General features: G+C 65.6%; 57 protein-coding genes (2 of these 57 running past the window's edge). 43 read left to right on the forward strand and 14 right to left on the reverse strand.

Annotated features, from left to right (window positions below; all coding sequences use genetic code 11):
• The 3 genes in view from ACQCSV_RS07695 to ACQCSV_RS07705 are tightly spaced (each overlapping or abutting the next) and all read left to right on the forward strand, a layout consistent with a single transcriptional unit that may run on beyond the window.
• Positions 1–499, forward strand: partial view of a CoA transferase subunit B gene (locus ACQCSV_RS07695; RefSeq protein ID WP_354159232.1) — the 3' portion only. It extends 269 nt beyond the left edge of the window; the window shows 499 of its 768 coding nt (coding positions 270–768); its start codon lies off the left edge, out of view; the stop codon is at positions 497–499.
• Positions 496–1,101, forward strand: a complete 606-nt coding sequence (locus ACQCSV_RS07700) for a MaoC family dehydratase (protein WP_354159230.1) — start codon at positions 496–498, stop codon at positions 1,099–1,101. The genes ACQCSV_RS07695 and ACQCSV_RS07700 overlap by 4 nt, the downstream gene beginning before the upstream one ends.
• On the forward strand, positions 1,098–1,937 hold the full coding sequence (locus ACQCSV_RS07705; RefSeq protein ID WP_426939438.1) for an HpcH/HpaI aldolase/citrate lyase family protein: 840 nt from the start codon (positions 1,098–1,100) through the stop codon (positions 1,935–1,937). The genes ACQCSV_RS07700 and ACQCSV_RS07705 overlap by 4 nt, the downstream gene beginning before the upstream one ends.
• 31 nt (positions 1,938–1,968) lie before the next feature.
• On the opposite strand, the gene ACQCSV_RS07710 is transcribed toward ACQCSV_RS07705, so the two are convergent.
• A complete protein-coding gene (locus ACQCSV_RS07710) occupies positions 1,969–3,435 on the reverse strand; it encodes a lipase maturation factor family protein (protein ID WP_354159226.1) in 1,467 nt (488 codons plus the stop codon).
• A 46-nt stretch (positions 3,436–3,481) separates the two neighbouring features.
• On the opposite strand from ACQCSV_RS07710, the gene ACQCSV_RS07715 reads away from it, so the two are divergent.
• The 8 genes from ACQCSV_RS07715 (at position 3,482) to ACQCSV_RS07750 (ending at position 10,559) form a co-directional block, all read left to right on the forward strand.
• A complete protein-coding gene (locus ACQCSV_RS07715) occupies positions 3,482–4,231 on the forward strand; it encodes a sulfite exporter TauE/SafE family protein (protein WP_354159224.1) in 750 nt (249 codons plus the stop codon).
• A gap of 34 nt (positions 4,232–4,265) precedes the next feature.
• Entirely contained in the window at positions 4,266–5,450 is a 1,185-nt protein-coding gene (gene dxr, locus ACQCSV_RS07720; protein ID WP_354159222.1) for a 1-deoxy-D-xylulose-5-phosphate reductoisomerase, read from the forward strand.
• Positions 5,451–5,468: 18 nt separating this feature from the next.
• Positions 5,469–6,800, forward strand: a complete 1,332-nt coding sequence (locus ACQCSV_RS07725; RefSeq protein ID WP_354159220.1) for a site-2 protease family protein — start codon at positions 5,469–5,471, stop codon at positions 6,798–6,800.
• A 158-nt stretch (positions 6,801–6,958) separates the two neighbouring features.
• On the forward strand, positions 6,959–7,624 hold the full coding sequence (locus tag ACQCSV_RS07730; RefSeq protein ID WP_426939439.1) for a MarR family transcriptional regulator: 666 nt from the start codon (positions 6,959–6,961) through the stop codon (positions 7,622–7,624).
• The gene (locus ACQCSV_RS07735) at positions 7,621–8,145 is read left to right on the forward strand and encodes a hypothetical protein (protein WP_426939440.1); all 525 of its coding nucleotides are present in this window, start codon (positions 7,621–7,623) and stop codon (positions 8,143–8,145) included. Before ACQCSV_RS07730 ends, ACQCSV_RS07735 begins: the two co-directional genes overlap by 4 nt.
• 54 nt (positions 8,146–8,199) lie before the next feature.
• Positions 8,200–8,493, forward strand: coding sequence for a YciI family protein (locus ACQCSV_RS07740; protein WP_354156058.1), 294 nt, complete (start codon positions 8,200–8,202; stop codon positions 8,491–8,493).
• Positions 8,494–8,539: 46 nt separating this feature from the next.
• Positions 8,540–9,706: a flavodoxin-dependent (E)-4-hydroxy-3-methylbut-2-enyl-diphosphate synthase gene (ispG, locus tag ACQCSV_RS07745; protein WP_104063099.1), complete on the forward strand. Its 1,167-nt coding sequence runs from the start codon at positions 8,540–8,542 to the stop codon at positions 9,704–9,706.
• Positions 9,669–10,559 carry a GNAT family N-acetyltransferase gene (locus ACQCSV_RS07750; RefSeq protein ID WP_354156094.1) on the forward strand — a complete coding sequence of 297 codons (891 nt, stop codon included), beginning with the start codon at positions 9,669–9,671 and terminating at the stop codon, positions 10,557–10,559. The genes ispG and ACQCSV_RS07750 overlap by 38 nt, the downstream gene beginning before the upstream one ends.
• Before the next feature lie 21 nt (positions 10,560–10,580).
• Here ACQCSV_RS07750 and ACQCSV_RS07755 read toward each other — a convergent pair whose 3' ends face one another.
• From ACQCSV_RS07755 to ACQCSV_RS07765, 3 genes are all read right to left on the reverse strand, one after another.
• Positions 10,581–11,132 carry a TetR family transcriptional regulator gene (locus ACQCSV_RS07755; protein ID WP_354159277.1) on the reverse strand — a complete coding sequence of 184 codons (552 nt, stop codon included), beginning with the start codon at positions 11,130–11,132 and terminating at the stop codon, positions 10,581–10,583.
• Positions 11,133–11,251: 119 nt separating this feature from the next.
• Positions 11,252–11,995 (reverse strand): ABC transporter permease, encoded by a 744-nt coding sequence (locus tag ACQCSV_RS07760; RefSeq protein ID WP_354156096.1) that lies wholly within the window; start codon positions 11,993–11,995, stop codon positions 11,252–11,254.
• Positions 11,996–12,003: 8 nt separating this feature from the next.
• Complete coding sequence (locus tag ACQCSV_RS07765; protein WP_354159214.1) at positions 12,004–12,786, reverse strand: ABC transporter ATP-binding protein; 783 nt, start codon at positions 12,784–12,786, stop codon at positions 12,004–12,006.
• 446 nt (positions 12,787–13,232) lie between these two features.
• Between ACQCSV_RS07765 and ACQCSV_RS07770 the strand changes: the two genes are divergently transcribed.
• From ACQCSV_RS07770 to ACQCSV_RS07780, 3 genes are read left to right on the forward strand one after another with little or no spacing between them, the layout of a single operon-like run.
• Positions 13,233–15,041 carry a proline--tRNA ligase gene (locus tag ACQCSV_RS07770; RefSeq protein ID WP_426939441.1) on the forward strand — a complete coding sequence of 603 codons (1,809 nt, stop codon included), beginning with the start codon at positions 13,233–13,235 and terminating at the stop codon, positions 15,039–15,041.
• 9 nt (positions 15,042–15,050) lie between these two features.
• The gene (locus ACQCSV_RS07775) at positions 15,051–15,845 is read left to right on the forward strand and encodes a sulfite exporter TauE/SafE family protein (RefSeq protein WP_426939442.1); all 795 of its coding nucleotides are present in this window, start codon (positions 15,051–15,053) and stop codon (positions 15,843–15,845) included.
• A gap of 49 nt (positions 15,846–15,894) precedes the next feature.
• Positions 15,895–17,292 (forward strand): pyridoxal phosphate-dependent decarboxylase family protein, encoded by a 1,398-nt coding sequence (locus tag ACQCSV_RS07780; RefSeq protein ID WP_426939443.1) that lies wholly within the window; start codon positions 15,895–15,897, stop codon positions 17,290–17,292.
• Positions 17,293–17,332: 40 nt separating this feature from the next.
• On the opposite strand, the gene ACQCSV_RS07785 is transcribed toward ACQCSV_RS07780, so the two are convergent.
• The 3 genes from ACQCSV_RS07785 to ACQCSV_RS07795 are packed head-to-tail and all read right to left on the reverse strand — an operon-like array spanning position 17,333 to position 20,296.
• Positions 17,333–18,364, reverse strand: coding sequence for an aminoglycoside phosphotransferase family protein (locus tag ACQCSV_RS07785; protein WP_354159208.1), 1,032 nt, complete (start codon positions 18,362–18,364; stop codon positions 17,333–17,335).
• Positions 18,361–19,089: a VIT family protein gene (locus ACQCSV_RS07790; protein ID WP_354159206.1), complete on the reverse strand. Its 729-nt coding sequence runs from the start codon at positions 19,087–19,089 to the stop codon at positions 18,361–18,363. Before ACQCSV_RS07790 ends, ACQCSV_RS07785 begins: the two co-directional genes overlap by 4 nt.
• Positions 19,090–19,138: 49 nt before the next feature.
• Positions 19,139–20,296: a DUF4439 domain-containing protein gene (locus ACQCSV_RS07795; protein WP_426939444.1), complete on the reverse strand. Its 1,158-nt coding sequence runs from the start codon at positions 20,294–20,296 to the stop codon at positions 19,139–19,141.
• A gap of 88 nt (positions 20,297–20,384) precedes the next feature.
• Here ACQCSV_RS07795 and rimP point away from each other — a divergent pair, with 88 nt between their 5' ends.
• From rimP to rbfA, 5 genes are all read left to right on the forward strand, one after another.
• Positions 20,385–20,999 carry a ribosome maturation factor RimP gene (gene rimP / locus ACQCSV_RS07800; RefSeq protein WP_354165856.1) on the forward strand — a complete coding sequence of 205 codons (615 nt, stop codon included), beginning with the start codon at positions 20,385–20,387 and terminating at the stop codon, positions 20,997–20,999.
• Positions 20,999–21,979 carry a transcription termination factor NusA gene (gene nusA / locus ACQCSV_RS07805; RefSeq protein ID WP_354159200.1) on the forward strand — a complete coding sequence of 327 codons (981 nt, stop codon included), beginning with the start codon at positions 20,999–21,001 and terminating at the stop codon, positions 21,977–21,979. Before rimP ends, nusA begins: the two co-directional genes overlap by 1 nt.
• A 171-nt stretch (positions 21,980–22,150) precedes the next feature.
• Positions 22,151–22,528, forward strand: coding sequence for a YlxR family protein (locus ACQCSV_RS07810; RefSeq protein WP_354159198.1), 378 nt, complete (start codon positions 22,151–22,153; stop codon positions 22,526–22,528).
• A gap of 152 nt (positions 22,529–22,680) precedes the next feature.
• On the forward strand, positions 22,681–25,575 hold the full coding sequence (gene infB / locus ACQCSV_RS07815) for a translation initiation factor IF-2 (RefSeq protein WP_426939445.1): 2,895 nt from the start codon (positions 22,681–22,683) through the stop codon (positions 25,573–25,575).
• Positions 25,576–25,824: 249 nt separating this feature from the next.
• Positions 25,825–26,334: a 30S ribosome-binding factor RbfA gene (rbfA, locus tag ACQCSV_RS07820; protein ID WP_354159194.1), complete on the forward strand. Its 510-nt coding sequence runs from the start codon at positions 25,825–25,827 to the stop codon at positions 26,332–26,334.
• 82 nt (positions 26,335–26,416) lie between these two features.
• Here the strand turns inward: rbfA and ACQCSV_RS07825 are convergent, their stop codons facing one another.
• On the reverse strand, positions 26,417–26,650 hold the full coding sequence (locus tag ACQCSV_RS07825; RefSeq protein ID WP_354183739.1) for a hypothetical protein: 234 nt from the start codon (positions 26,648–26,650) through the stop codon (positions 26,417–26,419).
• A 208-nt stretch (positions 26,651–26,858) separates the two neighbouring features.
• Between ACQCSV_RS07825 and ACQCSV_RS07830 the strand changes: the two genes are divergently transcribed.
• Positions 26,859–27,344, forward strand: a complete 486-nt coding sequence (locus ACQCSV_RS07830) for a nucleoside deaminase (protein WP_354159190.1) — start codon at positions 26,859–26,861, stop codon at positions 27,342–27,344.
• 11 nt (positions 27,345–27,355) lie between these two features.
• Here ACQCSV_RS07830 and ACQCSV_RS07835 read toward each other — a convergent pair whose 3' ends face one another.
• Positions 27,356–28,522 carry a pyridoxal phosphate-dependent aminotransferase gene (locus tag ACQCSV_RS07835; protein WP_354159188.1) on the reverse strand — a complete coding sequence of 389 codons (1,167 nt, stop codon included), beginning with the start codon at positions 28,520–28,522 and terminating at the stop codon, positions 27,356–27,358.
• A 104-nt stretch (positions 28,523–28,626) separates the two neighbouring features.
• Between ACQCSV_RS07835 and truB the strand changes: the two genes are divergently transcribed.
• From truB to ACQCSV_RS07885, 10 genes are all read left to right on the forward strand, one after another.
• Positions 28,627–29,580 carry a tRNA pseudouridine(55) synthase TruB gene (gene truB / locus ACQCSV_RS07840; RefSeq protein ID WP_426939446.1) on the forward strand — a complete coding sequence of 318 codons (954 nt, stop codon included), beginning with the start codon at positions 28,627–28,629 and terminating at the stop codon, positions 29,578–29,580.
• A 2-nt stretch (positions 29,581–29,582) separates the two neighbouring features.
• The gene (locus tag ACQCSV_RS07845; protein WP_185263109.1) at positions 29,583–29,936 is read left to right on the forward strand and encodes a hypothetical protein; all 354 of its coding nucleotides are present in this window, start codon (positions 29,583–29,585) and stop codon (positions 29,934–29,936) included.
• Position 29,937: 1 nt separating this feature from the next.
• Positions 29,938–30,405 (forward strand): hypothetical protein, encoded by a 468-nt coding sequence (locus tag ACQCSV_RS07850; RefSeq protein ID WP_426939447.1) that lies wholly within the window; start codon positions 29,938–29,940, stop codon positions 30,403–30,405.
• A gap of 187 nt (positions 30,406–30,592) precedes the next feature.
• Positions 30,593–31,576, forward strand: coding sequence for a bifunctional riboflavin kinase/FAD synthetase (locus ACQCSV_RS07855; RefSeq protein ID WP_354156075.1), 984 nt, complete (start codon positions 30,593–30,595; stop codon positions 31,574–31,576).
• Positions 31,577–31,616: 40 nt separating this feature from the next.
• Positions 31,617–32,471, forward strand: coding sequence for a tryptophan 2,3-dioxygenase (gene kynA / locus ACQCSV_RS07860; RefSeq protein WP_354156076.1), 855 nt, complete (start codon positions 31,617–31,619; stop codon positions 32,469–32,471).
• Positions 32,472–32,479: 8 nt separating this feature from the next.
• On the forward strand, positions 32,480–33,727 hold the full coding sequence (kynU, locus tag ACQCSV_RS07865) for a kynureninase (protein WP_426939542.1): 1,248 nt from the start codon (positions 32,480–32,482) through the stop codon (positions 33,725–33,727).
• Positions 33,728–33,969: 242 nt separating this feature from the next.
• Positions 33,970–34,239 (forward strand): 30S ribosomal protein S15, encoded by a 270-nt coding sequence (rpsO, locus tag ACQCSV_RS07870; RefSeq protein ID WP_104063120.1) that lies wholly within the window; start codon positions 33,970–33,972, stop codon positions 34,237–34,239.
• A 248-nt stretch (positions 34,240–34,487) separates the two neighbouring features.
• Entirely contained in the window at positions 34,488–36,740 is a 2,253-nt protein-coding gene (locus tag ACQCSV_RS07875) for a polyribonucleotide nucleotidyltransferase (RefSeq protein WP_354156097.1), read from the forward strand.
• A 124-nt stretch (positions 36,741–36,864) separates the two neighbouring features.
• Positions 36,865–38,208: a pitrilysin family protein gene (locus ACQCSV_RS07880; protein WP_354156078.1), complete on the forward strand. Its 1,344-nt coding sequence runs from the start codon at positions 36,865–36,867 to the stop codon at positions 38,206–38,208.
• 31 nt (positions 38,209–38,239) lie between these two features.
• Positions 38,240–38,701: a DUF1579 family protein gene (locus ACQCSV_RS07885; RefSeq protein WP_426939448.1), complete on the forward strand. Its 462-nt coding sequence runs from the start codon at positions 38,240–38,242 to the stop codon at positions 38,699–38,701.
• 70 nt (positions 38,702–38,771) lie between these two features.
• Here ACQCSV_RS07885 and ACQCSV_RS07890 read toward each other — a convergent pair whose 3' ends face one another.
• On the reverse strand, positions 38,772–39,053 hold the full coding sequence (locus ACQCSV_RS07890; RefSeq protein WP_354156080.1) for a hypothetical protein: 282 nt from the start codon (positions 39,051–39,053) through the stop codon (positions 38,772–38,774).
• A 207-nt stretch (positions 39,054–39,260) separates the two neighbouring features.
• On the opposite strand from ACQCSV_RS07890, the gene ACQCSV_RS07895 reads away from it, so the two are divergent.
• Positions 39,261–40,400, forward strand: coding sequence for a helix-turn-helix transcriptional regulator (locus ACQCSV_RS07895; RefSeq protein ID WP_354156081.1), 1,140 nt, complete (start codon positions 39,261–39,263; stop codon positions 40,398–40,400).
• Positions 40,401–40,413: 13 nt separating this feature from the next.
• Here ACQCSV_RS07895 and ACQCSV_RS07900 read toward each other — a convergent pair whose 3' ends face one another.
• The 3 genes from ACQCSV_RS07900 to moaA all read right to left on the reverse strand — a co-directional run bounded on the left by ACQCSV_RS07900 (position 40,414) and on the right by moaA (position 43,621).
• Positions 40,414–41,952, reverse strand: coding sequence for a DUF222 domain-containing protein (locus tag ACQCSV_RS07900; RefSeq protein WP_426939449.1), 1,539 nt, complete (start codon positions 41,950–41,952; stop codon positions 40,414–40,416).
• Between the two features lie 216 nt (positions 41,953–42,168).
• Positions 42,169–42,435, reverse strand: a complete 267-nt coding sequence (locus tag ACQCSV_RS07905; protein WP_160669617.1) for a MoaD/ThiS family protein — start codon at positions 42,433–42,435, stop codon at positions 42,169–42,171.
• 4 nt (positions 42,436–42,439) lie between these two features.
• Positions 42,440–43,621 (reverse strand): GTP 3',8-cyclase MoaA, encoded by a 1,182-nt coding sequence (moaA, locus tag ACQCSV_RS07910; RefSeq protein ID WP_426939450.1) that lies wholly within the window; start codon positions 43,619–43,621, stop codon positions 42,440–42,442.
• A 132-nt stretch (positions 43,622–43,753) separates the two neighbouring features.
• Between moaA and ACQCSV_RS07915 the strand changes: the two genes are divergently transcribed.
• The 7 genes from ACQCSV_RS07915 to ACQCSV_RS07945 all read left to right on the forward strand — a co-directional run bounded on the left by ACQCSV_RS07915 (position 43,754) and on the right by ACQCSV_RS07945 (position 49,527).
• The gene (locus ACQCSV_RS07915; RefSeq protein ID WP_426939451.1) at positions 43,754–45,412 is read left to right on the forward strand and encodes a molybdopterin-dependent oxidoreductase; all 1,659 of its coding nucleotides are present in this window, start codon (positions 43,754–43,756) and stop codon (positions 45,410–45,412) included.
• 23 nt (positions 45,413–45,435) lie between these two features.
• Positions 45,436–46,680, forward strand: a complete 1,245-nt coding sequence (locus tag ACQCSV_RS07920; protein ID WP_426939452.1) for a molybdopterin molybdotransferase MoeA — start codon at positions 45,436–45,438, stop codon at positions 46,678–46,680.
• Positions 46,668–47,162, forward strand: coding sequence for a cyclic pyranopterin monophosphate synthase MoaC (gene moaC / locus ACQCSV_RS07925; protein WP_354223592.1), 495 nt, complete (start codon positions 46,668–46,670; stop codon positions 47,160–47,162). The genes ACQCSV_RS07920 and moaC overlap by 13 nt, the downstream gene beginning before the upstream one ends.
• Entirely contained in the window at positions 47,159–47,728 is a 570-nt protein-coding gene (locus tag ACQCSV_RS07930; protein WP_354156087.1) for a MogA/MoaB family molybdenum cofactor biosynthesis protein, read from the forward strand. Before moaC ends, ACQCSV_RS07930 begins: the two co-directional genes overlap by 4 nt.
• A complete protein-coding gene (locus tag ACQCSV_RS07935) occupies positions 47,718–48,179 on the forward strand; it encodes a molybdenum cofactor biosynthesis protein MoaE (RefSeq protein WP_426939453.1) in 462 nt (153 codons plus the stop codon). Before ACQCSV_RS07930 ends, ACQCSV_RS07935 begins: the two co-directional genes overlap by 11 nt.
• 94 nt (positions 48,180–48,273) lie before the next feature.
• The gene (dapB, locus tag ACQCSV_RS07940) at positions 48,274–49,044 is read left to right on the forward strand and encodes a 4-hydroxy-tetrahydrodipicolinate reductase (RefSeq protein WP_426939454.1); all 771 of its coding nucleotides are present in this window, start codon (positions 48,274–48,276) and stop codon (positions 49,042–49,044) included.
• A gap of 3 nt (positions 49,045–49,047) precedes the next feature.
• On the forward strand, positions 49,048–49,527 hold the full coding sequence (locus ACQCSV_RS07945) for a hypothetical protein (RefSeq protein WP_354156090.1): 480 nt from the start codon (positions 49,048–49,050) through the stop codon (positions 49,525–49,527).
• Between the two features lie 7 nt (positions 49,528–49,534).
• Here the strand turns inward: ACQCSV_RS07945 and ACQCSV_RS07950 are convergent, their stop codons facing one another.
• Positions 49,535–50,770, reverse strand: coding sequence for a heparan-alpha-glucosaminide N-acetyltransferase domain-containing protein (locus tag ACQCSV_RS07950; protein ID WP_354223589.1), 1,236 nt, complete (start codon positions 50,768–50,770; stop codon positions 49,535–49,537).
• 106 nt (positions 50,771–50,876) lie between these two features.
• On the opposite strand from ACQCSV_RS07950, the gene ACQCSV_RS07955 reads away from it, so the two are divergent.
• From ACQCSV_RS07955 to ACQCSV_RS07975, 5 genes are all read left to right on the forward strand, one after another.
• Positions 50,877–51,296, forward strand: a complete 420-nt coding sequence (locus tag ACQCSV_RS07955) for a hypothetical protein (RefSeq protein ID WP_354156145.1) — start codon at positions 50,877–50,879, stop codon at positions 51,294–51,296.
• 9 nt (positions 51,297–51,305) lie between these two features.
• Positions 51,306–52,052: a carbon-nitrogen hydrolase family protein gene (locus tag ACQCSV_RS07960; RefSeq protein ID WP_354223587.1), complete on the forward strand. Its 747-nt coding sequence runs from the start codon at positions 51,306–51,308 to the stop codon at positions 52,050–52,052.
• Between the two features lie 126 nt (positions 52,053–52,178).
• A complete protein-coding gene (dapA, locus tag ACQCSV_RS07965; RefSeq protein WP_354156143.1) occupies positions 52,179–53,087 on the forward strand; it encodes a 4-hydroxy-tetrahydrodipicolinate synthase in 909 nt (302 codons plus the stop codon).
• A 41-nt stretch (positions 53,088–53,128) separates the two neighbouring features.
• Complete coding sequence (locus ACQCSV_RS07970; protein ID WP_354156142.1) at positions 53,129–54,820, forward strand: ribonuclease J; 1,692 nt, start codon at positions 53,129–53,131, stop codon at positions 54,818–54,820.
• 130 nt (positions 54,821–54,950) lie between these two features.
• Positions 54,951–55,945 carry the 5' end (the start) of a DNA translocase FtsK gene (locus ACQCSV_RS07975; RefSeq protein ID WP_354156141.1) on the forward strand. 1,933 nt of this gene lie beyond the right edge of the window, so the window shows 995 of its 2,928 coding nt (coding positions 1–995); its start codon is at positions 54,951–54,953; its stop codon lies beyond the right edge, outside the window.

A 55,945-nucleotide genomic window follows, 5' to 3' on the forward strand; every position in this document is an offset into this window, starting at 1 on the left:
GTACCCCGGCGAGGACGCGGTGGATCCGGACCTTATCAACGCCGGCAAGGAAACCGTCACGGTCAACAAGGGAGCCGCGTTCTTCGATTCCGCCTCCTCGTTCGGCATGATCCGCGGCGGCCATGTGGACGTCGCCGTGCTCGGTGCCATGGAAGTGGCCCAGAACGGGGACCTGGCCAACTGGATGATCCCGGGCAAGATGGTCAAAGGCATGGGCGGGGCCATGGACCTGGTGTTCGGTGCCAAGAAGGTGATCGTGATGATGGAACACGTGGACCGCAACGGCAACCCCAAAATCGTGGAGAACTGCTCGCTGCCGCTGACTGGCAAGGCCTGCGTGGACCGGATCATCACCGACCTCGCCGTGATAGACGTGGTCACCGAAGGCGGGCGGTCCCGGCTGGTGCTCCGCGAACTGGCCCCCAACGTCTCCGTGGAGGACGTGGCGGCGGCAACCGGCGCCGAACTGTTCGAAGAAGACCAGGAGCTCACCGTATGAACGGGGTTCCGCGCCCCGATGCCCCGGGCCCGACAACCGACGCCCCCCGGGTCATCGAACAACGCGGCCTGTACTTTGACGAGCTCGAAGAAGGCGTTGTCTACGCGCACCGGCCCGGCCGCACCGTGACCGAGGCGGACAACGTCCTGTTCACCACGCTCACCATGAACACCCAGGCCCTGCACTTGGACGCCGCGTGGAGCGCCGGCCAGCCGTTCGGCCAGCGGCTGGTCAACTCCATGTTCACGCTGTCCACCCTGGTGGGACAGTCCGTCTCGCAGCTCACCCAGGGCACCATCATCGCGCAGCTGGGCCTGACGGACGTCTCCTTCCCGCACCCGCTCTATCACGGGGACACGCTCTACACCGAGACGGTGATCACCGGGAAGCGCCTCTCGGGATCGCGTCCCGGGCAGGGGATCGTAAGCATGCAGCACACCGGCAGGAACCAGGACGGCACCGTGGTGGCCCAGGCCACGCGGAGCTGCCTCATGTGGACCCGGGACGCCCATACGGCGCAGTCCTCCGGGCAACAGGTGCAGCCTGCAGATGCTGAAAAGGGGAGCGTACCGGGCCCCGAAAAGAGGACAATGTCCGTATGACATTTGTGATGGGTCCCGCCCTCCTCTTCTGCCCTGCCGACCGTCCCGAGCGTTTCCCCAAGGCCGCCCAACGAGCGGACGCTGTCATCGTGGACCTCGAGGACGCCGTGGCACCCGCGGACAAGCAGCGGGCGCGCGGCGCCATCCTGGCCCAGTTGGGCGCTTCCGGGGAGGGACCGGAGCTCGATCCCAGCCGCACCATCGTCAGGATCAACCCGGCCGGCACCGACGAGTTCGAGAAGGACCTGCATTGCCTGGCCCACACGCCGTACCGCACGGTGATGCTGGCCAAGGCCGAGAACGCGGCCCAGCTCGAAGCCCTGGCATACTACCACGTCATCGCCCTGTGTGAGACCGCCGTCGGGGTCCTCAACGCGCCCGCCATCGCGGCGGCCCCCAACGTGGTGGCACTGATGTGGGGCGCCGAGGACCTCCTGGCTTCCCTCAGCGGCACGTCCAGCAGAACGGACGGCGGCGGGTACCGCGCCGTGGCCCTGCACGCCCGGTCCGCGGTGCTGCTCGCCGCACGGGCCTGCGGGAAAGAAGCCGTGGACGCCGTGTACGTCAACATCCCGGACCTTGACGGGCTGGCTCTGGAGGCAGCCGATGCCGCAGCGTCAGGATTCGGCTCCAAAGCCTGCATCCATCCCACGCAGGCGGCCGTTGTCCGGGGCGCCTACGCCCCGTCCGAGGCCGACGTCGCCGAGGCCACAGAACTGCTGCGGGTCGCCGCTGCCGCTGGATCCGGCGTGTTCCAGCACGGCGGCAAAATGATCGATGGCCCCATCCTCAAGCACGCGGAAGCCACCATCCGCCGGGCAGGCATCCGCTCGTAGGGCCGCCGGGCAGGAACCGCCAGGGCCGGAATCACCGCCGCCGCCCGCGGGAACCGCGGAGCGAAAGCGGCGGGATGTCCTCATGGAGCGGCATCCTGACCCAGCGCTCGCCTGTCTCCCGGAACTCAGCCCTGGTGGCGAAACGGTACAGGTAACTGTTGACCCGCACCCAACGCGGCGGATCGCCGTCGAACGGGTCGGCACGGAGTAGCCGCAGCGTCTGCTGGTCCGCCTCCAGCAGCTTCGTGAGGAATGCGTAAAACCACTCCTCGTGGACCGTGCGCAACGGCAAGAACCACATCAGCCAGTCCAGCCGCAGGTGGTATGGCGCCCACTGCCGGGGCAGTCGGCGCACGTCACCGGGTTTGCCCCTGAACGCATATTCGCGCCAGTCCGCCGAGTCCCCAGGTTCCTTGTCCAGGGTGCCCTCCACCACGATCTCGACGCGGTGCTTCGTTACCGTGCCGAACGCGCCGTACGTGTTGGCCAGTTGCCAGCGGTTGAAGCTGGCATTCATCAGCTGCCCTTTGGAGAGCAGGTTGCGCAGCGGCCAGTAGCTGAGCGCCACCAGCAGGAAGGTGGCCAGCAAAGTGATGGCAAGCCAGTACGGGGGACTGCCGCGGACGTCTACCCGGGGATCCCCAGTCAGCGGCAGGAACGGCAACACGGCGTGGGCCGCGGGGTCGCTGACCGCTGCGAAGGCCAGCACAACGGCCATCCAGTTAAGCCACGCAAAATTGCCGCTGGCCACCAGCCACAGCTGGGTGAAGATGATGATGCCGGCGGCTGCGCTTGCCAGGGGCTGCGGTGCGAAGAGGAAGAACGGGACCACCAGCTGGGCGAAATGGTTCCCGAGGACCTCCAACCGGTGGAAAGGTTTGGGCAGGAGATGTGCCTGTCGGCTCAACGGCCCCGGCATGGGCTGGGTTTCGTGGTGGAAGTATAGGGCCGTCATGTCGCGCCATTCCCGGCCGCCGCGGATCTTGATCATCCCGGCGCCGAACTCCAGCCGGAAGACGAGCCAGGCCAGCAGGATCAGGATGGTGCGCGGCGGCTCGGTCTGGTCCGAGCCAAGGAACGCCACCGTGAACCCAGCCTCCAGCAGCAGCATCTCCCAGCCGAAGCCATAAAATGTCTGCCCCACGTTGACGATCGACATGTACAGCAGCCACAGGGCCAGAAACGCGATCAGCGGAACCCACGGCGGGCCGAGCTGGGGGATGCCGGCCACCAGGAAGGCTGAAATTGCCAGTCCGGTAGCGCAGACACCACGCAGCAGCCTGTCCGAATAACGCCAACGGAACAGCGTGGGCCGCCGGCGCGCGCTGAACCCTCCCAGATAGTCCGGTACCGGCAACAGACCGCGTTCGCCCAGCAGCGCTGGGAACTGGTTCAGGGAAGACAGGAACGCAACAAAGAACAGTGCCGCCACACCTCGCTGCAGCACCTGCCGGGCGAATCCGTACTCCGGCGCACCGAACCAGGAAACCCAGTCCACGCAATCCACGTTACGCCCGGCGTCGCTGTCCGCCCACTAGGATCGGATGGTGTTTGCATTGGTGCTCATTGCGGTCGTTGCGGGGGCTCTGGCCCAGCGGCTGGCCGGCCTCGGATTCGGCCTCCTCGTCTCTCCCGTCCTGGTGGTGCTGCTCGGTCCCTTCGACGGCGTCATGATCATTAACCTCTGCGGCGCAGCCTCATCCCTGCTGATCCTCTCCAGGGTCTGGCGGCATGTGGAGTGGAAGCGCTACTTCGGACTCGCGCTCGCCGCCCTCGCCGGGGTACTGCCGGGTGCCTGGCTGGCCAGCAACGTGGCCGAAGCGCCGCTGGAGATCTGCATCGGCGTCCTCCTCATCATCGCCCTGCTGGCCTCGCAGCGGCTGACGCGCAGCTCTTGGCGTGCCAGCGGCCCTGTTCCCATGGTCTCTCTCGGCTTCACCAGCGGACTGATGAACGCGGCAGCGGGCGTCGGCGGACCGGCCATCACCGCGTACGCCATTGCCACCCGGTGGGAGCAGAAGAGTTTCGGCGCCACCCTCCAGCCCTATTTCGTGACCACCGGGCTGTCTTCCCTGGCCATCAAGTACGTACTGTCGGGTGGACATGTTCCCGGCCTGGATGCTTGGCAGTGGCTCAGCATCCTGACCGCCATGGTGGCGGGAATCAGCGCAGGCGATCTGCTGTCCGGCAAGGTCAAACCGGCCGCTGTGCGCAGGATCGTTGTGGCCATCGCCTACATCGGAGCCGTGTCCACGCTGGCGAAGGGCTTCATCGAACTGGCGGCGGGAGCCTGACCGGACAGCGGGCCGGGTGCGGGATACTTAACCCATGCAGCCTCGCAGAATCGTCCTCCTCGGATCCACCGGTTCCATCGGCACCCAGGCGATTGACGTCGTCGACGGCGCTCCCCACCTTTTTGAGGTCGTGGCGCTCAGCGCCGGCGGCGGCAACATGGAGCTCCTGGCCCGCCAGGCCGTCCACACCGGTGCCGGCGCGGTAGGCATCGCAGCGGGGGATCCCCGGCAGCTGCAGGACCTGATTTCCGAGGCCGCGCGCCTCGCTGGGCGGCAGGATTATCGCCCCGAAATCATCGCCGGCCCGGACGCCTCGGCCCGAATCGCAGCCGTAGCGGCGGACGTGGTACTCAACGCCATTACCGGGTCCATCGGGCTCGCCCCGACTCTTGCCGCACTGAAGTCTGGTGCAACACTGGCGCTGGCCAACAAGGAATCGCTGATCGTGGGCGGAGCGCTCGTGAAGGCCGCCGCGGCTGAGGGGCAGATCGTTCCGGTCGACTCCGAGCACTCAGCGATAGCCCAATGCCTGCGCTCCGGCTCCGCGGCTGAACTTGAAAAGCTTATCCTGACGGCGTCCGGTGGGCCGTTCCGGGGCCGGACGCGGGAGCAGCTCCAGGACGTAACGCCGAAAGAGGCCCTGGCGCACCCCACGTGGGACATGGGCCTGATGGTCACCACCAACTCAGCCACGCTGGTCAACAAGGGCCTGGAGCTCATCGAAGCCCATCTGCTTTTCGACGTGCCGCTGGACCGGATCGATGTTGTGGTCCACCCGCAATCGGTGGTCCATTCCATGGTCCAGTTCATCGACGGGTCCGTCATCGCCCAGGCCTCCCCGCCGGACATGCGCCTCCCCATTGCCCTGGGGATGGGCTGGCCGGACAGGGTCCCCAAGGCAGCCTTCCCGTGCGACTGGACCAAGGCCACCAGCTGGACGTTCGAACCGTTGGACACCGTAGCCTTCCCGGCGGTGGACCTGGCCAAGGACGCCGCCAAGCAGGGGAGCACCTTTCCCGCCGTCTTCAATGCGGCAAACGAGGAAGCGGTCATGGCGTTCCACGCGGGGCGCATCCGCTTCACCGAAATCGTGGACACCATCGATGCTGTCCTCAGCGAACATTCAGGATCCTCCGGGCTGACGCTGGAGTCGGTACTGGATGCTGAAAACTGGGCACGTACGCGCGCCCACGAACGTTTAGCAGTCAGCAGTCTCTAGGAAGCAGCAGATCAACGCATGAGCCCCGTCCTCCTTTTCATCCTCGGCGTCGTCTTTGTGGCGATCGGTATTGCCGTGTCCATCGCGCTGCACGAAGTAGGGCACCTGGTGCCCGCCAAACTGTTCAAAGTGCGCGTCACCAAGTACATGATCGGCTTCGGCCCCACCCTGTGGTCCAAACGGAAGGGCGAAACTGAATACGGAGTGAAAGCTATTCCGCTGGGCGGCTACGTGTCCATGATCGGCATGTATCCACCCAACAAGGACGACGGAACCGTCCGCCCCTCCAGCACCGGGATGTTCCAGACCCTGGCCACGGAGGCCAGGTCCGTGGCACACGAGGACGTGGGTCCGGAGGACGCAAACCGCGTGTTCTACCGGCTGCCGGTGTGGAAGAAAATCATCGTGATGCTGGGCGGTCCGGCCATGAACCTGCTGATCGGCGTGGTCCTGACAGCCGTGCTGCTGATGGGCTTCGGCATGGCCACGGCCACCACAACCATCGCCGACGTCTCCAAATGCCAGGTGGCGGCCGGCCAAACGGTTGATCCCGATTCCCCGGACTGCCAACTGACCCCCGCGGCCGCCGCCGGGCTCCTGCCCAACGACGTGGTTACCTCCTTTGACGGGAAGGCTGTCACTGGGTGGGACCAGATGACCGAATGGATCCGTGCCTCCGCCGGCAGGGAAGTGAGCATTACCGTGGAGCGCGACGGTGCGCCTGTCACCACCACAGTAACTCCGGTACTCTCTGCCCGCCCTGTCGTCGGTGTGGACGGACGCCAGGCCAAGGACGACGCCGGCACCCTCCTGTACCAGGACGTCGGATTCCTGGGCATCGGCTCGCAGACCGAACTGGTTCCCCAGCCGGCGTCTTCCGTCCTGCCCATGGCGGGCGAAAACATCAAGCAAGTGGCCGGCGTCATCTTCAACTTGCCCGCAAGGGTGGTGGGCGTCGCCAAGGCGGCCTTCAGTGAGGAAGAGCGGGACCCCAACGGCCCCATCAGCGTGGTGGGCGTCGGGCGCGTGGCCGGTGAAGTGGCCGCCATGGAAGAAGTGCCGCTCCAGTCCAGGATTGGCGCCTTGGTAGGGCTGCTCGCCGGACTGAACTTTGCGCTCGCGGTCTTCAACCTGATCCCACTGCTTCCGCTCGATGGCGGCCATGTGGCCGGAGCGCTGTACGAAGGGGCACGGCGGCGGGTGGCCAACCTGTTCGGCAAACCGGATCCGGGCGCCTTTGACATTGCCAGGCTGCTCCCGGTGACCTACGTGGTGGCTGTGTTGCTGATGGGCATGAGTGCGCTCCTGATCTATGCCGACATCGTCAAGCCGGTGAACCTGTTCGGCTGACTCCTGCCGGCGGATGGATCGCCTGGAGCGTATCCCGGCCTGCTGCAGCAGTACCTGACCACATCGGGTGATTTTGAACAATCAGCCTTTATTGGCTGATATTTAATAATCAGCTATTTTTGATTGATTATGCGTGATCATCTGGGTACGGTTAAACCATGTACGTACTGACCATCGACCAGCGCGGCAGCACCGCCGACGTCGACCGCGTTCCCGATCTGATCACCGCGCTGCGCAGCCTTGCGTCGGCGCCCTTTGAGCGCTCAGTGGGTGATGAACTCCAGGGCGTGGTGGAACATGCCGAGGATGTGGTGGAGATCGCCATGTACGCACTCCGGAGCGGGCACTGGTACGTCGGGATCGGCGTCGGTGCCGTGCAGCTCACCCCGGGTGGCAGCCCCCGGGAAGGTTCCGGGAGCGGCTTTGTGGCAGCGCGAAAGGCCGTGGAAATCGCCAAGGGTGCGGCTGGTCAGGTGCCATTGTCGGTGGTGTCCGGCAGTATCGGCCGTGGCCGGGAGATGCCTCCCCGCGCCAAGGAAGGAGCAATGAGCAGTGCAAATGCCCAGGCGGTGCTTCGCCTGATCGGACGGCTGGTGCAGCAACGCACACCAGCCCAGTGGCGGGTGGTGGACCGGTTGCGCGCACTCCAGGGCGGCGATGGGAAGCACGGCAGCCAGAAACACGTGGCCCAGGAACTGGGAATCACGGAGCAGTCGGTGAGCCGTGCTGTGCTCAGGTCCGGCTGGCAGGAAGAATGGGCCGCCAGGCCCGCCGCGGCCATGCTCCTCGAGTGCGCGCATTCCCAGATTGAAGGCGACCGGTGAACGCACTATGGATCGCAGTTGCCCTGCTGGTGGCCGGATTTGCAGGATGGCCGGTGACCGCACTGGTCTTCCGGCTCGCCCGGACCATTGACGACAAAGCGGACGCGGCCAGTAAGCCGGCCCCGGACGCATCAGCCCAGGATCCTTCGGCCGATGTCACCGTGGACACCGTGTCGGAAGCCCCGCGGACCGGTACCCGGCAAACCGTCGACGGCGAGCTGACGGCAGGAGGCGGCCAGCCGCCGTCGGACGTTCCCCAGCCGGCGTCCACGCTGCCGGCCCAGCGGATCCTGCGCGGCGGGGCAATCATCGGAGTCCTGGAACGCCTGGGCGTCTGCATGGCCATCCTGACCGGACAGCCGGTGGCCATCGCCTACATTGTGGCCATCAAGGGCCTGGGCAGGTTCGCCGAATTGAAGGAGACGCCCGTGGCTGCGGAACGGTTCATCATCGGAACGCTCACATCCATGCTGTGGGCCGCGGGAACGGCGGCGGTGATCAAGGTGGCGTTCCTGCAGTGAGTCTTCCCGGTGCCCGGATCGGCGGCAGCCCACCCCTGGGGATAGGGTGTCCTTATGACTGTTTTTGCCGTTGAGTATGTGTACGCCGCCGATTCCTCCGCCGTCCGTGATGACCACCGCCCCGCACACCGCGCCTGGCTGGCGGGTCTGGCGGATGAGGGCCAACTGCTGACCAGCGGACCCTACGGTGACGGGGCAGGCGCCCTGCTGATCTTCAAGGTCCAGGACGAAACCGAACTGAACGAACTCCTCAAGCAGGACCCGTTCGCCGTCGCCGGCACCATTGCCGGGATCCGGACCACCGAGTGGACTCCCGTGATCGGCCTCCTGGCCGCACACGCATCCTGATTCCCGGACCTATTTCACTACTGAAACACCTATTCAAGGAGTCCACGTGACCTCGGTCAGCCTGGGAATGCCGTCAGCACCGCCGCCCGTCCTCGCCCCCCGCCGCAAGACGCGGCAGATCAAGGTGGGTTCCGTCGGGGTCGGTTCGGACTCGCCCATCAGCGTGCAGTCCATGACCACCACGCCCACTACGGACATCAACGCCACCCTGCAGCAGATCGCGGAACTCACCGCTTCCGGCTGCGACATCGTACGTGTCGCCTGCCCGTCTGCCGATGATGCGGAGGCACTGCCCATCATCGCGCGCAAGTCCCAGATCCCCGTCATTGCGGACATCCACTTCCAGCCCAAATACGTGTTCGCTGCAATTGAGGCCGGCTGCGCGGCAGTGCGCGTGAACCCGGGCAATATCCGCAAGTTCGATGACCAGGTTAAGGAAATCGCCCGCGCCGCGAAGGACCACGGGACCTCCATCCGGATCGGCATCAACGCCGGATCCCTCGAGCCTGGAATCCTGAAGAAATATGGCAAAGCCACGCCCGAGGCCCTCGTGGAATCGGCCGTTTGGGAAGCCTCGCTGTTCGAAGAGCACGGTTTCAACGACTTCAAGATCTCGGTCAAGCACAACGACCCCGTCATCATGGTTGCTGCCTACGAGATGCTGGCCGAGCAGGGCGACTGGCCCCTGCACCTGGGCGTGACCGAAGCCGGGCCCGCCTTCCAGGGAACCATCAAGTCCGCTACGGCCTTCGGGGCGCTCCTGGCCAAGGGCATCGGCGACACCATCCGGGTTTCCCTCTCGGCGCCGCCCGTCGAGGAAATCAAGGTGGGCAACCAGATCCTCCAGTCACTGAACCTGCGCCCGCGCAAACTGGAAATCGTCTCCTGCCCGTCATGCGGCCGCGCCCAGGTGGACGTCTACACCCTGGCCGAGCAGGTCACTGCAGGGCTGGAAGGCATGGAAATTCCGCTCCGCGTGGCAGTGATGGGCTGTGTTGTGAACGGGCCGGGCGAAGCCCGCGAAGCCGATTTGGGTGTGGCGTCGGGCAATGGCAAGGGCCAAATCTTTGTGAAGGGCCAAGTCATCAAGACTGTGCCTGAGAGCGAGATTGTTGAGACACTGATCGAAGAGGCCATGCGCATAGCTGAAGAGATGGGGGAGGCCGATGGCGAAGATGCTGTCAAGGGTAGCCCCGTGGTTAGCGTCTCATAAAGAGGACGCCGCGCCGGCGGGGATATCCGTCAGGACCCTCGCCGGTGCGGACACCCCTGCCCTGCGGCGCCTCGCGTCGCAGGACCCGGTGGCCAATGTATTTATCCTGGCGCACCTTCGGGCGGCTGGTTCGGCTGCGCCCACCACTGGTGGTGCTGCTGTCTTGGGAGTTTTCGACGACGGCATCCTGGCGGGCGCGTGCTGGGCAGGCGCCAACCTGGTCCCGGTCCAGCTTGACCCGGAATTCACCGGGCTTGTCGCTGCGGCAGCAAGCACATCCGGCCGCCGCTTCGCCTCCGCCTTCGGCCCCGCAGATGCCGTCCTTGCACTTCATGCTGAGCTTGCAGAACTGGGGCATGCGGCCCACGAGGTGCGGGATGAACAGCCGCTGATGACGCTGTGCGGGCCGCCGACAGTGGAGCCGAACGAGGACCTGGACCTTGGCCGGCTGGCCGATTTTGACCGGATCCTTCCTGCCTGCGCCGCCATGTTCGAAGAGGAAGTGGGCTATTCGCCGTTCCTCGGGGGCAAGGAGTTCTATAGCCGTCGGGTGGAAGGCCTCATCCGGGAAGGCCACTCATTGGCGCACGTCAACGAATCCGGCGATGTTGTGTTCAAGGCCGAGCTGGGAGCTGTGACAGCTGACGTCACGCAGATCCAGGGTGTATGGATGAACCCGGGCTACCGCGGACAGGGTCTGAGCGCAGGCTACATGGCTGCCGTAGTGGAGAAGGCACGAACGCTTGCCCCTGTCACCAGCCTTTACGTCAACGGCTTCAACCTGCGTGCACGGTCCACGTACGAGCGGGTGGGCTTCCGCCAGGTTGGCACCTTCGCCACGGTGCTGTTCTAGCCTCCAGGATGCCGCATTAGGTCACCCCTCAGCTTTCAGGTCACCCGTCAGGTAGTGCTGGATGTTAGGCGCCACGAGCCGGACAACGTCCTCGGGGGAAGCGGACGCGAGCGGTTCCAGCCGAATGACATACCGGACCAGCATCACGCCCACCATCTGCGTGGCCACGAGACTTCCGCGCATGGCCACTTCTGCGGGCGGTCCGGGGACTCCCGCCATGATCCGGCTGAGGATGGTGCGCTGTACCAGTTCCCGCAGCAGCAGGGTCTTCGCCTTCGAACCGATGGTTCCCCGGAGGAAGGCCACCAGGCTGTGCTGGGCCGGGCTCTCCCACAAGCGCAGCACCGCACGCACAATCGCCTCGGCCCGGTCCTCCGGCGAGTAGCCGTTGACGCCCGCCAGGACCTTCTCCGGGTCGGCCGGCAGTGCCACGCTCAGCGCAAAAAGCTGGTCCTTGCCTTTGAAGAAGTGGTGCACCATGGCGGGGTCCACTCCGGATTCCCGGGCGATCTGGCGCAGGCTGGTCCCCTCGAAACCGTGTTCGGCGAACAGTCTCCGGGCGGTGTCCAGGATCTGGTCCCTCGACTCGCTTGCCCCGCCGCGTCTGCCCCGCCGGACCGGACCAGCCGCGCTGCCTGCGGACTCCGCGGCGCCCGCAGGATCTAAGCCGCCCGCCGGATACTGCTGTCCATTCACGAAGTCCGCCGCCGCAGGGTCAACGACGCGAGGACCAGAACCGCCAGGACAATGGCCACCATGATGCCTGCGTCCATCCACAGCTGGTCTGTGGCCTCGGTGTTGGTGGCAATCTCCTGGAGCGCATCCACCGAAAAGGTCAGGGGCAGGACGTTCGACACAGCCTCCAGGGCCTCGTTCATCCTCTCGCGGGCCACAAAGAGGCCACAGAGCAGAATCTGCGGGACCACCACCACCGGCATAAACTGCACGGCCTGGAATTCTGTGCGGGCGAAGGCCGAACAGAGCAGCCCCAGGGCGACGCCAAGAACCGCATTTATCACGGCAATCATGACCACCAGACCCGGGCTGCCTTGGATGTCGAGCCCGAAAATCCAGTAAGCCACGGCGGTTGCCGCCAGCGACTGCAGCGCGGCCATGATGGAAAATGCGAGCCCGTAGCCGAAAAGCAGGTCCGCCTTGTGGATGGGAGTGGTCAGCAGCCGTTCAAGGGTCCCGGAGGTGCGTTCGCGCAGCATCGTGATGGACGTGACCAGGAACATCACCACAAACGGGAAGATCGCCAGCATCATCAGGCCTACGCGGTCAAAAGTCCTGGGCGCGCCTGGCGCCAGTGTTTCATTTTCGTAGAGGAAGTACACGGCGGTTAGCAGCAGCGCAGGAACCACCAGGATCAGCGCGATGCTTCGGTGGTCGTGCCGGAGTTGGTCCAGGACGCGCCGGGTGGTGGCCAACAGCATCAACACGTTCATGACCGTACCGTCCCTTCGGTGGACCGGCCCTCGACGGTGTCCTGGATGATGTGCAGAAAGGCCTTCTCCAGATCCGCGCTGTGCCCGCGTTGACTCAATTCCGCTGGCGTCAGCTGCGCCAGGAGCTTCCCTTCCCGGAGCAGGAGCAGCGATCCGCAATGGCTGGCTTCCTCCATCACATGGCTGGAAACCAGGAGTGTGGTCCCGGACTCGGCCATGGTCCGGAACCGGTCCCACAGGTCCGCACGGAGCACCGGGTCAAGGCCGACGGTGGGTTCATCCAGGACGAGCAGGCTGGGACGAGCCACCAGGGCGCAGGCCAGTGACACCCGGCTCAGCTGACCGCCGGAGAGGTCGCCGGTTTTCTGCCTAGCCTGCGGGTTAAGCCCGACGGCGGCGATCGCCTCCGCGGCTTCGGCGCGGCCCTTGCGGTGCATAGCGCCGAAGTAGCGGACGTTGGCTTCGACGGTGAGGTCCGGATACACGCTGGGGGACTGGGTCACGTAGCCCACCCGGTGCCGCAGGTCAGGGTGCCCGGCGGGCAGCCCCAGTACTTTTACTGAGCCGGATGTGAGTAGTTGGACGCCCATGACGGCCCGCATGAGGGTGGTCTTGCCGCTGCCGGACGGGCCCAACAGCCCGGTTATCTGGCCCGTGTGGATGGAAAAGTCCAGGCCGCGCAGGACGGAAACATTTCCCCTTGTGACGTGCAGGGAGCTGGCGGCGACGGCCACCTCAGGCTCGGGGCTGGCCGGGGCCGTTGCTGCTGAATGGGACATGTGTGCCCTCCGAAATGCTGGGAGTCCTCGCTTAATTCACCAGGTGATGAATTAAACCTAGACCTGCCGAAGGTCGCCGTCAATAACTTCGAATGGAAAAAACCCTTGTGCATGTGTCGGCTATCACATAGGTTCGACCTAGCTGCGCTGGAGTGGGTGGGCGGTCTCACCAGTCCTCACCAGTACCCAGGCGTCAACGGCCATGGAGCCACGTCCGCATGTAATGACCAGCCGTTTACGGCCAGGGGCTTTGCACGCCGGGCGTGGCTCTAGTGCGTTCCGCCCGCCCGGCCCTCAGCACAGCCCCGCATCCGGCTCCGCGCCTGGCTCTGGCCCGGCTCAGGTTCCGCCGCCAGAAGGGGCTTGGATTGCCGGTAGATTAGTACCCAGAAGAATTGCCCCGTCCTGCTTTTCCAGCAGCTATTCCCAGAAACGGATGCCCACCCTTGGTCACAAGAATGTCCCAGCTTTTCCTGCGCACCTTGCGTGAAGATCCCGCCGATGCCGAGGTGGCCAGCCACCGGCTCCTGATCCGGGCAGGCTATATCCGCCGGGCCGCGCCGGGTATCTACACCTGGCTGCCACTGGGGCTCAGCGTGCTGCGCAAAGTGGAACAGGTCATCCGCGAGGAAATGTCAGCTATCGGCGCCCAAGAGGTCCACTTCCCGGCGCTGCTGCCCAAGGAACCCTACGAGGCCACCAACCGCTGGACGGAATACGGCGAAGGCATCTTCAGGCTCAAGGACCGTAAGGGCAACGACTACCTGCTGGCACCCACGCATGAGGAAATGTTCGCCCTGCTGGTCAAGGACCTGTACTCGTCCTACAAGGACCTGCCGCTGAGCATTTACCAAATCCAGAACAAATACCGCGACGAAGCACGCCCCCGGGCGGGCTTGATCCGCGGCCGCGAATTCATCATGAAGGACTCCTACTCCTTCGACGTGGACGACGCCGGCCTGGACGCCAGTTACGCCGCACACCGCGTCGCCTACCTCAGGATTTTTGAGCGCCTGGGCCTGGAGGTTGTTCCCGTTGCGGCCACCGCCGGTGCGATGGGCGGGTCAAAGAGCGAGGAATTCCTGCACCCCACCGAGATCGGTGAGGACACTTTTGTGCGCTCCGCCGGAGGGTACGCGGCCAACGTTGAAGCCGTCACCACTGTGGTTCCCGCGGACATCGACTTCACCGGCGCCCCCGTCGCCGAGGTCCGGGACACCCCGGACACCCCCACGATCGACACGCTCGTGGACGCCGCCAACGTCCTCGCTCCGCGGGCAGAGGCCGACGGCGGCGCCTGGACCGCCGCTGACACGCTCAAGAACGTCGTCCTCGCCGTCACACTGCCCACCGGGGAGCGCCAGCTCGTCGTCATCGGCCTCCCCGGCGACCGCGGCGTTGATCTCAAGCGCGTCGAAGCGAACATCGGGTCCTTCTTGCCGCTTGCCGGCGAGATCACGCTCGAAGCCGCCAACGACGACGACCTCAAGAAGCAGCCCCTGATCGTGAAGGGCTATCTCGGCCCCGGCATGTCCCTGGACGCGCCGCTGCTGGGCAACGAGGGCGCCGCAAAGATGCTCTATCTCGTGGACCCCCGCGTCGTCAGCGGCTCCGCCTGGGTCACCGGCGCCAACGATGCCGGCAAGCACGTCTTCGGTCTCGTCGCCGGACGCGACTTTGGTTGGGACGGCGTCATCGAGTGCACCGACGTGCGCGCCGGTGACGAGGCTCCGGACGGCTCCGGTCCGCTCGAAACCGCCCGCGGCATCGAAATGGGCCACATATTCCAGCTTGGCCGCAAGTACGCCGCGGCCCTGGACCTGAAGGTCCTGGACCAGAACGGCAAGCAGGTCGTGGTGACCATGGGTTCCTACGGTGTTGGTGTCACCCGCGCCGTCGCCGCCCTCGCCGAGTCCAACCACGATGAGAAGGGCCTGATCTGGCCCCGCGCCGTCGCCCCGGCAGATGTCCACGTGGTGGCCGTCGGCCGCGGCGAGGAGATCTTTGCCGCCGCCGAGAAGTTGGCCCTGGAACTCGAGGCCGCCGGCCTGGACGTCATCTATGACGACCGGCCCAAGGTCTCCCCGGGCGTAAAGTTCGGCGACGCGGAACTCGTCGGCGTCCCCACTATCCTGGCCGTCGGCCGCGGCCTGGTGGACGGCGTTGTGGAAGTCAAGGACCGCCGCAGCGGCGAAGCCGAGAACGTAGCCGTGGACAAGGCTGTTGACTATGTGGTCACCGCCGTCCGCAGCTGACCTGCGGCGGTGATTTCCGGTTTCGAGTCGATCCAGCTCACCACGATCATCTTGATTGTGGTGGCTGGATTTGCGGCCGGCTGGGTAGACGCGGTGGTGGGCGGCGGGGGCCTGCTGCAGCTGCCGGCCATGCTGCTGGTACCGGGAATCACGCCGGTCCAGGCCCTGGCCACCAACAAGATGGGGTCTATTTTTGGCACCACCACGAGCGCGGTGACGTACTGCAGGCGGGTGAAACCGGACCTTCGGACAGCCGTGCCCATGGCGCTGATCGCCCTTGCCGGCAGCTTCGCCGGGGCAGTTCTGGCCGCCACCCTGCCTGCGAGTGTCTTCAAACCGATCATCGTGGTGGCGCTGGTCGTCGTCGCGCTTTTTACGGCGCTGAAGCCCAACGTCGGCGACATCACCGTGCTGAGGCACGATGGCCGCGCGCACTACGTGGTGGCCTGCCTGATCGGGGCCGTTATCGGCTTCTATGACGGCCTGATCGGTCCGGGCACCGGTTCCTTCCTCATCATCGCGCTCGTTTCGGCGATGGGCTATGCCTTCCTGGAGGCCAGCGCCAAAGCCAAGATCGTGAACATGGCCACCAACGCAGGCGCCCTGTTCTTCTTCCTGCCCCACGGGTCAATCCTGTGGGGTGTTGGCCTGGTGCTGGGCCTGGCCAACATGGCCGGCGGCTACCTGGGCGCACGGACCGCGGTGAAGCAGGGCAGCCGCTTCATCCGTGTTGTATTCCTGCTGGTGGTAGGCGCCCTGATCATCAAACTCGGCATCGATGTCTGGCTGGAAAACTTCGCCTGACAGGGTTGCCAAAGCCCTCGCAGTCGCCGGCCGGGCGTACCATGCAGGTATGTCCGCAGGCGGGGAATCCTATTCGGAAGCATTGTCAGCGGCGGCACGCCGCGCCGCCGAGTGGCTGGCGAGCCTGCCGGACAGGCACGTCGGTCCTGCCCAAAGCGCCCACGATCTCGCGGCCGACTTCGGCGGCCCACTTCCCGAGCAGGGCATGCCTGCCGCAGCTGTGGTTGAGTACCTGGCGGACAAAGCCGAGCCGGGGCTGATGGCCATGCCCTCGGGGCGCTTTTCTGGTTGGGTGATCGGCGGGACGCTGCCTGCTGCCCTGGCCGCGGACTGGCTGGTCAGCGCCTGGGACCAGAACTCCGGCCTGCGCTACGCCACGCCTGCCATAGCCGCCATCGAAGAGGGGGCCGGCCACTGGCTGCTGGACCTCCTGGGCCTCCCGGCGGAATCGGATGTCGGCTTCACCACGGGTGCCACCATGGCCAACTTCACCGGGCTGGCCGCTGCGCGGTGGCGGTTGCTGGCCGATGCCGGCTGGGACCTGGACGTCGATGGCCTGGCAGGCGCCCCGCGGATCAGGTGCTTTGTGGGCCAGGAGCGCCACGAGACGATTGACCTGGGCCTGCGGTACCTCGGGCTCGGCCGGCCCACCGCGGTCCCCGCTGATGCCCAAGGCAGGCTGGTCGCCGCAGACCTGGACCGGCTGCTGGCGGAAGGGTCCGGGCCCGCGCTGGTTTGCCTCCAGGCCGGCAACCTCCACTCCGGAGCCTTCGACCCCTTCGATGCCGCCATCGAGGTTGCCCGGCGGCACGGTGCCTGGGTCCACGTGGACGGAGCGTTCGGACTGTGGGCCGCCGCCGTGCCTGAATTCGCGGAGCTCACCCGCGGCATGGCCCTGGCCGATTCGTGGGGGACCGACGCCCATAAGACGCTCAACGTCCCGTACGACTGCGGTATTGCCATTGTCAGGGATTCAGCAGCGCTGCGCAGCGCCATGGGACTGCAGCACACCAGCTACCTGATCCACGACGTCGAAGGCCCAGGCGATCCCTTCGAGAAAGCGCCGGAGCTGTCCCGCCGCGGCCGCGGGGTGCCGGTGTGGGCCGCCCTCCGCTCCCTGGGGCGGGACGGCGTGGCAGCCCAGGTCCGTGGGCTCGCCGAGGCCGCTTCGACGATCGGCAGCCGCCTTGCCGACGTGGACGGAGTCGAGGTGCTCAACACGGTGGACTACACCCAGGTTTCGCTCGCCTTCGGGGACGACGCCACCACGCGAGCCGTGACAGCCCGGGTGATCGAGGACGGCAAGGTCTGGATGTCCGGTTCACGCTGGCAGGGCAGGGATGTCCTGCGCGTCTCGGTCAGCAACTGGAGCACTGATGCGGACGACGTCGGCACTGCCGTCGAGGCAGTCAGCTCCGCTTTGGCGGCTGTGCGGGCTGCCGGCTGATCAACTTGAGGCACCGTTCCATCGGGAAGCCACCCGACGCTCAGCTGTCGCCGTGGCCCGGCTCAGGCAGAGCGTGCGCCGAGGGAAGGCCGTCGAGGGTCCGCCCCGCAAGGGTACTGGCCACCCAGAGGGACCGGGTCAGATCGCCTTGGTGGCGCGGCATGGCCGCGTAGCAGAGGGCGTTCTCCACTTCGCGCGCCACGGCCCACTGGCGGGAAGCCTCGGCATCGAGTCCGGCCGCGGCGCTGAAGTCCTGGCAGCGCCGCCTCAACCCTCCTGCCGGATCGCTCCGGGGCAGGTCGCCGAGACGGTTCCACAGCAGCGGTGCCACCGCGAATTCCGGTTCGCCAATCATGGGTTGCGGGTCGATTGCTACGAAAACCTGCCCGTTCTGCGCTCCACTGTTGGCCAGAGGCCGGGCCAGGATGTTCAGGAAATGCAGGTCCGTATGGACCAGGACATCGCGGCCCGAGCGGCGGCCCACGGCACCGCGGGTCTGGCAGACCTCCAGGGCCGCCTCCAGGAGCCAGCGCGGGAACGGTCGGCCCTGCTGTTCCCAGTCGGCGGGGAGGTCATCGCTCCATTGTTCGGCGCGCCCGGCGATGTGGTCGAATTCCTGCCACTGCGGCCGTCCGTCCGGCACCAGGCCCAACTGCCGCATGGTGCTGCCCCAGGCAGCCGCCGCATCGTCCAGCGGAAGCGCCTGGAGTGAGGAGTCCGCATCCAGCCGCTCAAGGAGCATGGCGCAGGTTCCGGCGTCGGATCCTAACAGCTGGACGGCGCCGGAGCCTCCCCACAGGGCCAGCGCATGGCGTTCCATCCGTGCCTCATCGTGGGGAAAGGCGATCTTGAGCGCCGCCGGAGTCCCATCCGTCCGGCGGACAGGGACCACCACGCCGCCGTGGCCATGCCACGGGAGGGCGCCGGCTGCCAGGTCAACAGCCAGTTCCCAATGTTCCAGCCGGCCCTGCACGAGTCCCGGGAGGGAGGAGAGCCAGGCCCGTCCCGCACTGCTGTGGCTGTAACGCATGGTGAGGGCCGGCGGGATCTGCACGCCAATCCGGACGCTCATAGGACGCCGCTTGCGCCGAGCAGGTTACCGATGGAGAACGTGGCAGCCAAGGCCAAAGCCCCGCCCGCCACTACCCTGGCGGCGGCCCGCACTTTAGAGCTGCCGCCGATCCAGGCGCCCAACGCTCCGGTGGCCGCGAGTGCCACGAGTACGGCCACGAAGGTCAGGGGAACCCTGATGTTCTCCGGAGGTAAGAGGATAGCGAGCATCGGAAGGATGGCGCCGATGAGAAATGCGACGGCGGAGGCAATGGCGGCGTGCCACGGACTGACGATGTCTGTCTCGTCGATGTTCAGTTCGGCGGACAGGTGCGCGCCCAGCGCGTCGTGGGCTGTCAGCTCCCGCGCCACTTCCCTTGCTGTGTCCAGGCTCAGTCCCTTGCCCTGGTAGATCGCAGTGAGTTCCTCCAGCTCTTCCTCCGGCTGGTCCTGCAGCTCCAGGCGTTCCTTTTCGATCAGGGCCTGCTGGCTGTCCTTCTGGCTGCTGACGGACACGTATTCGCCCAAGGCCATGGAAACTGCACCACCCACCAGGCCTGCAGTGCCGGCGACAAGGATCGGGCCGGATTGTGTGGTGACACCGGCGACGCCCACCACGATTGCGGCGACCGAGACGATGCCGTCATTGGCACCCAGCACGCCGGCGCGCAGCCAATTCAGGCGCTGCGCGACGTCGTTCTGATGTGGCTCATTCTCGTGAAGGGCGGGGGCGCCGGCACTGTCCATGCCTCCAGCAAAGCATTAGTGCCCGCGGCAAGCCAGTGCAGGGCCTTGGCTACGAATTGCCCTGGGCGCTGGTTGTGGAAGGTCCCGGGGTTGATACAGGCTCCGGCAGCGGAGGCAGGAGAGCTTCTTCCAGGACCATGCCGGGAACCGGACCCGGCGATGCGCCCCAATGGGCGGTCCGCCGGGCCGCCGACTGAAGTGCAGAGAGCGCCCATTCACGATCGCGCCCCTCGCTGAGGGCCACCAGGTCGCCGAGCACAGGCAGTAGCCCCGCCTCCAGTGTTCCCAGCCCGGCTGCAGGGTCTGCCAGGAACACCTGGCTCAGGGCATAACCGGGCTGCCTCAGGGGTACGGCGGCGCAGTGGGACCCGCCCATGGCCTCTGCTTCGTTTCGGAGGGTGAGGTGTTGGGCCAGGAAGTCCGACGCCGGAGCAGCTGACCGGGAGTTAAGCCGGGTCAGCGCGGCCTGGTACGCGTAGACCAGTTCCAGCTCGCCGGCAACGGCAGAGGCAAGCGCCAAGCCGAGGTCCGCCCCAGTGCTTGCGTCGGCGACCGCCGCTTCGCTGGGACAGCTGGCGGCGGCTGTAGCCGTAGCAGGCGTGGGGGCCGCCGGTGATGCCAGGGGGGACGGTCCGGCAACTGGAAGCGGTGCCAATGCGATCCCGGCCGCCGAGGCCAGCTCCTCCGCGGCCAGAAGCTGGGCGGTGCCGGTGCCGGCGAGAAGGCGGGCCATGCCGCCGTCGGCCGTTTCGGCGTCCTGGAGCCGCTGAGCCCCGCTTGCCTGGAGGGCAGCGGCGAAGTCCGCGGTGGTCCACGGCGTGACGCTGGCCAGCGCCGTCGCCGTGGCAGGGTCGGTCGGGGCGCGATTCCCGGAAGCAACAGCCGGCAGCATCAGCGCCTGTGCCTGGACAGTCAGCAAAGTCACAACGCGTGCCAGGGCAGCCGCTAGGGGGGTCGGCGCGGTGGCGCCGGCAGTGCCTTCCAGGTCCTGGCCCGCGACCCTCAGGGACAGGGAATCCGCGAATGCAGATGCCCTGGCCTGCTCGGAAAACGGCGGCGCCGCAGGCGGGGACGGTTCGCGGGGGATGAGTACCAATCCCAGGCTCACCACCAGGAGGGTGGCCAGCCCAAAAACGGCGTACTGGAAATAGCGCCTGCGGCGGCCGGTTTCCTGCGTGTCGTCCTTCACAACAGACCATGTTCTCACGCCCGATGCGGATCTTCGTGCACCACTGCGGCCGGAAAATCGTTACGCTAGTAGTCATAACATCATCTATTGGAAGGCGGCCGGCATCGTGAGTAATGCAGAAGCCACGACTTCATCAGACGCTACCGGAACGGGTACCGCTGTTGCTGCGCCCGCCAACAATCCCGAAGCCATCAGGCTCCGGGCGCTGCTGGAACCGGCGGTGCAGGCCAACCGCCTGTACCTCGAGGACGTATCCATCATGGCGGGTTCGCACCGCGTGGTCCACGTGGTGGTTGACCTGCCGCAGGAGGAAACCGGCGGCGTGAACCTTGATGTCATTGCGGACATCTCCAGGATCCTCTCCGATGTCCTGGATAATGATCCAGCGGACGACGGGCGCCCCTACGACCTCGAGGTTTCCTCCCCGGGTGTTGCGCGTCCCCTCACCGAAGTCCGGCACTGGCACCGTGCCCGGGGCCGGATGGTCAAGGTTAACGTTATCCAGGGCGAAAATGTCACCGGCAGGGTCCAGTCAGTGGATGATTCCGGCGTCACCATCATCCCGGAGATCGCCGTCAAGAGGGGCATGAAGCCCAAGCAGGGCGATTCCCAGATTCTTCCTTTCGACAGGATCCGTAGCGGAAAAGTCGAGATCGAATTCAGCCACCTTGAAGAAGCTGGTCTGGAACCTGAGCACAATGGACCTTCTGAGGAGGCCTGATGGATATTGACATGAGCGCGCTGAGACTACTGGAGCGTGAGCGCGAAATCCCGCTGGACCTCCTGATCCCCACCATCGAGCAGGCGCTCCTGGTGGCGTACCACAAATCGCCCGGCGCCTTCGAAAAGGCCCGGGCCGAGTTGGACCGCAAGAGCGGCCACGTGACCATCTGGGCCGTGGAGATCGACGACGACGGTGACCCCATCGGCGAGTTCGAGGACACTCCTACCGGTTTCGGCCGTATTGCAGCGAGCACCGCACGGCAGATCATCCTGCAACGACTGCGCGACGTTGAGGACGACGCCATACTGGGTGAGTTCAAGGGCCGCGAGGGCGAACTTGTGGCTGGCCTGATCCAGCAGGGCAACAACCCGCACATGATCCAGGTCAACCTGGGTTCGGTGGAGGCCTTGCTGCCGCCGCCCGAACAGGTGCCGGGGGAGAAGTACATTCACGGCAACCGACTCCGCGCCATCGTTATCGATGTCCATCGCGGCACCAAAGGCCCGTCCGTCACGCTGTCCCGTTCGCACCCGGGCCTCGTCCGGAAGCTCTTCGAACTGGAGGTCCCGGAGATCGCGGACCGCTCAGTGGAGATCGTGGCACTGGCCCGCGAGGCCGGTCACCGCACCAAGATCGCGGTCAAGGCCAACACCCAGGGCATCAACGCCAAGGGCGCCTGCATCGGTGAAATGGGTTCCCGCGTCCGCGCCGTTATGACGGAACTGAACGACGAAAAAATCGACATCGTCGACTTCAGTGAGGATCCGGCTACGTTTATTGCCAGCGCACTTTCCCCGTCGCGTGTGAATTCCGTCACCATCGTGGATGAGGCCACCCGCTCCGCGCGTGTGATTGTCCCGGACTACCAGCTCTCGCTTGCCATCGGCAAAGAGGGCCAGAACGCCCGGCTGGCGGCCAAGCTTACGGGCTGGCGGATCGATATCGTCTCCGACGCCGCCCCTGCGCGCGAAAGCTGAAACCGCTCCGGGGCAACGGCCAACGGCGGATACCGTCGGCCGATGCCCTGGTTTCGGGCAGAACTGCCCTGAGGGGCTAGAATAGACATGACCGCGCCTAACGGCCGGTATTCGTGTGCCCTGAGTATTCCGTTCCGCCGATGTGCGGTTGGGAACTTAGGGCCAGCAGTTATGAACGTCAGGAAGATACTCACCGTGGCAGAAGTGCTTCACACCGAGGATCAACCGCAGCGTACCTGCATCGGATGCCGGAAAAAGGCTGCGCGGTCTGAGTTACTCCGGCTCGTCGCCGAAGGCAGCGGTTCCACCGCAGTGCTGGTAGACGAACGACGCCGGATGGCTGGCAGGGGTGCATGGCTGCACCCCAGCGAAGCGTGCCTGGCCCTGGCGGTCAAACGGCGAGCATTCGGAAGGGCCCTCAATGGCGCAACCGGGTCCACCGCCGTCGAACGCCGGATCATGGCAGGCAAGCAGGACGCCGGCCCGTTGCAGGTACCCCTGGTAGCTGCAGCAAAAACCGTCCAACCTGAAAGCGGGTCAGAAAACTGATGGAAACCCGATGAGTTCCCAGCGATGAGTGCGCAACGATGACAACTTTGTTGCGCTCTGCAAGGGGCCCTGTAGTTGCAACCGCGGCTGGGGCCCGCATTAAGAAGTAGACGGTTCGTGCCTGGCTCGGTGCGGACCGAGACAGGAGAAATGTGGCCAAGGTCCGCGTACATGAGCTTGCTAAAGAGCTCGGTATTACTTCCAAAGATGCAGTAACCAAACTGCAGGAACTGGGCGAATTCGTTCGCTCTGCCTCTTCAACCATTGAGGCCCCGGTGGTGCGGAAGCTCCGCAACGCCTACCCCGACGCAGCTGCTAAGACCGCAGCTCCGGCAGCCGCGCCCAAGGCGCCTGCCCCGTCGGCCGACGCACGACCCGTAGCACCTGCTCCGGGCCCCGCAGCTCCCTCAGCCCCCGCAGCACCAGCTGCTGCGGCTCCGGCTGCACCCGCTCCCGTTTCTGCGGCCCCGTCAGCTCCGGCTGCTCCGGCTGCAAGTGCACCGTCCACCGGCGCCAAGCCCGGTGCCCGTCCGGCACCGAAGGCTGAAGCCCCGGCCGCGCCGACCCGCTCCGGCGGATCAGCGCAGGGTGGTTCGCAGGGCGGCTCCGCACCGCGTCCCGGCGGTCCCCGTCCGGGCAACAACCCGTTCGCCACGTCCCAGGGCATGCCCCGCGGCCGCGGTGGCGACGGCGAGCGTGCTCCCCGTCCGGGTAACAACCCGTTCGCTCCTTCGCAGGGCATGCCCCGCGCGGGTGGCCGTCCGGACGGCGACCGTCCGGGTGGTCCGCGCCCCGCAGCCGGTGCCGGCGGCCCCCGTCCGGGTGGTCCGCGTCCCGCAGCCGGTGCAGGTGGCCCCCGTCCGGCTGCTGGCTCGGGTGGACCCCGCCCGGGTGCACCCCGTCCCGCGGGTGCCGGCGGAAACCGGCCCACGCCGGGGATGATGCCCAACCGCACCGAGCGTCCCGCACCTGCTGGTGCAGGACGTCCCGGTGGCGGCGCACGCGGTCCCGGACGTCCAGGTGGCGCTCCGGGTACCGGTGGAGCTCCGGGTGCCGGTGGCGGCGCTCCGGCCGGCGGCGGTTTCGGCAAGGGTGGCCGCGGTCGCGGTGGCACCCAGGGTGCCTTCGGTAAGGGCGGCGCAGGCCGTGGCAAGCAGCGCAAGTCGAAGCGTGCCAAGCGCCAGGAACTCGAACAGATGAGTGCTCCGTCGCTGGGTGGCGTGAGCGTACCCCGCGGCGACGGCAACACCGTAGTCCGGCTTCGCCGTGGCTCGTCCATCACGGACTTCGCAGACAAGATCGAGGCAAACCCCGCAGCACTGGTGACGGTCCTCTTCCACCTCGGTGAAATGGCCACGGCCACGCAGTCGCTGGATGAAGAGACCTTCGCGCTGCTCGGCGAGGAGCTTGGCTACAAGCTCCAGGTTGTGTCGCCGGAGGACGAAGAGCGCGAGCTGCTCTCCGGCTTCGACATCGACTTCGAAGCCGAGCTCGAAGCCGAAGGCGACGACGACCTCGAGGCACGTCCTCCAGTGGTCACCGTCATGGGCCACGTTGACCATGGTAAAACCCGTCTGCTCGATGCCATCCGCAAGTCCGACGTTATGGCGGGCGAGCACGGCGGCATCACGCAGCACATCGGTGCTTACCAGGTCACGCACACCCACGAAGACATCGATCGTAAGATCACCTTCATCGATACTCCGGGCCACGAGGCGTTCACCGCCATGCGTGCCCGTGGTGCGAAGGTCACCGACATCGCCATCCTGGTGGTCGCAGCGGACGACGGCGTAATGCCGCAGACCGTTGAGGCTCTCAACCACGCGCAGGCAGCAAATGTGCCGATCGTGGTGGCTGTGAACAAGATCGATAAGGAAGGCGCCAACCCGGAGAAGGTCCGCGGCCAGCTGACCGAGTACGGTCTGGTTCCCGAAGAATACGGTGGCGACACCATGTTCGTGGAGGTCTCTGCCCGCCAGGACCTCAACATTGACGAGCTGCTCGAGGCTGTCCTGCTCACCGCGGACGCTGCCCTGGACATGCGCGCCAACCCGAACAAGGACGCCCGCGGTATCGCGATCGAAGCCAACCTGGACAAGGGCCGCGGTTCCGTGGCAACCGTCCTGGTGCAGTCCGGCACCTTGCGTGTCGGTGACACGATCGTGGCCGGTACGGCCCACGGCCGCGTCCGCGCCATGTTCGACGACGACGGCAGTGTCCTGACCGAGGCCGGCCCGTCCCGCCCCGTGCAGGTGCTGGGTCTGTCCAACGTGCCGCGCGCCGGCGACACCTTCTTTGTGACCGCTGACGAGCGCACCGCCCGCCAGATCGCCGAGAAGCGTGAAGCAGCCGACCGCAACGCCGCCCTAGCCAAGCGCCGCAAGCGCATCAGCCTGGAAGACTTCGATCAGGCCGTGGCCGACGGCAAGATCGACACCCTCAACCTCATCCTCAAGGGTGACGTGTCCGGTGCCGTGGAAGCCCTCGAAGACGCACTGCTCAAGATCGACGTCGGCGAAGGCGTGCAGCTGCGCGTCATCCACCGCGGCGTTGGTGCTATCACGCAGAACGACGTCAACCTGGCAACGGTCGACAGCGCTGTTATCATCGGCTTCAACGTCAAGCCTGCCGAGCGGGTTGCCGAACTGGCAGAGCGCGAAGGCGTGGACATGCGCTTCTACTCCGTCATCTACGCAGCAATTGATGACATCGAGATGGCCCTCAAGGGCATGCTCAAGCCGGAGTACGAAGAGGTCCAGCTGGGCACCGCCGAGGTCCGCGAAGTCTTCCGCTCTTCCAAGTTCGGAAACATCGCCGGTTCCATCGTTCGCTCGGGCATCATCCGACGCAACACGAAGGCCCGCATCAGCCGCGACGGCAAGACCATCGGTGACAACCTCACCGTTGAGACGCTCAAGCGCTTCAAGGACGACGCCACTGAGGTCCGCACGGACTTCGAGTGTGGTATTGGCCTTGGTTCGTTCAACGACATCACCGAGGGCGACATCATCGAGACCTTCGAGATGCGCGAAAAGCCGCGCGTCTAGGTTGTCTTAGCGTTACAGGTGCGGGGCCGTTGGGTTTTCCCGGCGGCCCCGCCCGTACGCTGGGCGGCATGGGATCTGCGATCCCTTGCCGCCCAGCTTCGGCAGGCCCGATGCCACTCCCAGGCCGCCGGAAAAACCCAACGCGGGTCCGTCGTGAACTCGCCGTTAGTGCGTGGCAATGAATCCAAGATGAGTGCGACAGTCGCCCAAGTGGCCGCCGTCGTACATCCAAAATTTTTAGGAGTGGAAATGGCTGATCCCGCACGGGCTGCCAAATTGGCGCAGCGGATTAAGGTTGTTGTTGCTGAGGCTTTGGGCCGGAAGGTTAAGGATCCTCGGCTGGAGGGCATCACTGTTACCGATGCCCGGGTGACCAATGATCTGCAGCATGCCACGATCTACTACACCGTTTTCGGCGACCAGGCGATCCAGGCTGATGCTGCCAAGGGCCTCGAGAAGGCCAAGGGTGTGCTCCGCCAGGAGGTGGGGCGCAACGTGACTGTCCGCCTGACGCCGACGCTGGAATTCGTCGCGGACCAGATCCCGGTGGTTGCCTCGAACCTGGAGGAACTGCTCCGGGCCGCCAAGAAGCGCGACGCCGAGGTGGCTGCCCTGGCCGAAAACGCCAAGCACGCCGGCGACGCCGATCCGTACAAGAGCGACGTTCCCGCCGATGTGGAGATCGACGAGGACGACTTCGACGAAGAGGACATTGACCTCACCGACGACGAAGATCTCGACGAAGACGCCAATAAGTAACTGACACCAGGCGATGGCCCGGACCCGCAACTGAACTGCGGTCCGGGCCTTCTTTTGTCTGCCGGACCGGAACCGGCAGGATCTACCTGATGTAGGCCTTCAGCACGGTTCCAGTCGGTTGCCCGAAGCTGAAGCCGGCCGTGGCGTACATGGGTTTCCCTCTCAGTTCGACGGCCGCAGGACCGTCCACAGCCAGGAACTGTGAAGCCTCACGGGTCCAGGCATCGATCTTCACAATCTCGTTGCCGAACAGCGAGGCCGCGTAGACATCCCCGCTGTCGGACACTGCGATGCCGGTGGGGCTCAAAGGAGTCATCAGCCCTTCGGCCAGGATCTTCGGCTCTGGCGATGAGTAGCTTTCGCCACCCCACGGACGGGGCTGGGCAATGAGACCAAAGTGGATATGGAATTAACAGCCCCCGGGCGCCAGGCTAGTCCTCCGGGCGGACGGCGTCGACGGAAATTTCCCTTTGTGAGCCCCCTATTTTGAACCGGAAATCCTGGGTCATGGCTAGGATCTAGTTATGACGCAGGCGAGCGAGAACCACGAGGCCACCCGCTACCTGGAACAGGCCATTGAGCTGGCTGTCCGGAACGTCTCCGACGGCGGCGGCCCGTTTGGTGCGCTGGTGGTGACCCCGGATGGCCGGGTCCATGAAGGCATCAACCGGGTCACCCGGGACAACGACCCCACCGCGCATGCAGAAGTGGTGGCAATCCGCGCTGCCGCGAGCGCAGTCGCCACATTCGACCTGACGGGCGCCGTGCTCTACACCAGCTGCGAGCCGTGCCCGCTCTGCCTGTCCGCCGCTTTGTGGGCCCGGATCGATCGAGTTTATTTTGCGGCCGACCGCCATGGTGCAGCCGCTGCCGGTTTCGACGACGCCGTGTTCTACGAGTATTTCAACGGCACACGTCCGGAACTGCTGCCGGTCGCCCAAGCCGCCATTCCGACGTCGGACGCTCCATTTCTTGCCTGGCGCCGCAATACGAAACGCAAAGACTACTGACCAGGGCGGGGTCAGGAGTCCTGGCGATCCGGCAGCCTGCCGACGCCATTGACCAGATCCTCGCGGGCACCACACAGCGCGATCCGTACCCAGCCTTCGCCAATCGAGCCAAACGCGGTTCCCGGCGCGAACGCGACGCCGGAATCGGAGAGGAACCGTCGGGTCCAGCTCCGGACATCCCCGTCGCTGACATGGGAGACGTCGGCCCAAAGATAGAAGGCTCCCTGGGCGCTTAGGTACGGGATTCTTTTGGCGTCCAGCACGGCTGAGGCAGCGTCCCGGTTGGCCCGGTAGTGGTCATGGGCGTGACGGACGTAATCCTGCGGACCTGTCAGCGCCGCCAGCGCCGCATACTGCGACGGGGAGGCAACGCAGGAGACAATCGCCTCCATCACGTTGTTCATCTTCTGTTCCAGCCCCGGCGGACAGACCAGGGCACCGATCCTCAGCCCGGTCAGGCCGTACGTCTTGGAGAGAGTCAGTGACGTGAATACCCGCGCTTCGCCGGGGACGTCGCTGTCGAAGCGGGCCGGGCTGACGTGGGGGACGTCGTAGGTGAAGGCCTCGTAGCATTCGTCGGAAATGATCCAAAGATCATACTTGCGGGCAAGGTCCACCAGCTGGCGGGTCAGGTCCCCGCCGAGGACGGCGCCCAGCGGGTTGGACGGGGAGTTCAGGATGAGCACCCGGGTCCGGTCCGTGATGAGCGACTCAATGTCATGGATCCGCGGCTGGAAGTCATGCTCGGGATACAGCGGGTAACCCACGGGGACGGTATTCAGGAGCCGGCTGGTCATGGCGAATGTGGGGTAGCCGGGGTTGGGGATCAGGATCTCGTCTCCGGGGGAGAGCAGGAGGCTCATGGCGAAGTGCAGGCCCTGCTGCGCGCCGTCCACCACGTAGACACGCTCCGCTCCGAGGCTGGTATCGAGTCCGGCTCGTTCGCGGAACCTGGCGGCGAATGCTTCACGGAGGGCCGGGATGCCGGCGTTGGGCGTGTAGTTGGTCTCGTCCCGGTCGAGGCACGCCATGCCGGATTCCAGGATGTGGCGGGGGAGCGCGAAGCCCGGTTCGCCGATGCTCAAGACGATGGCCCCGGGGGTATGCCAGGCGGCCTCGGTGATTTCCCGGATCTGGTTGACGGGGACGTCGCGCGCGTGCGCCGCAATCTCAGGCATGGATGCCATCCTAGCCGCCGGAGTTGGGGGCTGGAGTTGGGTGCAGGGCTTGTGGGCAGGGCTTGTGGGCAGGGGTGGTGGTCAGCGCCGATATACTAGGAAGCGTGCTTTCTGGACTGGTGATAGTGGACAAACCGCAGGGATGGACCAGCCATGATGTGGTTGGTCGGATGCGGCGTCTCGCCGGAACCCGGAAAGTGGGGCATGCCGGCACCCTCGATCCCATGGCTACCGGCGTCCTGGTGGTCGGCATCAACAAGGCCACCCGGCTCCTGACCTACATCGTGGGCACGTCCAAGACGTACACGGCAACCATCAGGCTGGGCCAGTCCACCATCACGGACGACGCCGAAGGTGACGTGATTGCCGCCGCCAGTGCAGCCGCCGTCGCCGACGAAGCAATCCACGACGGCGTCGCCGCCCTCACGGGTCAAATCCAGCAGGTGCCCAGCAGCGTCAGCGCTATCAAGGTCAACGGTGAACGTGCCTACGCCCGGGTCCGCTCGGGTGAAGAGGTAAAGCTCGCGGCGCGCCCGGTCACTATCCACCGCTTCGAAGTTCACAGCATCAACCGGGAATCCGGCGGCGGCGTTGTGGACATTGATGTCACTGTGGAATGCTCTTCCGGCACTTACATCCGGGCCCTCGCCCGCGACCTCGGCGACGGGCTGGGAGTGGGCGGCCACTTGACCGCCCTCCGCCGGACCAACGTTGGCCCGTACTCTCTGGGCCAGGCCCGGACGCTGGAACAGCTGGCCGAGGAGCTTAATGTCCTGGAAATGTCCCAGGCTGCCCGGGCGCTGATGCCCAACCGTGAACTCACGGCAGAGGAGACCACCGAAATTTCCTTCGGACGCCGGATCGCAGCCGGAGCAGAAGCGGGCGATCCCGCGGCCGCCACCACTGACCACCCAGCGGCGGCGTTCGCGCCCGACGGCACCCTCGTGGCGCTTCTGGCAGACTCCGGAAACTTTGCCAAGCCAGTACTGGTGTTCGCGCCGGGCAATGGTGCAACCGGAAACGCAGCACCCGAAGATGTTGCCGGCGGAGATGCCTAGGCATGGACGCCTACTTCTATATCATCCTGGTGGTCGGCCTGCTCTCCAGCGGGATCTGCCTCGGTGCCGGCATCCTCAAAAAGGCCCCCAACGATTTCACCATCCTCTCTGTTGCTGCCGTCGAGCTGGCACTGCTGGTTTACCTGGTGGGCTCGATTGTGAGGGTTATCGCGGGCGAACCGATTGCCGGCGAAGCCTGGGAGTTCTGGGGATACCTGGCCACTGCGATGCTCCTGCCGCCGGCGGCCGTGTACTGGTCCATCCTGGAACGGACCCGCTGGAGCAACTTCGTCCTCGCCGCCGTCGGTGTCACGGCCTTGGTGATGGCCGCCCGCATGAACCAGATCTGGTACTGAAATGGAAGAAGCACGCAACGTGAAAGCACCTCGTTCGGAAGCATCCCGTGCCAAGGCAGACGCCAAGGCCGGCAAGGACACCCGGAACACCGGCCCCGGACGTCTGCTTATCGCCGTCTATGCAGTGTTTGCCATTTCGGCTACCGCACGCGCCGGCTACCAGATCCTGACCAAGTTCTCCGAGGCTCCGTTTGCATACCTGCTGTCGGCCTTCGCGGCGCTGGTCTACGTGGTGGCAACCGTGTCCCTGGCCAAGCCCGGCCGCACTTGGTTCAGGATCTCCCTGGCCGCCGTCCTGGTGGAACTTGTCGGTGTGCTGGTGGTGGGGGCGTTGAGTGTCGTCGATTCGGTGGCGTTCCCGCATGAGACCGTCTGGTCCCTTTTTGGCCGGGGGTACGCGTTCATTCCGCTGCTGCTGCCGATCCTTGGACTGGTGTGGCTTTACCGGCGCCGGCCGGGCCGGCAGTAATCCCGCACCAGCGCTGCACCGCACCAGCGATCGGCGGCTACCGGTAAGCCTTCGGGTACGTCCGCGAGTGCCGGCCCGTTGGCCTGGCGGCGTGCGGAAGCCATCTTGAATGCGGGTAATCTTAGAGAGTTCCGGCGCCGGTGCGTTCGGAGAGATGTCAGTTTTTAGGCAGTAAAAGGCGAGGGTGATGGTCTACATCTGGAACGATCCGGCCGAGGTCCCGGCGGACTTTGGTCCCTCCGTTGTCACTTTTGGCAACTTCGACGGCGTGCATCGCGGGCATCAGCAGGTGCTCTCGGAGCTTATCCGCTCGGCGCGGCTCAACAAGACCAAAGCCGTTGCTGTCACCTTTGACCCGCACCCGGCCCTGATACACCGCCCGGAGTCCGCGCCCGAAATGATCATGGGCCTGCAGGACAAACTCGTGGCATTGGGGGAGCTGGGCCTGGATGCCATTTTGGTGATGAAGTACTCGCTGAACCTGGCCAGCCTCACCCCTGAGGAATTTGTCAGCCAGGTCCTGGTGGACAGCCTGCACGCCAGCCATGTGGTGATCGGTCACGATTCCCGGTTCGGCCGCGGCAACTCCGGTGACCTTGACACCATGAAGCAGTTGGGCGAAAAGTTCGACTTCGACGTCCAGGTCATCAGTGAGTTCGGTTCGGAAGGTTACCCGCTGCATAACGACGGCGGCACGGACCGCCGTTGTTCCTCCACCTGGGTGCGCGAAGCATTGGCGGAGGGTGACGTCGCCACCGCAGCCGCGGTGCTGGGACGACCACACCGGATGCGCGGCGAGGTCGTCCACGGTGCCGCTCGCGGCCGTGTGCTCGGGTTCCCCACTGCCAACCTTGCCCACCAGGCCAGCGGGTTCATCCCAGCCGACGGAATCTACGCCGGCTGGCTGGTGGACCAGGCCGGCACGCGCTGGCCGGCGGCCATCTCGGTGGGGTCCAATCCCACGTTCGACGGCGTCAGCCGCCAGGTCGAAGCCCATGTGATCGACCGTCCGCACGAGGCCGTGGAGGACTTCGATCTGTACGGCCAGACAGTAGTGGTCGAATTTGTGGCGCGGCTCCGCGGCATGGTGGCATACCGTGGGCCGGAGGCGCTTGTTGACCAGATGCGTCTGGATGTTATTCAGGCCCACGATCTCCTGGTGCGGCGCTGACCGGGTCCCACCCGCAACGAACAGCCAGAGAGGCAGCACCGTGGCCGTCGAGAAGAACACCCGCAAACTGGACAAAGGCATTGTCCGCGATTTCAGTTCCCGGATGAGCTACGCGTCCTATCTTCAGCTGCCTACCCTGCTCAGTGCACAGCAGCCGGTCAGCACACCCGAGCACCACGACGAGCTGCTGTTCATCATCCAGCACCAGACCACCGAGCTGTGGCTGAAGCTGGTCCTGCATGAGCTCCGCAGCGCTGCGGCCTGGCTGCGAGCAGATAATCTCGGCTCCGCGCTTAAGGGCATCGCCCGGGTCAAGCACATTCAGAAAACCCTGACGGAGCAGTGGTCCGTGCTGGCCACGCTGACGCCCACGGAGTACTCCCAGTTCCGCGGTTTCCTGGGCAACTCCTCCGGCTTCCAGTCCAGCCAATACCGGGCCGTCGAGTTTGTCCTCGGCAACAAGAACCGCAAAATGCTGCCGGTGTTCGAATCGGACCCGGAAGCGCACGCCATGCTGGAGGAGCTGCTGAACGCGCCCAGCATCTACGACGAGTTCCTGGCCTACCTGGCCCGGCAGGGTTTCGACGTGCCGCAGTCCATCCTGGAGCGGGACGTCACCCGCGCCCACGAGTTCTGCCCCGACCTGTTACCGCTGTTCAAGCACATCTACGAAAACGCCGCCGCTAACTGGGGCGCCTACGAGGCCTGCGAGGAACTGGTGGACCTGGAAGATAATTTCCAGCTCTGGCGGTTCCGGCACCTCCGCACTGTCCAGCGGACCATCGGGATGAAAACAGGAACCGGGGGATCAAGCGGCGCCGCCTTCCTGCAGAAGGCCCTTGAGCTCACCTTCTTCCCTGAATTGTTTGCGGTACGGACGGAGATCGGCCAATGAGCAACCCGATGGACGCGAAGATGGAAAATCACGACGCCGCCACCCTCCTAGAGCAGGCAGTGCGACTGGACGCCGCTGACCCGTTGGCACGCTACCGCGGCCTCTTCATCGGGACGGACACGGACCTTTCCTACCTCGACGGCAATTCCCTGGGCCGGCCGCTGAAGAGGACCCCGCGGGACATCAGCACCTTTATCGAGGAAGGCTGGGGCGGCAGGCTCATTCGTGGGTGGGACGAGGAATGGCTGGACCTGCCAGAGGCCATCGGCGATCAACTGGGCCGCGCTGTCCTCGGCGCAGCCGAAGGCCAGACCGTCATCGCCGACTCCACCACGGTGGTGCTCTACAAACTGATCCGTGCTGCGCTGGCCATCGTTGTTGACGCGGCCCGCACCGAGATCGTCCTGGACACGGACAATTTTCCCACGGACCGCTACCTGGTCGAGGGCATCGCCCGCGAGGAAGGCCTGACCCTGCGCTGGATCGAAGCCGATCCAGCGTCCGGGGTCACCGTTGAACAGGTGCGGAACGCAACCGGCCCGGCCACCGCCGTCGTACTTTTAAGCCACGTGGCGTACCGCTCCGGCTTCCTGGCCGACCTTCCGGGTATTACGGAAGCTGCGCACAGCGCGGGGGCATTGGTGGTCTGGGATCTGTGCCATTCCGCCGGCTCGGTGGAGCTGGACCTGGACGGGGCGGATGTGGATTTTGCTGCGGGCTGCACCTACAAGTACCTCAACGGGGGACCGGGCTCGCCGGCGTTTGCCTACGTCAACCGCCGGCACCTGCCCGGACTCCAGCAGCCGATCTGGGGCTGGATGGGACGCAAGGACGCGTTCGAGATGGCAGCGGGCTACGAGGCGGCGCCCGGCATCCGCAGTTTCCTGAGCGGCACGCCGGCCATCTTCGGAATGCTGGCCATGCGCGGGACCCTTGACCTCATCGAAGAGGCCGGCATGGCTGCCATCCGGGAGAAGTCGCTGAAACTCACCGCCTACGCCGTGCAGCTGTATGAGGCCTGGCTGGCGCCGACGGGCGTGGAGCTGGCATCGCCGCGCGATCCGGAGCTTCGCGGGAGCCACATCACCTTGGACCATCCGGCGTTCCGGAACGTGACGGCTGCGCTGTGGGAACAGGACGTCATTCCGGACTTCCGCGCACCACACGGGATCCGCGTGGGGCTTTCGCCCCTGAGCACCAGCTTCGCTGAACTGTTCCGGGGGATGGCTGCCATTCGGGATCAGCTGCACCGCTGAGCTGCTGCCTGTGGCTGACGGTTTTTGGGGACGGCATTTGGTGACGGTGCTTGGCGACGGCGCGGGCTGTTTCGACAAGATTGCGGCGGGGCCGGTAAACTAAGGGTTGGTTCCGGCTGCAGTCCGTGGCGGCTGGTTCCTGTCATGTGTGGAAAGCCCCTGGTTTCCGGGGAATTTGCGCACGGGCAGACCCGGCAGTGAAGTACTGAATCGGGCCTCACGGCACATCTCTAGGAGTTATTGTGGCACTTGAAGCCGCTGTAAAGCAGTCCATCATCCAGGATTTCGCAACGTCCGAGGGCGACACCGGTTCACCGGAGGTCCAGGTTGCAGTCCTGACTCAGCGGATCAAGGATCTGACTGAGCACATGAAGGTGCACAAGCACGATTACCACACCCAGCGCGGTCTGCTGGCCATGGTTGGTCGTCGCAAGCGTATGCTCACCTACCTCAAGAACACTGACATCACCCGCTACCGTGCGCTCATCGAGCGTCTCGGCCTGCGCCGCTAGTCAGCTTTAAGGGGCGGCCCCTTCCGCGACGGAAAGGGCCGCCTTCTTCAGAACAAAATTAAACAGGAGGATCAACCGCATCACGCATTCGCGGTCCTCGGTAGTGATCCCCGGGAACGGCTTCGAAGAATGAAGCCCTCGGCCCGTGGGTCTCGATCGATGACCGGGTGCAGTGCAGGCCAGTAGACAGATGCTGGACTGGGTTGATGCGGCTGGACTCCGTGAAACAAGAAACGGAGGTGACTCTCTTGGAGGGTCCCGAAATCCAGTTCTCAGAAGCAGTCATTGACAATGGCCGCTTTGGCAAGCGTGTAATCCGCTTTGAAACCGGCCGTCTTGCCAAGCAGGCAGCCGGCGCAGCCATGGTGTACATCGACGAAGACACCGCACTGCTGTCCGCCACCACCGCGGGCAAGCACCCGCGTGAAGGCTTCGACTTCTTCCCGCTGACGGTTGACGTTGAAGAGCGTATGTACGCCGCCGGCCGTATCCCGGGTTCGTTCTTCCGCCGCGAAGGCCGCCCGTCCACCGAGGCCATCCTCGCCTGCCGCCTCATGGACCGCCCGCTGCGTCCGGCCTTCGTCAAGGGCCTGCGCAACGAGGTCCAGATCGTGGTGACCGTCCTGGCCATCAACCCTGACGAGCTCTACGACGTGGTGGCCATCAACGCCTCCTCCATGTCCACCCAGCTCTCCGGCCTGCCGTTCTCCGGCCCGATCGGCGGCGTCCGCGTTGCCCTTGTCGCTGACGAGCACGGTTCGCAGTGGGTTGCCTTCCCCAAGCACTCCCAGCTCGAGAACTCCGTGTTCAACATGGTTGTAGCCGGCCGTGTTGCCGGTGACGACGTCGCCATCATGATGGTCGAAGCCGAAGCTACCGACAACTCCTGGAACCTCATCAAGGAACAGGGCGCCACCGCTCCCACCGAAGAGGTTGTCTCCGAGGGTCTCGAGGCTGCCAAGCCGTTCATCAAGGCTCTCTGCGAGGCGCAGGCTGACCTGGCCGCACGCGCGGCCAAGCCCACTGTTGAGTTCCCGGTCTTCCTGGACTACCAGGATGACGTCTATGCCGCTGTTGAGTCCGCTGCCGCCGAGAAGCTGGCCGCTGTCTTCCAGATCGCTGACAAGCAGGAACGCGATACTGCAACGGATTCACTCAAGGACGAAGTCACGTCTTCCCTGGCCGGCCAGTTCGAAGGCCGCGACAAGGAGCTGTCGGCAGCATTCCGCTCGGTCACCAAGCACGTTGTGCGCCAGCGCATCCTCACGGACCAGATCCGCATTGACGGACGTGGCCTGACGGACATCCGCCAGCTCACCGCCGAGGTTGAAGTTCTGCCCCGCGTGCACGGCTCGGCAATCTTCGAGCGCGGCGAAACCCAGATCATGGGTGTCACCACGCTGAACATGCTCAAGATGGAACAGCAGATTGATTCGCTGTCGCCCGTCACGCGCAAGCGCTATATGCACAACTACAACTTCCCGCCGTACTCCACCGGTGAGACCGGCCGCGTGGGCTCACCCAAGCGCCGCGAAATCGGCCACGGCGCCCTCGCAGAGCGCGCCATCATGCCGGTGCTTCCGTCCCGCGAGGAATTCCCCTACGCGATCCGTCAGGTGTCTGAGGCTCTCAGCTCCAACGGTTCGACGTCGATGGGTTCCGTCTGCGCCTCGACGCTGTCCCTGCTCAACGCAGGTGTGCCGCTGAAGGCAGCCGTTGCTGGTATCGCCATGGGCCTGGTCTCCGACCAGGTTGACGGCCAGACCCGCTACGCAGCCCTGACCGATATCCTCGGCGCCGAAGATGCTTTCGGCGACATGGACTTCAAGGTTGCCGGTACCGCCGAATTCGTGACGGCCATCCAGCTGGACACGAAGCTCGACGGCATCCCCGCTTCCGTGCTGGCAGCAGCACTGAAGCAGGCCCGCGAAGCCCGTCTTCACATCCTGGACGTCCTGAACTCCGCGATCGACACTCCGGATGAACTCTCCGAGTTCGCGCCGCGCGTCATCGCGGTCAAGATCCCGGTTGACAAGATCGGCGAGGTCATTGGGCCCAAGGGCAAGATGATCAACCAGATCCAGGAAGACACCGGCGCGGACATCTCCATCGAAGACGACGGCACGGTCTACATTGGCGCCACGAACGGTCCGTCTGCTGACGCAGCACGATCCGCGATCAACGCCATTGCCAACCCGCAGATCCCCGAAATAGGCGAGCGCTACCTGGGTACGGTCGTTAAGACCACCACCTTCGGTGCCTTCATTTCGCTGACCCCGGGCAAGGACGGCCTGCTGCACATCTCCGAGCTGCGCAAGCTGGCCAACGGCAAGCGCGTGGACAACGTTGATGATGTGGTTTCCGTCGGCCAGAAGATCCAGGTGGAAATCACCAAGATCGATGACCGTGGCAAGCTGTCGCTGTCCCCCGTAGTGGCTGAAGAAGAAGGCGTCGAGCTCGTTGACGCTTCCGCCGCAGAGGGCGCTGCCGAAGCGGAGTAGTCCACTGACGCGGAGTAACATCCTCCGTCACTCAGCATGAATCGGCGGGGCCGGTGGATGATCCACCGGCCCCGCCGCTGTTACGATGGCAGCCAGATCCGGTTGCCTCTCCTGAAAGGCTTCAATGACTGTTGTACCCCTGCCGCTTGAGCAGAACCAGCCCGGCGACACCCTGGTCCACGGCTCCGACGGCGGCTCCGTTGTCCGGCGTTCGGTGCTGCCGGGCGGCGTGCGGGTACTCACCGAAGCGATGCCGGGCCAGCGTTCGGCGACCATCGGTTTCTGGGTGGGCGTCGGGTCACGCGATGAAGCCCCGGGCCAGCACGGCTCCACACACTTCCTGGAGCACCTCCTGTTCAAGGGGACCAAACGCCGCACTGCCCTGGAGATCGCCTCGGCCTTTGACGAGGTGGGCGGGGAGTCCAACGCAGCCACGGCCAAGGAGAGCACGTGCTATTTCGCGCGGGTGCTGGACACGGACCTGCCCATGGCCATCGACGTCATTGCCGACATGATCACCGGCGCCGTCCTGGATCCGGCCGAGATGGAGCAGGAGCGCGACGTCATCCTGGAGGAAATCGCCATGGACAGCGATGACCCCACGGACGTGGCGCATGAAAACTTTGTGGCTGCCGTCCTGGGCACCCACCCACTCGGCCGCCCCATCGGCGGCACGCCCGCCGCGATCCGCGCCGTCGCCCGTGACTCCGTCTGGGAGCACTACCGCCGTTACTACCGCCCGGATGAGCTGGTCATCACCGCCGCCGGGGGCCTGGAGCACGACGTCGTCTGCAGCCTTGTGGTGGACGCCCTCCACACTGCCGGGTGGTCACTTCAGCCGGACGCCGCCCCGGTGGATCGCCGCTCCACCGCGCGTGCGGACATCACCGGCACCGCCGGGCTGCATGTGGTCAAGCGTGCGGTAGAGCAGGCTAACATCATCATGGGCTGCCCCACGATTGTGGCCACCGATGAACGCCGTTACGTCATGAGCGTCCTCAACGCCGTCCTGGGCGGCGGGATGTCCTCGCGGCTGTTCCAGGAGATCCGCGAAAAGCGTGGCCTGGTGTACTCCACGTACTCCTTTGCCTCCTCCTACGCGGATGCCGGCTACTTCGGGATGTACGCAGGGTGCACTCCGTCCAAGGTCCGCCAGGTGCTGGACCTGCTGGGGCTGGAGCTGGACAAGCTTGCAGAAGGCGGGATCTCCGACGATGAACTGCGCAAGGCCGAGGGCCAGCTGTGCGGCGGAATTGTCCTGGCACTGGAGGATACTGGTTCCCGTATGTCCCGCCTGGGCCGCGCTGAACTGGTGTCCGGTGAATACCAGGACATCGACGAGACCCTGCGGCAGATCAAAGCTGTCACCGCGCAGGAGGTCCAGGACCTGGCCAGGGAACTCGCAGATGCGCCGCGGACTGTCACCGTGGTGGGCCCGTTCGAGGAAACCGAAACCTTCGGTCTCTGACCGGCAGGCGTACGCCAGCCATAATGAACCTATGAACCTTCCGCAGCCGGGCACGGTGCACGCCGTGCTGGAGAACTTTCTGGGCCATTGGCGCGGCACCACCCGGCTGGACGCGTCGGCCTGGGGGCCCAAGCGCACGGGCTCGGCGGAAATCAGTTACACCAGGGCAGCAGGGGGCTACGCCGTCGTGCAAAGTTACAGACACACCGAAGCTGATGGCACGCACTTTGAAGGCCACGGCGTTTTTACTGTCGACCGCGACCACAATGACATCCTCTGGTACCACGTGGACAGCATGGGCCAGCCGCCAGGAGTCCCGGCCCGCTGCACGTGGGTGGAGGGTGTGCTGCGAGTCGAGCGCCACAGTGACAGGGGGACTGCCCGCCATACTTTCCGCGTGGACAACGACGTGCTGATCCACACCGCCGAGTTGCGCCTCGGCGACGGCCAGGACTTTGTCCCGTTCATGACCTCCGAGTGCCGCCGCGTCTGACCCCTTCCCGCTGTGCGTTCCACCTGCCCCCGCGCGAACGGACGTTTGCGGCCCTGCAGAATTCCGACAGTCAGCCGGCTGATTCCAGAATCCTTGTCCGCGGAGCGCCGTTCAACGCTGGCGCTGCGGACGACGAATTCCACACCTTACTTTTCAGGTTCGCCAGCAATTGCTCAGCCTGGCCGCGTTCGTTGAAATCGAGTTCCACCACCACGTAGTGGGAATCATCCACAGGCTGGGAAATCCGGTGGCCGACAACTCCGGAGGCCGCGCGGTCCACCGGATCCCGGTCGAAGGCCGCTTTCCACATGCCAAAGTCCTTGATGCCATGTTCTATTTGCAGTGTGTACATTGCTGCTTCTCCTTAGTTGATCGCGTTAGTTGGCGGCACTTGTTGACTCCGTGCTCCCACCCTTAGCTCCGCCGCCAGGAGAGCCTCACGGTTCCGCCGCGATACCTACCGTCACGGTAACTGTTGGCCGCTGCCGCCGGTATCCCAGAAATCTGGGCCCCCTGGGACGGAAGCGCCGGCGCCGGCCGCAGAGCGCATACTGGGGGAATGACCACTGGCAGGCCCTGGAACCGGAGCCTTGAACGGATCCGGCTGATCGGCGATTCCGCCCCGGATCACCACTCATTGCGCACCGCTGTGATTGCTGAGCTGGGCCGCGTGCTTCCGTTCAGTGCCTTCGTCTGGCCGATTTCAGATCCGCTGACCGCGACGGGCATCTCGCCCATTGCCCGGATTCCGTGCCCGGACGATCTGCCGTTGCTGATTCGGCTCAAGTACCTGACGCTGGCAGGTCGGTGGACGCGGTTGGCGATCAATCCGTCGCCGGCGACGACGCTGCTGCTAGAAACGGCCGGCAATCCATCACGGAGCCTGGTGTGGGAGGGACTGATGAAGCGCTACGGAGTGACCGATGTCCTGTTCGCAGTGCTGGCGGACAAACACGGCTGCTGGGGTTGGCTTGACCTCTGGCGAACGGCGCAGGACGGTCCCTTTACTGCCGAGGAAGTGGGATACATCGCCGCCATGACACGTGAGGTGATGCCCGCCCTGCGCCGTTCAATAGCCCGGCAGTTTCTGATGGAGGCACCCGGCGGGCGCGACCCCGCAGGACAGGAGGTGGTCCGTGCGGGGGCGCCAGCCATCGACGGAGGTCCGAGGCCGGACTTGCCTCAGCAGGCTGTGCTGACTCTGGATGCGGAGATGGCCGTGGTGGGTAGAACGGCTTCGGTGGAGGAGTGGCTGGGGCTGCTTCAGCCTGGCCCACGTCCCTTTCAACGCGTACCGGCTGAGGTTCTCAACGTTGCTGCCCAGTTGCTGGCGCGTGAGGCCGGCGTGGATGGTCATCCTGCGTCCGCCCGTGTGCACATAGGGTGGGGCCAGTGGGCCCTGCTCCAGGCCAGCCGGATTGACTCCACCGACACAGCGGCCATTCCGCCATTGGCCGTGACCATCCAGGCATGCCCTCCGGAAGCGAGGCTTGATATGTTCGCCCGGAGCTTCGGGCTGACAACGCGGCAGCGGGAATTGTTTGATCTTGCAGCCAGCGGCGCCGACACCAACGCCATGGCGGCTGCCTTGGGGATTGGGGCCTACACCGTCCAGGATCAGTTCAAGCAGATTTTCGATACGTGCGGCGTCCATAGCCGCGCGACGTTGTTGGCCTTGGCGATGGGAACGGCCCAGTAAACTGGACGGGCCTTCAACTCTGTGGCGGTGGCATGCTTTTGTCCAGGTCGAGTTCCGGATGCACGTCCAAGACCGAACCGGGGCTGATGCCGGTGCCGGTGCCGGCCAAGGGGATGTTTGCTGGCCAGTGGGGTGGTTCCCAGTCGGGGTGGTCGCTGGCATAGTGTCGGCCGGACGGTGATATCCAGCCGGGTGGTTCGTTCTTGGTGGCCGTGGTGGGCGTCCAGGCTGTGGTGTGGCGGAGTCTGTGATGGCGGCGGCACGGCTGGCCGAGATTCGAGATCCCGGTGGTGCCTCCGTGGGCCCAAGCGAGGAGGTGGTCGGCTTCGTTGTCGAGGGAGTGGTTGCTGCAGCCGGGGAACGGGCATTTGCCGTCGCGGAGCCTGAGCCATTGGCGTTGGGCTTTGGTGAGCCGGTAGCTGCTCCGCCCGATCTCCAAGGGTGCACCGTCACGCGGGTCGATCAGGACGCGGTGGAAGGACTCCGCTCCGTCCGTGACGAGCCGGCGGGCCATCGACGGCGGAATCGGCCCGTATCCGTCGAGGATGGCCGGTTCATCCGTGAGGCCCAGCAGCGAGAACACCGGGACGGTAATGAGGACCTGTGCCCGCGGCGACGGAACACCGTCGACCGCTGCCATGCCACCGGTCTGTTCGCGGCTAGTGCCGCCGACACGGCCCGTTTCGGGCTTACCGCCGGACATTGCGGTCGCGCCATCGGTTCCGGCGCCGGCGATGTTGTTGGTCAGGAGCCAGGTCGCGACGGTGTCTGCGCGGAGCTGGCTGAGGGTCCGGCCCTCATGAGGTCCTTGGAGGGATCTCGCTGCGGTGGTGGTGCGGTCCCAGATTCCGGCCGCCTGATCGGCGGGGAGATAGGCGGAGAGCCAGGCCATCCCGTCCCGGTCCGGGGCGTACTCCACCCGCCGGTCCTGGACACCGCGTAGGTGGCGTTGTTCGATGCTGACCGGGTGGTGGCGTTCCCGCCACGTCCGGGCCTTGTGCCGGAACCTTCCGGGGATGAGCTCACCGGCGAAGCCACGTGCCGGATTCGCGACGTCCGGGTCCAGGAAATGCGCTTCGAGCGCTTGTGCACCGGCAGGGTCCAGGTTCACGGTTTCGTCGACCATGATCCGGGCGTGCTGCCAGGAGATCGTCCCGGCCTGCAATGCGGACAGGGTCAGCGGCAGGGCCGTTGTGAGTTGGTGCGCTTCGGCGAGCAGGGCACTGGCGGCGCGTTCGCTGACCGTCAGAGCACACGCGACCTCAGCGACCACGGCCATCTCCTGCCCGGTATGGTCCTGCGGCGACTCAGCAGGGCCCGCCAAAGCCTCGGCCGAGCCGGCATATACGGCGGCCGCATGGGCCTTCAAAGCAGCCAACTTCGCCTCCCCGCAGGCCACAGCAGCCAACGTCTGCAGGGCAGTCTCGGCGCGCCGACGCAGTGGATCATCACACAAACCCGAGGCTTCAGCAGCTTCACGGAGCACCACCGCCAGCTCAGCGAAAGACACCGAAAGGGCCTCCGCCGTCGCCACAGCTGCTCTGCTATCCATACTCAAATGATCCCCGGAGGGTATGACAATAACGCCGAGGCTGAAAAGCTATGTGCATAACTCCGCGGCCACGGTCTTGATGGCAGCTATCGCGACTACGAGCCCGGGCCTTTCGGCGCGACGGACACTTACTCGCCTCAGATCCTGTGGCTCAGCTGTCCGCCGGGTCTGCGATCCGGGGCCTCAACTGTCCGTTCGCGCTGTCTGAAGGGTGTCCTACCCGCCGGCGAAGGGCGGCAGTACGTCAACCACATCGCCCGGATTTAACACAGTCGTGCGGTCCCGCACAGCGACCTCGTTGAGCAGGAAGCTGCTCCGGGACAGGATTCGTTGCAGGGGAGGAGTGCCAGCAGGTGGCTCGGCGCGGTCCACAGCCAGGACTGCCTGCAGCAAGCCGGCCACCGTAGTCCCGGACGCGAGATCAAAGGACTCCTCGTCCACACCCGCGGCAGCGCGTGCGGCAGCGAAGTAACGTACGTTCAAGAATTCAGCCTCCGATGGCGCTCATGCTGCGGTCCGGCTGGACAAAGTCCGGCGCGCCAAGACCTGTGTGGTCCATGCCGTGGGCCTTTGGCTTAACCCACATGGCGTCCTGCCAGCGTTCGGCCAGGGCTTCGTCGCTGGCGCCCTCCCGCAGCAGACCCAAAAGATCAAACTCCTCACGGGAGAACAGGCAGCTCATGATCTTGCCCTCGGCGGTGATCCGCGTGCGACGGCAGTCGGCGCAGAACGGCTCCGTGACGGACGCGATGATCCCCACGGTGCCGAGCACCGCGCCTTCGGCTTCGGGCGCCGGCTCGACGGCCTCCAGCACCGCTGCCTCCGCCCCCCGCGCAGGACCAGCCGGCCCCGCAGACCCGGCCACCCGGCGTCGTACTTCAAAGCGTTCTGCGGGGGCTCCATCGCGGGCGCGGGGATCGGGACTCAACACGAAGTCGCGCGAGAGCAGGGAACGGATCTCGGCCGCCGTGATCATGTTCCGCCGGGTCCAGCCGTGGTCCGCATCAAGGGGCATCTGCTCGATGAAGCGTAGTTCGTAGCCGCGGTCCAGCGCCCACGCGAGCAGGGACGGCGACTCGGTGTCGTTGATGCCCCGCATCAGCACGGCGTTGAGTTTGACGGGGCCCAGCCCGGCCGCCCAGGCGGCATCGACGCCGGCCAGGACACGGTCCAGGAACGGGCGCCGGGTCAGCTTGGTGAAGGTCTCTTCGTGCAGCGAATCGAGCGAGACATTGATGCGGGTCAGGCCCGCGGCCTTCAGCGCGCCCGCCTTTTTATCCAGGCCCACGCCGTTGGTGGTCATGGAGATCGGCAGCTCCGGATGATTGCTGCGCAGTGCCGCAATGATGTCAATCAGGTCCGCCCTGACCAGAGGCTCCCCGCCCGTCAGGCGCAGTTCACGGACACCCAGCAGGTCCACGCCGATGCGGACAATCCGCACAATCTCCTCAGCCGACATCACAGCCTGTTTGGACAGCCACTCAAGCCCTTCGGCCGGCATGCAGTAGGTGCAGCGCAGATTGCACTTGTCCGTTAGCGACAGCCTCATGTCGGTGGCCCGGCGGCCGTACTGGTCCAGCAGCCCGGGCGGCGTGCCGGCCGGCCGGGCAGGCGGCAGGCCCGGCCCGGCATCTTCTCGGGGTTGCGGCATGCCTAGCTGAACACTCATGAAATCAGGCTACGGCAAGTTTGGCCGCGGCATGGCGCCGATGCTGCAGGATGATCTTACGGAAGTCGTACAGAACTCCCGAAGCAGGCCAAGTCCGGCTCTGCCGGGTTCCGGCGAACCTATGCTGGAGAGGTGAACAGCTCCCAGCCCCTGCAGGATTCGGCCGACGACGGCGCAACCTCTCCGGGGCGCTCGGGAACCGACGGTGCCGCTCACGGCAGCCGCCGCTGGGCCGCCGCGTCGGGAGCTGTGGCCGCCGGCGCCGCCGTCGTCATAGGGGAGCTGCTGGCAGGTCTGTTCAGTCCCTCCCTCTCGCCCCTGACGGCAGTCGGCGGGGCCATGATCGATGCCGTTCCGCCGGGTGTGAAGGACTGGGCCATCTCGCTGTTCGGCACCGCCGACAAAGCGGTGTTCGTGGGCGGGATGCTGCTGGTTATCGTAGCCGTCGGGTCGTTGGCCGGGATCCTGGAACAGCGCAGGCGGTTTGCCGGTGCAGCGGTGATTGCTGTTTTTGGGCTCGTCGGGCTTAGCACGGTCCTCACCCGCGCCCAGATGACCCCGGCCGCGGCCGTAGTGCCACTGGCCGCAGCCCTGGCCGGTGCGCTCCTGCTGGGATGGCTGATCCGACGCCTCCACGAAGGACCCCCGGCAGGCGCCGCGGGGACAGCAGCCGGGACAGGTGCCGCGAACGCGCAAGTTCCCGCGGAGACAGCAACAACCGCCGGGCGGCGCACGTTCCTGCAGGTCTTGGCTGCGAGCGCCGGGGCCACCGCCGTAGGCGGGGTTGTCGCCGCCGTGTGGCGAGGCGCAGCCTCAGGCATCAGTACTGCCCGCGAAATGCTGCTACTGCCTGCCGCAGTCTCTGGAGCGCCCGCCATCCCGGCCGGCGCCGAGGTAGGACTGGACGGGATGGAGCCGCTGGTCACCCCGAACCGGGAATTCTACCGGATCGACACCGCCCTGATTGTCCCTTCCCTTGACCCCGAATCCTGGGTACTCCGCGTCACGGGAATGGTGGAACAGGAGATTGAGCTGAACCTGGCTGATCTGCTGTCCAAGCCCCTGATCGAACGTCATGTGACCATCGCCTGTGTGTCCAACGAAGTGGGCGGGGACCTGATCGGCAATGCACGCTGGCTTGGCTGGCCGGTGCGGGAACTCCTGGCCGTTGCCCGGCCGCAATCCGGTGCCGATATGGTCCTGTCCCGAAGCTCCGACGGCTGGACTGCGGGCACCCCGCTGGAGGTCCTCACCGGCGATCGCGACGCCCTGCTCGCGGTGGGGATGAACGGCGAACCGTTGCCGTTGGAACACGGCTTTCCGGTCCGGATGATCGTGCCTGGCCTCTACGGCTACGTTTCCGCCACAAAATGGCTCACCGAACTCCGTGTCACCAGGTTCGCTGACGACGTCGGCTATTGGACTCCGCGCGGCTGGTCCGACCGTGGCCCCATCAAAACGTCCTCACGGATCGACGTGCCCCGCGCCGGCCGGCGGGTGGGTGCTGGAACGGTCATGTTTGGCGGCGTGGCCTGGGCCCAGCACACCGGGATCGGCAGAGTGGAACTCCGCGTCAACCGCGGTCCGTGGCAGGAGGCCCGCCTCGCACCCGGGATTTCGCTGGACACCTGGTACCAGTGGCAGGCTGGCATCGAGCTGACTCCGGGCCAGTACGAGGTCCAGGTCCGAGCAACGGACCTCAACGGCGAGCCGCAGGTCCAGGAACGCCGGCCGGTTGCTCCCGACGGGGCCACCGGCTTCCACACTATTAGAGTTGATGTGAATCCATGACCGCCCGGACCGAAGGCAGGACTATGCACAGCCCTCCGCACCAGCACGGCCACACGACCCACCAGGCGCGGTCCGTGGCCCTGCACCGTGCCGCCGTCACCGAACTGCTGACGCCCCTGCTCGCCCAGGGGCGGACGGAAACTCTGGCGCTTCGCGACGCGCTGGGCAAGGGCCTCGCCCAGGACGTTATGGCCCCCCTGAGCCTCCCGCCGTTCGCCAACTCCCAAATGGACGGCTTTGCCGTCAACTGCTTGGACGTGCCCGACGGCGGTGCGGAGCTGCCTGTGGTTGTCCCCGTTCCGGCGGGTGCCGTGCCGGCGGCCCTGGACCGCGGCACTGCCGCCCCCATCATGACGGGGGCCATGATTCCCGCCGGTGCTGACGCCGTCGTGCCCGTGGAACGTGCCGTTCCGGACCGGTTCCCCTCCCAGGGGGAAACAACCACTGTGTGGCTGCCGGCGACGGCGGCAGGCACCTTCGTGCGGTCGGCCGGCAGTGATATTGCGGCGGGGCAGCGGGCGCTGGCCGCGGGAACCTTCCTCGGCCCGGCTCAGCTGGGGCTGCTGGCGGCCCTGGGGATCGCCGAAGTTACCGTGCGCATGCCGGTGACCGTCCTGCTGGCAACCACGGGCGACGAAGTGGTGGAACCCGGCCGGCCCCTGCCGGCCGGCAAGATCTACGATTCCAACGGAACCCTCCTCGAGAGTGCCATGCGGCAGGCGGGCCTGGCCGTGGTGCGCACGGCCATCGCCTCTGACCATCCTGACGAATTCCGCACTCTGCTGCGCAGCCATGCTGGCGCTGTGGACCTGATCGTAACGACGGGCGGGGTCAGCAAGGGAGCTTACGAAGTTGTCCGCCAGGCCATGGACGGCCAGGCTACCGAGTTCCTGCATGTGGCCATGCAGCCCGGTGGCCCGCAGGGTATCGGGACGTTCGAGGGTGTGCCGTTCCTGGGATTCCCGGGAAATCCGGTCAGCTGCCTCGTTTCCTTCGAAATGTTCCTGCGGCCCGTGCTGGCTGAACTGTTTGGATCGCCTGCACCTCGGATCCCGGCCCGCGCACGGCTGGGCCACAGCCTTTCCTCACCTGAACACAAGCATCAGGTCCGGCGCGGTACTCTCCAGGGGGACGGAACCGTCCGCCTGGAAGGTGGCGAAAGCTCCCACCTCATGCATGCCCTCGCCGGCTCGAACGCGCTGGTGCACGTACCCGTGGGGGTCTCGGCGCTCGCCGAGGGCGACGAGGTGGAAGTATGGATGCTGTGAATCCAGAACATAACCCGTCCGCGCTGACCCACCTGCGCCAGGACGGCAGCGCACAGATGGTGGACGTGTCAGCCAAAGCCGAAACGACCCGGGAAGCCACCGCCACTGCCACGGTACGCACCACTGACGAAGTGCTGGGCCTGCTTGGATCCGGTGGCCTGCCCAAGGGTGATGCCCTGGCCGTGGCGCGGGTGGCCGGCATCATGGCCGCAAAAAAAACCCCCGACCTCATCCCACTGTGCCACCCCTTACCGCTCACGAAAGTCACCGTGGACTTCGAGCTCGGAACCGATTCCGTGGCGATCCTGGCCACGGTCAAGACACGCGGGGTCACCGGGGTGGAGATGGAAGCACTGACGGCGGCCTCTGTAGCCGCACTCAGCGTGTACGACATGATCAAGGCCGTCGACAAGCACGCAGTGCTAACTGACATCAAAGTGCTGGCGAAAAGCGGCGGCAAGAGCGGGGACTGGACACTATGAGCACCGAGAGCACTATCCTGCCCGAGCCAAACAGCGAGCTTCTTGCACCTCAACCACACCTGCCGGAGCCGCACACGCACGGCGAAGTGCAGGGGCGCAAGGCCGGGGTTGTTATTGCCTCCACCCGCGCCGCCGCAGGCATCTATGCGGATGAAACCGGGCCCGTCATCATCGACTGGCTCACAGAGCACGGCTTCGAGGCGTACCCCGCCATGGTGGTGCCGGACGGCGAGCCCGTCGGCGCGGCGATCCGGGCCCTCCTCACCCAGCATCCCGCCGTCGTGATCACCAGCGGCGGCACCGGGCTCAGCCCGGACGACCGCACACCGGACGTGACCCTGCCCCTTCTGGACCGGGAAATCCCGGGCATCATGGAGGCCATCCGGCGCGAAGGCGCAGCCAAAACTCCGCTGGCGGCGCTCAGCCGCGGGCACGCCGGAGCTGCGGGGCAGACGTTTATTGTCAACCTGCCCGGGTCGCCCAAGGGCGTTATGGACGGACTGGCGGTGCTCGATCCGCTAATCGGGCACCTGTGCGACCAGCTGGAGGGCGGCCATGGGCACTGAATCGGTTTTCGAAGTGGTCCACGCGGTGCTGAGTGCAGAACCGATCTCCGTGGACCAGGCCATCGCTGCCGTGGAGTCTGACACAGCAGGGGCGGTGGTCAGCTTCAGCGGCGTTGTGAGGAATCGCGACGGCGGCAAGGCAGTGGAGCGGCTCAGTTACAGCGCGCACCCCACGGCTCACCAGGTGATGGCCGACGTCGTCGCCCGCCTGGCTGCCGAGCATGCCGGGGACGGATCCGCCCCGCAGCCCGTGCGGATCTGGGCTGCCCACCGCATCGGAATGCTCAACATCGGTGATCCGGCGCTGGTCTGCGCGGTCTCCGCTGCGCACCGCGGACAGGCCTTTGCCGTGTGTTCCGAACTGGTGGACCGCATCAAGGAGCAGGTGCCCATCTGGAAGGAACAGTTCTTCGCCGACGGAACGGTGGAGTGGGTCGGCGCAGGCAGCTAGGGCGCACCGGCTTCCCTACCCCTTCCGGAGGCCGCGAGGAAGCGCACAGCTTTCGGTTCAATCCCGCACCGGGCCCGACGGTAGGGTTAACGGCATGATCGAACAACTCTCCGCGCCCACCCGCGTGGCTGTCCTGGGCGCCAACGGGCGCATGGGCGCCGAAGCCGTTAAGGCCGTTGAAGCGGCTCCTGACCTGCTGCTCGTAGCCGCCCTGGGACGCGGCGACTCTCTGGACCAGCTGGCCACGTCGGGTGCCCACATAGTGGTGGACCTCACCGTCCCCGAAAGCACCGAAGCAAACGTGCGCTACGCCGTCGAGCATGGCATGCATGCCGTCGTGGGGACCACCGGTTGGGATGCCACCAGGCTAGCCTCCCTGGAGGCACAGCTGGCGCAGCACCCCGGAACCGGGGTGCTGATTGCCCCCAACTTTGCCCTTGGCTCCGTGCTGGCATCAGCCTTTGCCGCCAAGGCCTCCAAGTATTTCGCGTCCGTGGAAATCATCGAACTCCACCACCCGGAAAAGGTTGATGCCCCATCCGGGACGGCTGTCCGCACCGCCCAGCTCATTGCCGCCGAGCGCAAGGCTGCTGACGTTCCGCCTAGTCCTGACGCGACCACCAGCGAACTCGCCGGCGCGCGGGGTTGCGACGTTGAGGGGGTCCGTGTGCACAGCGTCCGGCTGCGAGGGCTGGTGGCCCACCAGGAGGTCTTGCTCGGGGGTCCGGGGGAGCAGTTGACCTTCCGGCACGATTCCTTTGACCGGGCCTCCTTTATGCCTGGAGTGCTGCTGGGCGTGCGCAATGTCGCCGCGCATCCGGGACTGACGGTGGGCCTGGACGGCTACCTGGACCTGGGGCTCTAGGCCGTGGGCGGGTTTTTTGCCGCGTTCCGGAAGAACCGCACGAAGATCTGGGTGGGTGCCGTAACCCTCCTGCTGGTCTTCTACCTGGTGGTGTCCTTCCAGCGCTCCATCCTCCTGTTGCTGGACAGTAACCCCGCCGCCAAGGCCATCGGAGCTGCCTACCTGGTCCTCCCGGCTATCGGCGCCTGGGCCATGATCCGTGAACTGCTGTTCGGCGCCCGCACGGAACAGATGGCCAAGGTCCTGGAAGCCGAAGGCGGGCTCCCGGTGGACGAACTGCCGCGCACACCCGCCGGCCGGATCGTCCGCTCAGCGGCGGATCTGGAATTCGAAAGGTACAAGGCCGAGGCGGAAGCGGCGCCCGGTGACTGGCGTTCGTGGTTCCGGCTCAGCTGCGCCTATGACGCCGCCGGGGACCGCAAGCGCGCCCGCGCGTCCATGCGCGACGCCGTGAAGCTGTTCCGCGGCAAGGTTCCGGCGTAGCGCAGGTCTAGCGCAGGCTGGACCGGTGGCCGCGCCCCAGCTGGTTGGCCGCATGGCCCACCAACTCCAACGGACCCCGCCACTTCAGGATCACAAACACAATACCCGCGATGATGGCCGTCGCGGCATGCGCCCAGTACATCCCGTCCTCGGTCCAGCCCGCGGGCAGCGGCTTCAGGTAGAACGCTGAAACAACCCAAACATGCGCTGAGTAGAGCGTGAGCGTCATGGCACCCGCGCCCCGCAGCGGCAGCAGCAGGTCCAGGTCCAGCCAGTCAGCCAGCCTGCCGAGCAGGAGGAACACGCCCACCACGGCGGCTGCGACGCCGCAGGTGTGCAGAAGGTCCAGCGTGGTGGCCGAATGCGGCGCCGCCGACGCCAGCCACCACCAGGATCCTTCTTGCCGGATTCCAGTGAGGTTGACCTGGAGGACGCTGTCCAGCGGGTATCCGGGCGCGTTCAGGACTGCCTCCAGCGCGGCCCGGCCGCCCCAGTTCTCCATCGCGGCGGTGCCCAATGCCTTGGCCAGTGCGGCCACCGCCGCGCCGCCGCAGAGCAGCAGGACAGGAACTATCGCTTTGGTGAGGGCCAGCCGGCCGATGACCAGGCCCACCAGCAGGTATGACAGCCACTGGAACACCGGGTAGTAGCCGGTCAGAAACAGGTCTCCCAGCATAGGGAAAGGGGTTGAGAGGTCTTCCCAGGAGGGGTTATGCCCCAGGTTCAGGGGCGGATTGGCCGCCATAAGCCAGGGGCGGAGCAAATAGGCCAGCACCGGGGAAACCAGGATCCAGCCGACGGCCCAGCCGCACAGCGCCCCCAGCTTCAGGCCCAGGAACGGCAGGATGCACAGGAACAGGAGGGCGTAGTGGACCAGGATGATCGCAAGGTTTACTTCCAGCCCGCCCAATGAGAGCCCGACGGCGGCAATCACCAGGGCGCGCAGTGCGATGCCGCGGCGGGCTGCGTTCAAGGCAGTACCTTCCGGCGGTAGCTGCTTTCCGGTGGACAGCGCCAGTCCCACGCCGGCCAATACGGCAAACAGGGCGGCCGCCCTGCCGGAGAAGGTAAGGCCGATCCAGGTGGGCATTAGATCGGCGTTTGCCTCGAAAGTGGGGAGCAGATGCGTGGCCATCATGCCAAGGAGCGCCAGCCCCCTGGCGGCGTCTATACCGCGGAGGCGGCCCGCGGCCTGTGAGGTTCGAGGCACCCGCGAGGGTCTTGCCGGGGCACGGGACGTCATCAGGCGATATTCTCACACCAACCTTTGTGGCGGCAGTCAAGGGCCCGCCGGACACACGGTCTTAAAGACCTTGTATTCGAATATATATTCGAATAATATGGACACCATGCAAACCCCATCCCAGTCGCGGCCGTTTCCGGAATTTCCACTCGCCGGCGGATCGGTGCGCCCGGCCCGGGATGCCGAGGACGCCGCTCCGGCACATCCTGCAGGTTTGATGAAAGCGATGAGCCCAGGAGTGGTTGACTTCCTTTTCCGGCAGCTCGTGGCGGGCCGGCCTCCCGTGGACATCCAGTGGCAGGACGAAGGGGTGACACTCACCGCCCAGCCGGCGGGGGCCGAGCTGGCCCGCAGGTTGGCCGAGAGCGACCTCGACGCCTTGACGCCGACAGAACTGTTCCACTACGTCCGGTCGGCCCAACGGCTTGCAGCCTGGGCCGAGGGGCTGCGGGAGGCTGCGGTAGAACGGTACTGCCAGCCGGGGAACGCCCAGGATGGCGTGGCGAGGACTGACGCGCATCCCTAGGATAGGGAGGTGACTGATGCCCTGACCGTCTCTGCCGTGCAGTACCAGGCGCTGGAAGGCGGGATTGTCCCGAATGTGCAAGAACACGTCCGGCTGATCGAGGATGCCGAATCCCACGGCGCCCGGCTGGTGGTGTTCCCAGGGCTGTCGTTGACGGGATACAACCTGGAGCAGTTGGCCGATGACGGCTATTGGCTCCAGCAGAACGACCCGCGGCTGGGCGACCTTTACGAAATCTGCCGCCGGACCGGGATTACCGCCGTGGCCGGTGCTGCCTATCGGGAACCTGATGGTACTCCGCGGCTCGCCAGCCTCGTGATCCACCCCGACGGCACCACCGGACTCGGCTTCAAAACCCACCTCCACGGCCAGGAGCAGGAGGTCTTCGCCGCAGGCGACGGTGCACTCGTGATCGACCTGGATGGCTGGAAGATCGCGCTGGCCATCTGCTTTGACGCCGCCGTTCCTGCTCACTCCACCGGAGCAGCCCAGTCCGGTGCGGACATCTATGCCGTATCGGCGCTGTACACGCTGGCCGAAGATCGACGGCTTGCGCTGCACCTTGGAGCCAGAGCCATGGACAACCGGATGTTCGCCATCCTGGCGAACCTTGGCGGATCCACGGCGCTGGGCCCTTCCTGCGGCCTCAGCGGGTTCTGGGGACCGGACGGCTTCGAACTGAAAAAGGCAGTCGGAACCGGCACGGAAGTGGTCACCACCGTCCTGCAACGGAGTGCCTTGCGGAAATTCCGCTGACGCTGCGGGTGTCGGACTTCCAGTGGGCGCGGACCTCAGTTCCTGGGGCATGGCAGCCCGCCGTTTGACGCGTATCACGCAGCTCCCATTGTCCTAACCAGCTGCCGACAGGGTAACGTTTTTTCCATGCCTCACAAATCCGCCACCGCTCCTGCCCTTGGTACGCTCCTGACCGCCATGGTCACGCCCTTCACCAAGGATGGCGCCGTGGACTACAAGCAGGCAGCCGAACTGGCCACCAAACTTGTGGACGACGGCTGCGACGGCCTCGTCGTCACCGGTACCACCGGCGAAACGTCCACCCTCTCGGATGAGGAAAACCTTGGCATGTTCCGCGCTGTCAAGGAGGCCGTGGGAGACCGCGCCGCCATCATCGCCGGCACCGGGACGAACGACACCGCACATTCGGTGCACCTCTCCCAACAGGCGGCAGCGCTCGGCGTCGACGGCCTCCTGCTCGTCACGCCCTACTACAACAAGCCCAGCCAGGCCGGGCTCCGGGCACACTTCGAGGCTGTAGCCTCCGCAACCGATGTGCCCGTCATGCTCTATGACATTCCGGGCCGTTCCTCCATCGCGATCGAGCCCGAAACCATGATCCGCCTGGCGCAGCACCCGAACATCGTCGCAGTCAAGGATGCCAAAGCCGATTTTGTTGCAGCCAGTCGCGTGATGGCGGAGACGGACCTGTACTTCTACTCGGGCGACGACGGACTGACCCTTCCGTGGATGTCCTTGGGCGCCGTAGGACTCGTGGGTGTTACAACCCACATCGCTACGCGCCGCTTCCGCGAACTGATCGACGCCATCAATGCGAACGACTTTGAAACCGCGCGTAAGATCAACTTCGAGCTGCTGCCCGTTGTACGGGCAACGATGACCCGTATCCAGGGAGCCGTTGCAGCCAAACAAATTCTTAAATGGCAGGGAGTCCTGCCCAACTCGATTGTCCGTTTGCCCCTCGTGGAGCCGGACGAAGCCGAGATCGTATCCATCCGCGAGGATTTGGCGGAAGCGGGGCTGGTCTTTCCCTGAGGGCTAAGACCAGCACCCTTCCGCCTGGAAAGTAGTGCACTATGACCCAAACCGCCCTTCCCGGCCTTGTCACGCCTCCACGTCTGCCGCAAGGCGCCCTTCGGATCGTTCCGCTGGGCGGACTGGGGGAGATCGGCCGGAACATGGCCGTGTTCGAAATCGACGGCAAACTGCTCATCGTGGACTGTGGTGTCCTCTTCCCGGAGGAGACCCAGCCCGGCGTTGACCTGATCCTGCCCGATTTCTCCTACATCGAGAACCGTCTCGACGACATCGTGGCCGTTGTTCTGACCCACGGCCACGAGGACCACATCGGCGCCGTTCCGTACCTCCTGCGGCTGCGCGCTGACATCCCCCTGGTTGGCTCTCAGCTGACGCTGGCCCTCATCGAGGCCAAGCTGCAGGAACACCGGATCCGTCCATACACGATGACCGTTGAAGAGGGCCAGGTCGAAAAGTTCGGCCCCTTCGAGTGCGAGTTTGTCGCGGTCAACCACTCCATCCCCGACGCACTGGCCGTGTTCATCCGCACGGCCGCCGGCACTGTCCTGCACACGGGCGACTTCAAGATGGACCAGCTGCCCCTGGACGGCAGGATCACCGACCTTCGGCACTTCGCCAAGCTGGGTGAAGAGGGCGTTGACCTCTTTATGTCCGACTCCACCAACGCCGACGTCCCGGGCTTCACCACTGCCGAAAAGGAAATCGGCCCCACACTGGAACGTCTCTTCGGCCAGGCCACCAAGCGCATCATCGTGGCGTCGTTCTCCTCGCATGTCCACCGCGTCCAGCAGGTACTCGACGCCGCCGCCAAGCACAACCGCAAGGTGGCCTTCGTGGGCCGCTCCATGGTCCGCAACATGGCCATCGCCGCCAAGCTTGGCTACCTCGACGTTCCCGAGGGCCTCCTCGTGGACATCAAGAACATCGACAACCTGCCGGACAACCGTGTGGTCCTGATGTCCACGGGTTCCCAGGGCGAACCGATGGCCGCGCTTTCCCGCATGGCCAACGGCGACCACCGCGTAGTGGTGGGCGACGGCGACACCGTGATCCTGGCCTCCAGCCTCATCCCGGGCAACGAGAACGCCGTGTTCCGCATCATCAACGGCCTACTCAAGCTCGGTGCGGACGTCATCCACAAGGGCAACGCCAAGGTGCACGTCTCCGGACACGCGGCCGCCGGCGAGCTGCTCTACTGCTACAACATCCTTGAGCCGCTCAACGCCATGCCCGTGCACGGCGAGACCCGCCACCTGATCGCCAACGGCAAGATCGCCATCGAGTCCGGCGTCCCCACCGCCAGCGTCATCCTTGCCGACAACGGCACCGTGATCGACCTCAAGGACCACCGCGCAGACGTTGTAGGCCAGGTTGAAGTGGGCTTTGTCTACGTGGACGGCTCCAGTGTCGGCGAAGTCACCGAAGCGGACCTGAAGGACCGCCAGACGCTCGGCGATGAAGGCTTCATCTCCATCATTACCGTCATCAACCGCACTACCGGCAAGGTGGTCTCCGGACCCGAGATCCATGCCCGCGGCGTGGCCGAGGACGATTCGGTCTTCGACGAGATTATCCCCAAGATCAACGCCGCCCTGGAGGAAGCCGTGCTCAACCGCACGGACCACACCACGCACCAGCTCCAGCAGGTTGTCCGCCGCGTTGTCGGCACCTGGGTCAACCGCAAGCTGCGCCGCAAGCCCATGATCATCCCGGTGGTCCTCGAGGCGTAACAGCCCCGAAGGCAAGCGTAATGGCAAAGGCCCGGTTCTTATGGAACCGGGCCTTTCCCATCTGCAACATGAGGCCGGGAACAGCCGGAAATCCGCGGAAAACCACGCCAGTTCCGGTACCGTGGCAGGTATGGCCACTCGTACTACTCCCGCGCCCCGAGGCTCCGCTGGCAGCAAATCCAGCGCCAAATCCGGCAGCTCGGCGGGACGCGGCGCAGGCGCCACAGGGTCCAGCCGCACCGGCGGCCGGGCCGGTTCATCGGCGGGCACCGCACGCACCCGCCAGCTTCCCGCCGTCGACCAGCGGCAGCCCTGGCTGCTGCGCGTTGTGGGCGGCGCCTGGCTGGGCGTCGGCCATCTGGTTGGCGGCGGCGTCCGCAGGATCGGCTCCGATGTCAGCGACCTGCCGGCAGACGAACGCCGCGACGGCGCTGCCCTGTTCAACCTTGCCCTGGGCGTCTTCGTCGCCACCTTCGCCTGGTGGGGAATGACCGGCTGGTTCCCTGACGCCGTCTACAGCGTGGTCAATGGCACTTTCGGCTGGATGTCGCTGCTTTTGCCGCTGATGCTTTTTGTGTGCGCCTTCCGGCTCTTCCGGCAGCCCGACGACGGCCGGGGAAACAACCGGGTGGGCATCGGTTTTCTCATCATGACCTTTGCGGGCTGCGGCCTTGCCCACGTCGTGGGCGGCCAGCCCACCGTAGCCGCAGGCTTCGACGGACTCCGCCAGGCAGGCGGCATGCTCGGCTTCCTGGCCGCCTCACCTCTCGCAGCCATCCATGCAGCGGTGCCCATTGCGGTCTACGGGCTGCTGGCTTTCGTCTCATTGCTCATCATTACCGCCACCCCCTTCGGAGCCATTCCACGCCGGCTCCGGGGGGCCTATGAGCACCTCATGGGCATCGACCTGCAGGAACCCGGTGACAACGGGGACAGCCACGACCGCAGCTACCTCGAGGAAACCCCGGCAACCCCGGCAACCCAGGCGCCGCGGAAGAAGAAGCGACGCTTCTTCGGTAAGGACCACGAGTCCGACGCAGGGCTGGAAGGCTACGTGGGCGACGAAGCCTTCGAGCACGCCGTTATCGACGACGAGGCTGACGCCAAGCCAGAGAGTGGATCGCG

It is taken from the genome of Pseudarthrobacter sp. S3 (assembly GCF_050156905.1).
Lineage (GTDB): Bacteria > Actinomycetota > Actinomycetes > Actinomycetales > Micrococcaceae > Arthrobacter.

What these genes read in the sequence shown, in the direction of transcription:
- ACQCSV_RS07810 (WP_354159198.1), top strand. Translation starts at nt 22,151, where the DNA reads ATGAACGTCAGGAAGATACTCACCGTGGCAGAAGTGCTTCACACCGAG.
- ACQCSV_RS07930 (WP_354156087.1), top strand. Translation starts at nt 47,159, where the DNA reads ATGAGCACCGAGAGCACTATCCTGCCCGAGCCAAACAGCGAGCTTCTT.
- ACQCSV_RS07700 (WP_354159230.1), top strand. Translation starts at nt 496, where the DNA reads ATGAACGGGGTTCCGCGCCCCGATGCCCCGGGCCCGACAACCGACGCC.
- ACQCSV_RS07705 (WP_426939438.1), top strand. Translation starts at nt 1,098, where the DNA reads ATGACATTTGTGATGGGTCCCGCCCTCCTCTTCTGCCCTGCCGACCGT.
- ACQCSV_RS07880 (WP_354156078.1), top strand. Translation starts at nt 36,865, where the DNA reads ATGACTGTTGTACCCCTGCCGCTTGAGCAGAACCAGCCCGGCGACACC.
- moaC (WP_354223592.1), top strand. Translation starts at nt 46,668, where the DNA reads ATGGATGCTGTGAATCCAGAACATAACCCGTCCGCGCTGACCCACCTG.
- ACQCSV_RS07850 (WP_426939447.1), top strand. Translation starts at nt 29,938, where the DNA reads ATGGAAGAAGCACGCAACGTGAAAGCACCTCGTTCGGAAGCATCCCGT.
- ACQCSV_RS07740 (WP_354156058.1), top strand. Translation starts at nt 8,200, where the DNA reads ATGACTGTTTTTGCCGTTGAGTATGTGTACGCCGCCGATTCCTCCGCC.
- dapA (WP_354156143.1), top strand. Translation starts at nt 52,179, where the DNA reads ATGCCTCACAAATCCGCCACCGCTCCTGCCCTTGGTACGCTCCTGACC.
- ACQCSV_RS07780 (WP_426939443.1), top strand. Translation starts at nt 15,895, where the DNA reads ATGTCCGCAGGCGGGGAATCCTATTCGGAAGCATTGTCAGCGGCGGCA.
- moaA (WP_426939450.1), bottom strand. Translation starts at nt 43,621, where the DNA reads ATGAGTGTTCAGCTAGGCATGCCGCAACCCCGAGAAGATGCCGGGCCG.
- ACQCSV_RS07935 (WP_426939453.1), top strand. Translation starts at nt 47,718, where the DNA reads ATGGGCACTGAATCGGTTTTCGAAGTGGTCCACGCGGTGCTGAGTGCA.
- dapB (WP_426939454.1), top strand. Translation starts at nt 48,274, where the DNA reads ATGATCGAACAACTCTCCGCGCCCACCCGCGTGGCTGTCCTGGGCGCC.
- ACQCSV_RS07970 (WP_354156142.1), top strand. Translation starts at nt 53,129, where the DNA reads ATGACCCAAACCGCCCTTCCCGGCCTTGTCACGCCTCCACGTCTGCCG.
- ACQCSV_RS07830 (WP_354159190.1), top strand. Translation starts at nt 26,859, where the DNA reads ATGACGCAGGCGAGCGAGAACCACGAGGCCACCCGCTACCTGGAACAG.
- rbfA (WP_354159194.1), top strand. Translation starts at nt 25,825, where the DNA reads ATGGCTGATCCCGCACGGGCTGCCAAATTGGCGCAGCGGATTAAGGTT.
- ACQCSV_RS07750 (WP_354156094.1), top strand. Translation starts at nt 9,669, where the DNA reads ATGCTGTCAAGGGTAGCCCCGTGGTTAGCGTCTCATAAAGAGGACGCC.
- ACQCSV_RS07835 (WP_354159188.1), bottom strand. Translation starts at nt 28,522, where the DNA reads ATGCCTGAGATTGCGGCGCACGCGCGCGACGTCCCCGTCAACCAGATC.
- ACQCSV_RS07955 (WP_354156145.1), top strand. Translation starts at nt 50,877, where the DNA reads ATGCAAACCCCATCCCAGTCGCGGCCGTTTCCGGAATTTCCACTCGCC.
- ACQCSV_RS07785 (WP_354159208.1), bottom strand. Translation starts at nt 18,364, where the DNA reads ATGAGCGTCCGGATTGGCGTGCAGATCCCGCCGGCCCTCACCATGCGT.
- ACQCSV_RS07730 (WP_426939439.1), top strand. Translation starts at nt 6,959, where the DNA reads ATGTACGTACTGACCATCGACCAGCGCGGCAGCACCGCCGACGTCGAC.
- ACQCSV_RS07845 (WP_185263109.1), top strand. Translation starts at nt 29,583, where the DNA reads ATGGACGCCTACTTCTATATCATCCTGGTGGTCGGCCTGCTCTCCAGC.
- ACQCSV_RS07715 (WP_354159224.1), top strand. Translation starts at nt 3,482, where the DNA reads ATGGTGTTTGCATTGGTGCTCATTGCGGTCGTTGCGGGGGCTCTGGCC.
- nusA (WP_354159200.1), top strand. Translation starts at nt 20,999, where the DNA reads ATGGATATTGACATGAGCGCGCTGAGACTACTGGAGCGTGAGCGCGAA.
- dxr (WP_354159222.1), top strand. Translation starts at nt 4,266, where the DNA reads ATGCAGCCTCGCAGAATCGTCCTCCTCGGATCCACCGGTTCCATCGGC.
- ACQCSV_RS07725 (WP_354159220.1), top strand. Translation starts at nt 5,469, where the DNA reads ATGAGCCCCGTCCTCCTTTTCATCCTCGGCGTCGTCTTTGTGGCGATC.
- ACQCSV_RS07790 (WP_354159206.1), bottom strand. Translation starts at nt 19,089, where the DNA reads ATGGACAGTGCCGGCGCCCCCGCCCTTCACGAGAATGAGCCACATCAG.
- ACQCSV_RS07895 (WP_354156081.1), top strand. Translation starts at nt 39,261, where the DNA reads ATGACCACTGGCAGGCCCTGGAACCGGAGCCTTGAACGGATCCGGCTG.
- ACQCSV_RS07855 (WP_354156075.1), top strand. Translation starts at nt 30,593, where the DNA reads ATGGTCTACATCTGGAACGATCCGGCCGAGGTCCCGGCGGACTTTGGT.
- ACQCSV_RS07885 (WP_426939448.1), top strand. Translation starts at nt 38,240, where the DNA reads ATGAACCTTCCGCAGCCGGGCACGGTGCACGCCGTGCTGGAGAACTTT.
- ACQCSV_RS07765 (WP_354159214.1), bottom strand. Translation starts at nt 12,786, where the DNA reads ATGTCCCATTCAGCAGCAACGGCCCCGGCCAGCCCCGAGCCTGAGGTG.
- ACQCSV_RS07760 (WP_354156096.1), bottom strand. Translation starts at nt 11,995, where the DNA reads ATGCTGTTGGCCACCACCCGGCGCGTCCTGGACCAACTCCGGCACGAC.
- ACQCSV_RS07950 (WP_354223589.1), bottom strand. Translation starts at nt 50,770, where the DNA reads ATGACGTCCCGTGCCCCGGCAAGACCCTCGCGGGTGCCTCGAACCTCA.
- ACQCSV_RS07825 (WP_354183739.1), bottom strand. Translation starts at nt 26,650, where the DNA reads ATGACTCCTTTGAGCCCCACCGGCATCGCAGTGTCCGACAGCGGGGAT.
- ACQCSV_RS07900 (WP_426939449.1), bottom strand. Translation starts at nt 41,952, where the DNA reads ATGGATAGCAGAGCAGCTGTGGCGACGGCGGAGGCCCTTTCGGTGTCT.
- ACQCSV_RS07890 (WP_354156080.1), bottom strand. Translation starts at nt 39,053, where the DNA reads ATGTACACACTGCAAATAGAACATGGCATCAAGGACTTTGGCATGTGG.
- ACQCSV_RS07920 (WP_426939452.1), top strand. Translation starts at nt 45,436, where the DNA reads ATGCACAGCCCTCCGCACCAGCACGGCCACACGACCCACCAGGCGCGG.
- kynU (WP_426939542.1), top strand. Translation starts at nt 32,480, where the DNA reads ATGGACGCGAAGATGGAAAATCACGACGCCGCCACCCTCCTAGAGCAG.